This is a genomic window from Rhodocytophaga aerolata (assembly GCF_030503435.1).
Lineage (GTDB): Bacteria > Bacteroidota > Bacteroidia > Cytophagales > 172606-1 > Rhodocytophaga > Rhodocytophaga aerolata.
Window position 1 is genome coordinate 57,672 of record NZ_JAUKPO010000018.1, and the last position, 57,671, is coordinate 115,342.

Sequence of the window (57,671 nt, forward strand, 5' to 3'; positions counted from 1 at the left end):
TTAATGGTTTCAATATAATCCAGCCGGCCGCTGCTTTTGGAAATGAGTTTAAAAAAGGGGCTGGCATTTTTAATAACCTGCCCATCGCCGTAAGGCAACCAGGAACCAGGAAATTCTTTTATCATTAACGCCAGTACATACGAGTCTGAATTTTTACCGGCATCGACACTGATTTTCTCTAAAGGCAGCATATTTTTACTGAATACCATGGTCTGCATATAAAACCGTCCCCCAACCGGAAGCAGGTTACTTACAGACTGGAAAAAGTTGGTGTATATTTCATCTTGTTTACCTTGCTTATATTCTTCTACCGAACAAAAGTGTTCCAGTCCACCAATGCAGGTAACTGCATCAAACTCACCGAATGTTTCAGGGCTAATATACCGGCAGTCCATCACATGCACATCCAGGCCATTTTTTTTACAAGCGGCGGCTTGTCCGGTAGATAACGTTACGCCAGTACCAGTGGCTTTAAGCTTTCTGACATAGTTAAGAAAAGGTCCCCACCCACAAGCCATATCCAGTACTTTACTTCCCCGGTGAATATTTAATGATTCGGCAATAAATTGATGTTTGCGCAACTGGGCTTTTTCTAAACTCATTGAAAAATCGCCCTTAAAAAAGGCACCGCTATAGTCTCCCATTTCGCCAATAGATAAGCGGAATATTTGATCAATGGTGGTATAGGTAAAATCTAGGTCTGGTTTTGTAGCCATATGAAAAGGGGGAGTTTCTCAAAAAAAAGTGTTAATAGTCCGCAAACAAAGGATGCGATGAATGCACGGATGCGTAGCTAGCTTCGCAGAACTATACTTTGCATTTTTGCTCGTATAGTTTGGGAATCCAGTACGCTACAATCTGGTGTGTGTTGAAATAGGTAATGCCGGCTGAATAACTTAGTTCAAACCATACATCGTTTTCCCTGTTCTGCTGATCAAAACTAAAATTTGATTTTTCAACATCATTAAAGGTAAATTTTACTTTATAAGGAAAAGGCGTGCTGGCATTTTCGGCTAGTTGCACAAACAATAAGTTTTTGTAAGCAGGACAAGATATAATCAGTTCAGAAGCTACGTGGTAGAACTTCAATACTGCATAATTCTTATTTATCATGTCAATTTTTTGCTGAAAATGCATGGCTAATTCGAAAAAAGCCTGGGCATAGGCATCATACGTTGTACCCTGCAGCTCATTTTTCACCGAAGTATGCTGCTTAATAATCGACGTTATTTGTGCTGACACTATTTTCATATCGTCGGCATCCTCTTGTTGGATAGCTTTATATAACGATTGCGCCAGGGTGGATGGAATGACAGGCAATTTCAGGATTACTTCGTAAAGCCTGCTGGCTTGTTCTACCGGATGGTTGGCAGCCAGCATTAGCCTTTGGGTTTGCAAAGCTAACTTCTCTTGCATGAGTAACTTACCAGTAAGCAGCGCATGCACGCTTTTGAATTTTTTGGGCATCTCAGTTTATTTCTAAAGTAGTAACCTGTTCCGGATTATCCGGCAGGCGTTTGGTAAACTAAGGTAGCCAGGCTGGAAGCAGCGCTAAGAAGCAGGAATGTTCACAGGCAACCCAGCAAACAGATGGGCAGAAGTGAGTGGCTATTACCCGGCTGTCTGCTTCTCAGACCATCTTACGGATAGCAGACATATGTTTTGCTTTACCTACGGTGAGAGGCTTATTATTCAGCCGAAAGTTATTCAAACCACCAATAGCTTGCAATGCTTCCGTTTCATTGGGCATTGAAACATACCCAAATCCACTGGAAATGCCTGTATGCGGATTTTTCTGGATTCTTAACGAATGTATTTCTCCGTAAGCGCCAAAAAGCTCCAATAGCTCCTTTTCCGTTACCTTTGTATCAAAATTACCTATATGAATATCCATAACTCCAACATATTATCCCTGCAGGTTCAATCTTTTACTGATCAATGGACAACAAAGCGCTGGAATGTAGAAGGGGGTTACAAAGCAGATGCGTGTTTATACACAGTAGTCCTTGCTTTAAAGCTACACATTATAAACACGTAAAGCTACGCTTACCCCCTTTTTATTTCTTACCATTGCCCGGCACGGGCTGTTGCTGTTACAGTATTTCTATGCAGCAGCTCTGGCAATTTCTCGTATACGCCTGAAAAAGGTATGCATAAGTAGCCACTGAAGTTCCGGCTACACCCGCTTATTTCTTTACAATCTGGGCTTCTCTGAGCATCTGCCTGAAAGGTTTTCCTTTTACCCGTTTGGCCTCTTTTAAGCCCAAGGCCGTTTTTACTTCTTCAAAGTTTTCATAATTGATGGAAGCTTTCCGCCCATTCGGCGAATCATCGGCAGGTACAATTACAATCCGGGCAACCACATCTGTAAACTCAGTCTGGGCATCCAAAGGGTAAGATGCTTCCAGGAAAATCCGGACATCTTCTGCGGAAAAATCAAAATTCATATTCAGGATGCCTTTCGAATTAAACTCAGTCACCGGCATCATCCGCCAGACATCTAAAGGCTCATTATCTGTTTCTATCTGATCCCATAACACATATACCAGGGCTACATCTTCCAAGTAAATTTCATCTTCCTCCGGAAAAGTATAAATCATTTCCCACTTATTCTCTACATTCAAATCAAACACCCGTTCATACATCAGTGCTACGGTTTGAGGGCCGGCCGGTCCACGGGGTCCGGTAGGTCCTGGCGCACCTGCAGGCCCAGGCAGGCCAGGCTCTCCTTTGCAACTCCATAAGATACCGGCCAGTAAGATCCATACAAATAATTTTAAGGAATATTTTTTCATAGAGTATCAAGCTTTTTGAGTGATAAGTTAGTTTATCATAAGCCATATCAAAGAGAGAGCCAAAAGTAACAGGATAGCCTTACTCGGATGATTTTAAGTAAGTTTTTGCACCATTGAATGCGCATGGAAATATGTTTATCTTTGTTGAGTGAAGAATCTTTCCATTTTTCAAAAACTTCTGTTTTCCCATCTTTTTATCGGAATATGCACTTTGCTGCTGGTAGCTTATTTGTTCTACCACTCTTCCAAGGATGCATTGATCGAACGTACCGTAGCCCAACTGTCTTCCATCAATCATCTAAAAAAAATCTATATAGAAGATTATTTTGAAGGAATGCAGCAGAGCACCCAATTGCTGGCTCGCAATTCGCCTCTGTTAGAACTAACGGTGGCCCCTCAAGCTTCCAGAGATACGGCTGCAACCAACCGGATGTTCTCTTTGCTTCAGCAGGAATTTGCCTACCAGGATTTGATTTTACTCGATACCAGCCTTCATCTGTTGTATCAGCAGACACAGTCATTTCAGTTTCCTGCTGATACTTCAGCCAAGTTTACAGAAATACGCCAATTAGTAACCAATACCCTGGCTAACTCGCATCCTGGCGAGATACTGGTAGATGGAGAATACTTACTGTTTACCTCTGCCCCGGTTAAAAATGCATCTGGGCAAACAACAGGTATCCTGTTAATGAGGCTTCCGGATGGGCCTATGGAATACGTCTTGCACCTTAGGGATGGTATCGGACAAACCGGTGAATCGTATGTGGTAGGGGCAGACTTTCGCATGCGTTCCCACTCCAGATTCTTTCCAGAGGCCGCTCCCCATGACATGGAAGTACGTACATTGGCTACCCAGAATGCATTCACCAATCAGACGACAGACCATATTCTGGCAGATTACCGCGGTGTTCCAGTGCTGAGTGCCTACCAGCCGTTACAGATCCCTGGATTACCTTGGGTTATTATTTCGGAAATTGACCTGGAAGAAGCCATGCAGCCGGTTTTTCGGATGCGTACCATTATGGTTGGCATTGGCCTTGGCGTATGCGTTGTTATTGCCCTGCTTACCTGGTTTGTTTCTGTACCTTTATCTGCGCGTATCCGCGAACTTAGGCAGGTAGTCTTACAGCTTTCCAGAGGGATATGGCCCAAGGAACCCTTAATAATTACCAGTAAGGACGAAATTGGCCAGATGAAAGGCGCCATGAATCAGCTGATTCTTGGCCTGCAACGTACGGCTGCTTTTGCCAGCGAAATAGGAAACGGGCAGTTAGCCTCAACTTATGAACCCTTAAGCAACGAAGACTACATGGGGAATGCGCTGCTACAGATGCGCGAAAAGCTGCAAAGCAGTCAGCAAAGAGAGTTAATTTTAAACCGGCAACGTACATCGGCCTTACTGGAAGGAGAAGAAAACGAACGGCGCCGCATTTCCAGAGAGTTACATGATGGAATCGGGCAACTGCTCACAGCCATACAATTCAAACTCAACACGCTTGATGGCCAGGAGAAAGTACGCAGTGAAATCAAAGCTATTCTGGAGGAAACCATTGTGGAGGTACGGCGTATTTCACACAACCTTATGCCCAGCGTGCTGCAGGATTTTGGATTAGAGGCAGCCTTGAAATCTTTATGCACCCGCACCGCCCAAGCTTCTAGACTGAAGGTGAATTTTAGTTTTGATACCCATCCTGATTCACCCCCCCTTTCCCAGGAAGTCAGTATTAGCCTCTACCGGATTACCCAGGAAAGTATTCATAATGCAGTAAAATATGCCCAGGCCACCCAACTTGATATTATCGTAGATTGCGAACCGGATCAGGTACAATTGCGGATTCGCGACAACGGAATTGGCTTTGACTGGGAAGCCTATCAACAACGCACGACACATGAAACACACGGAATCGGAAATATGCGTGAACGCACCTATTTGCTGGGAGGTACTTTTGGGTTAAACACCCGAGCAGGCGCTGGAACAACCATTACCGTATCAGTACCGCAGTAGCAATACCAATTACTTTGATTATAGGTTTATAACTCACTATTTATTACTACTTAGTCCTCCACCTATGACAGAAAACCCGATACGTATCATTATCGCCGATGACCATCCGCTGGTGAGAGATGGCCTGAAAACAGTACTCCATAAAATACCAGACTTTCAGGTAATAGCCGAAGCAGAAGACGGCCTGCAATTAATGAAGCTCATCGATCAACTTCACCCAACCCTGGCGCTTGTAGATATTTCTATGCCGCATCTCAATGGATTAGAGGCATTGAAAAAGCTTAGCGGGTTGTATCCCAACCTTAAATTAATTGTGCTGACCATGCACGAAGAGCCTGAATACATTTTAAAGAGTATGAACAGCGGAGCCCATGCTTATTTATTAAAAAATGTGGAGCCTCAGGAATTACAAAAAGCCATTATGACAGTGGTAAATGGAGGCAAATACTATACGCAAACCGTAGCGGGAATTATCATGGACAGCCTTTCTAAAACCGAGCCTGAGCAAGAAGCCCTCACTCCCCGGGAACTGGAAGTGCTCAAGCTGATATGCCACGGCATGAGCAACAATCAGATTGCCAGTGAACTGTTCATCAGCATCCGCACTGTGGAAAAGCACCGGGTGAATGTGCTCAAGAAAATGCAGGCCGTCAATACAGCCGATCTGGTTAGGAAAGCGATAGATAAGGGACTACTAGAGTAGGCATATATAGGTAGAAATACCCATAGACGTATACGTAGAAACCTCCATAAAAAAATACAAAAATATCGGTATTTACATTGGTATTTAGAGTAAGTATCTTTGCATAGTTCAATTATGTAAAATACAAACCCGATATATCATGAAACTTCAAGCATTTATAGTAGTACTTTTTTTGGTTTTTACCGCTCATACCATGCAGGCTCAGTCACCGGTGGTTTTTAAATATAAGTATGATCCAAGTTATTCGGTTCACAATTATAAGCACCCGAATAAGGCAGCAATAGCCAAAAAGCATCAACTGGACCAACTGATTACTATTGAATACATCAGGCCAATGCCGGCAATAGACAAAGTACAAAGAAACTATAAAATCCAGGGAGCCCCTATACAAAGGCAACCATCAGGTGCAGTAATACCAGTTACTCCCTACAAAGAGAAATTCAACAATATGAACTCACCTGCTAATTATAAGCATCCTTTTAGGCGGTAAGTTGCGCTTTTACCTTTCAACCACTGGAATAGCATCACATTCCAGTGGTTTTTTTATGCTAGAAACAGTCCGAACTAGAATCTTTTGTTTATCGCCAGGTTAGAAACACGCCAAAAATCAAAACTGCCACAATCATTTGTTAGCTATTTTGAGGGTTCAAGGATATCGGCAAAAGGCAAAACATATGCGTATCCAGACTTTAAACCCGGATCACTTTTGTGTCCTTAATTTGATAATCTTCAATTGATTCAACAATTTCATCGCCAGATATCCGGCATCCACCTCAAACCACTTAACCGAGTTATTAGGGCGCGAAGGAAATTTATGGTGGTTATTATGATAGGCTTCCCCCCAGAATATAAAGTCAAGCGGAATAAGGTTTTTAGAGGTGTTATTTACCTTAAAATTAACATAGCCTACCACATGAGCTAACCAGTTAACAACAGCTCCCTGGATAGCACCCATTCCAAAATGAAGCGGCAACAACAAGTAGTACCACCCCGATGGAGCAAGCAAATAATATAAAAATACATAAAAGCCGCACCAGGCAACTCTGGAAATAGGACTATGTGCAATTTTATCAAATGCATCCCAGCGGGGTAAGCCGGTTTTGTACTTTTCTTCTACGTTTGTTTTGCCAGAATAAATATTAAAATAGTTGTTACGGGTTTGCCACATCATGGTAAACACATTGCTTGAGTTGCCCGGAGAGTGAGGATCATCTTTGGTATCGGTATGTGCATGATGCAAGCGGTGTAGAATGGCATACGCATAAGCACTTATGTAAGAGGAGCCTTGAGTTAAATAGCAGCCGATGTAAAAGGCTTTCTCCCACCCTTTTGTCATAGAAAACATGGCATGGGCAGCATAGCGGTGGTGAAAAACAGACTGAAAAAAAAGAGAACTGTACCAGTGAATAATTAATAAAAAGATGATAGCCATAAAAATATGTAAATAAAACAGTATACCCCTTATGCTTTGTCAATTCATAGTTCATAAGAGGGGCATGTACTTTACATGTTTCCGATGGTTATATATTAATGGCGGCAACGTGGATTTATTAGTAACTATTGGTGCGTGTGTACTGACTTTCTGGCGTCTACTTCCTTTTTTAACGAAGAATCATGAGGCGGTATAAGGTGTAAATCACTAACGCTTTTAAATTTAATGCTAGTTTACGTATAAATACTGATAATATGAAGATGAGTATTGATACAAACCGATTTCTCTCTTTTACGTAATTAACGCATAGATTTGTTGCCAGCACCAGCTAGTAAAGTTCGTTTGACCTGCTTGCCTTAGAATTAATCTATAACTATTTTGCTTTTTACTGCTATTGGCTACCGGATTAGAAATCAATAGTTTCTTGTCTTTTTATAGGTTTACCTGAAATGTAGCTGTGAGGAGCTTTTACTGTATTACCCGATAGGAATGGGCAATTTTATAAAATTGCTTACTTCTGTCATACCTTTTAATTTAGGGTTGGTTTGTACGTATAGCTCTAAAGGTATACCCTGCCTAATTCATGTGTTACGGCTTTGCGCTGCAGGGGGCGTGAGGAGTGGCCAACTGTAGTAATTGCCCGGTAGTAGTGTCCAGATATTAATAAATTAGTGGATTTTGCCTAACCAACCCAAGTATTTTTACAAAGCAGGTTTATTTACTTGTTTCATTTTATAGAGAACCTAATCAACGTGTTTGAATTTAATATCCTTATCTGATATAAGATCGATCAACTGAATTTTGGAGTGTATAGAAAAGGGTAAATTTTGCAATCCCTTTTTGGTTCAAGGCCGGCACAAAAGGAGATCTAGGGAACTGAATTTTAACTCTCCTTCTAGTAATTATTTCGTCCACTACAGTTGTGCTATTTGCTCAAAGTTTTAAAATTTCACTGTAGTATCGTAAGTAGCTTACAACGTAAGCAAGTGGTGTAAATTTTCTAACTTACAGAAAGAATATTGCCTTAAAGAAAGAGAAATTCAACCGTATTAGCCAGGAAGCCTAACCATATTGTTTACAGGCCGGTTTGTAAAGAAGACAGTCCCCTCTGTTCAGAACAGGTTAGAAGGTGAAAATGCGAAAGAAAACGGTAAATCTTACTAGAGGAAAAAGCTCGTATAGGTTTACTTTTAGGCTATTACTTTACAGTCGCTATATTTACTTTATATCTCAACTGCTGCAGCAGATAAAAGGTAGCCAACAAACAAGTAAGTGTGGCGGAAAGGGAAGACGCAACGAGGAGATAGTAGAGCCATAGACAAAGCTAGTCGGGGCGCGACCAACAAACAAAGTCTATGTCAACGTTATCTCTGATAGTGATCAAAGCGCCGGTATCTTTAGCCGGAAGAGCTTAACGCAAAGCGTATCGTACAGGTTCGACTCCTGTCACTTACAGTGCGTGACATAATAGGGAAAACCAGCAAAGTACAAGCAGGTAACTACCTATAGTAGGGATAAATACGCTAGCCTATTTAACACCCTCCAGACAATAGCCCCTATCTTTTACAAGTAGGGGCTTTTTCTTTCTGCTCCCACACATCTAAATTATCTTTGGTAAATCCGGTCAATAGTAATGGTGCCAATAATAATTCATGATTATAGGCTCAGGTAATTGAAAAGGAAAGTTAATGCAACCATTATTTGGTTTGATTTAAACAATGTATTACCTGTATAACTGATTTCTCTCCGGCCTACAAATAGAAAGAGTTGTTCCACTGAAAAGAATTGAAGCATAAAATATATAAACTTATAAATATTTTCTTTACTTATATAAGGAGAAAAGTTTATTTTTACCATTTCAACTAAGTGTAGGTAACCTGTTTCCCTGAGCATTTACAAAGATATGAGCCTTAAGGTGGACCGCTATTCAGATCGTATGCTTGATTCTTCCGATGAAAAAACACCTGTGAATGCTGATCCGGCAAATGGACAGAAGCAGATGACTACTGGTCAAGTGGAAGACGTGAAGTTATGGCAGGCCTTTAAAAAGCATGACAAACATGCTTTTAGACTTTTGTATGAAAAGTATGCCAAGGTGTTGTATAACTATGGCCGCCACATTTCCGGAGATGATAACTTAACCAAAGACTGCTTGCAAGACCTGTTTACTGAGTTATGGAACAGCCGCCAGCGCCTGAGTGATATTGATTCGGTAAAACACTATTTATTTAAAGCCTTCCGGCGGAAGATTCTGGAAGCTATTAAGCAACAACGTAAATTTGCCTGGACTGCCGATGAACACATCCCTGTTGATTTTGAAATAGAACTTTCCTTAGAGAGCCAGCTTATTTCCTCTCAAATGAAGGCCGAGCAGCAGGAGAAAATTCAACAAGCACTTAATCAACTCACCAAGCGGCAAAAAGAAGTAATATTTTTAAAATTTTACCAGAATCTTTCCTATACAGACATTGCCTCTACTTTGTCACTGACCGTCAATGCCGTCTATAATCTTATATCTAAAGCCTTTCATGTCTTAAAAGAAGCCCTGAAAGGTCAAGCTTTTTTAGGCCTGCTGCTTCTGGCATGTTCCTGAAAGAAGGGTATGGCAGTTGTTTGACATTCTACTTCTCTCCAATTTCTTCCGCCTCTTCCTTATTTTATCAAACATGGCCGGATAATTACTTTCTCTTTTTTACCCATGTTGGTAATACGAACCATTGTTTACCCTCAGAGCAGATAATAATAAAAGTAGGCTAACAAAGTGCTACAGGATATGGGTAAAAGAAAAAAAGTGAATCTAATTTTATTAGGAAAATCTTATATAACAAACCGTATCGGTGTATATATTCTTGCTAATTTGTGTCTGACGATGAGACTTTTACAAGCTAAGTAATATTTGTGTTTGTAAAGCTGAATTATATCTTTCCTTCTAGTTCCTATAAAATATAGTGTTATCCCTGAAAAAAAACTTTAAAAAAAGTGGTGAGTTTTTTCCTGTCCCTCACTCTTTAACATTAGTTATTAATCAACAATCAGCTTCTACCCATCAGCATCAACCCGGTTTATTCCCATGCACTACCAGTACAAACACTTTTCGGCAGAAGATTTTGCAGCAGATGAACACTTTCAGCAGTGGGTTCTGCAGCCAGACGACGCCCTAGACCAGTATTGGGAAGAATATCTGATGCTGCATCCTATGCAAAAACAAGCCATCACGGAAGCACGCCAGATTATCCGCTCGGTGAAGTTTGCTAGCTATGAACTGCCAGAAGAAGATTTTCAGCAGATCTGGCATGCTATAGACCAGAATACGGTACAGACGGCAAGGAAGAGGCAACCGGATTCAAGTGAAAAAGTACGAACCTTTTATAACTGGCGAAGCTGGCAAAAGATGGCTGCCGTACTTACCTTGTTGATCGTAGCTACCCTCGTCTTTTTTGTAATCAACGCCTACCGGAAAGTGGAGCACCAGACGGCGTATGGAGAAATTAAAACGGTGCAACTGCCCGATGGCTCTACGGCTATACTCAATGCCAACTCTACCCTCAGGATGTCTCCCAACTGGTCAACAGATGAGAGCCGCGAAGTATGGATTACCGGAGAAGCTTATTTTTCGGTCGTACATACAGCTAATCACCAGAAGTTTTTGGTACATGTGGATGAATCGAGTACAGTAGAAGTGCTGGGTACGGAGTTTGATGTGGCGAAACGCCGGGGTAAAACCAAGGTAATGCTTGCTTCCGGTAAAGTAAAATTAAATCTGAAAAATGAGGCTTCTCTGGTAATGAAGCCAGGGGAACTGGTAGAAGTGGTAACTACTTCAAACAAATACACCAAAAAGACAGTAGATCCGGCTACGTACGCTTCCTGGAAGGAGCATAAACTTATATTTGATGGTACGCCACTTTCAGAAGTGATTATACTGATGGAAGAAATCTATGGGGTACAGGTGGAAATAAGGGAACCCTCCTTAGTAACGCATAAAATGTGGGGATCTATGCCCACACGGGATATACATGATTTTCTGTCAGGGATTTCCCAGTCGCTTGATGTAAGTGTCACCAAAACCGGAAACCGGGTGGTTATAAAAAACAAGTAAAACAACCGTAGTATACGCAGTTGTATCGCATACTACCCTGATTATACATTAATTCCATACGCTTCCTGTAAAATCGAAGAGCTGCTGTAAACGGCTCCCAGGCTTGTATTGTCTTTTTTAATCCATACATCTATGAAGAAACACATTACCTATTTTCTGGCTCAAAGCATAGGCCTGTTGCTGCTGGGGCTGCCGCCAGGGTATGCCTTTGCCCAGAGTCAGTCCATGGCCCTCCACACACCGGAAACAGCTACTCACCTGCAAAATCTACAGCAAGCAGGCCAGTCGCTGAAACGTGCCCTTTCCCAGCTGGAGCAAAAATATAAGATATCTATTATCGCCCGTGACCAGCTGTTGCATGGCAAGACGGCGGGGCAAGTCAGTACTTATACTTCCGTGGAAGAAGCCTTAACCGACGTACTCAAAGGAAGTAAACTAACGTTCAAAAAAATTAAGGAAGGCTTCTATGTGGTACGGCCGGTAGAGGAGAATATGCCTGGCAGAGACAAAACGGATTCCCTCTCTTCCCGCAATACAGCTGCTCCATCTTTAAAAGCCCAGCGGAATGCCCGTACCATAACAGGCAGGGTAATTGACGAACAAAAGCAAGGCATTCCCGGCGTAAGCATCGTACTAAAAGGCACTACCACCGGAACGGCTACTGATGCGGAGGGGAATTACAGCCTGAATATCCCGGAAGAAAATGGCACGCTTATCTTTTCTTATATAGGCTATCTTTCGCAAGAAGTAGCCATTGGCAACCAGAATGAGATTAATATTACCTTAAGTCCGGATATTAAATCCCTGGAAGAAGTAGTGGTAGTCGGGTATGGTACATCCCGGAAAATAGACCTGACCGGATCGGTGGCCTCTGTAAAAATGGAAAATGTAGCCATGCAGCCCAACGTAAATCTAGTGCAATCGTTACGCGGCTCCCTGGCCGGGGTTCAGGTTACCGATAATGGCCGGGCTGGTGCCGATGGCAGCATTGTGATCCGTGGTTTTTCTTCCATCAGTGGCAGCAATGCCCCGCTGATCGTATTGGATGGCATTCCCTATTATGGAGGTTTGTCCGACATTAATTCGAATGACATTGAATCTATTGATATACTCAAAGATGGAAGTTCTGCCGCCATCTACGGTTCCCGGGCATCAAATGGCGTGATTATGATCACCACCAAAAAGGGCAAAGGCGACCGCCCCAAACTCACCTATAGTGCCTATTACGGCATGTCGGATTTTGCCAGTGTTCCGAAAATGATGGGGCCGGAGCGGTATTTGCAATTGAAACAGGATGCCAGCGCCTTTACCGGCAGGGACCTTACCCAACTCAACCCCCTGGAACAGGCAAACTATGATGCCGGACGTACCATAGATGTATGGGATGCCATTAAACAGGATGCCCCGGTTCAAAGCCACGAACTGAGTATATCCGGTAAAACCAACCGGGTTACCTATTATTTGTCGGGCTCCTATGTAGATCAGAAATCTCCACTCTATGGGGATGAGTTCAGCCGCTTGTCCAGCCGCCTAAACCTGGATGTAAACATTACCGACTGGCTAACTGTAGGAACTAATACCGGCTTTTCTGTAAAAGATTACTCTGGTATTGCCGCTGAATATGGGTATGCAAATCTGCTCAGCCCTTTTAGTGATTTGTATTTTGAGGATGGCTCTCCCAGGCGCTTGCCCATGAACGACGGCTTAGGTGTAAATCCGCTATTCAACACCCTGCATAACGATAACCGCGATGTGCGCTATAACCTGTTCAGCAATATTTACGCAGATGTAAAACTTCCACTAAAAGGCTTAACCTACCGGATACGCAATGGAAATACGCTGTTGCAGAGTGAAGTATTCAACTATGCGCCTTCCTATAATAAAGAAGGCTTTAATACCTTAGGCTCAGGTTCCAAATCGCATGGCAAAACCTATAATTTTTTACTCGAGAACATTCTACGCTACGACAAAGAAATCGGCTCTGGCCACAACATAGACCTTACCTTATTGTATGGCGTGGAGAGTTCAACCGTGAACGGCTCCTCCCTGTCAGCCAACAATATTTTCAATGATGCCTTATCTTACAACGGCCTGGGGATTGGCGAAAATCAAACCATTACTACTACAGCTACCGAATCAAAAGCAGTTTCAAGCATGGCCAGACTGGGCTACCGCTACCGCGAAAAATATATGCTTAACTTTACCGTGCGCCGCGATGGTTTCTCTGCCTTTGGCGATGGCAAAAAATATGGCGTATTTCCTTCCATGGGTGCCAGCTGGGTACTCTCCAACGAAAACTTTTTAGCACCTGTTACCTGGCTCGACCTGCTGAAACTGCGCTTTTCCTATGGAAAAAATGGCAACCGGGGCGTAGACCCTTACGCTACCTTAAGCAATGTAAGTCCGGTATACTATGTATTCGGAGATGGTGGTGTACCGGCTACCGGGCTGAATCCTACTTCATTTCCCAATCCTCTGCTTGGCTGGGAAACTACCCTGTCTTCCAACCTGGGCCTGGATTTTGGTTTCTTCAAAGGCCGCATTAATGGTTCTGTTGACGTATATACCCGCAACACCTCCGATTTGCTCCTGCAACTTACCATTCCGAATGTAAACGGCTACAACCAGTTTTTTGCCAATGTTGGTAAAATGAATAACAAGGGTATTGAACTGACTTTGAATACTGCTAACCTGGATACAAAAGGATTTCAATGGGCAAGTTCAGTGGTTTATACCTTAAACCGCAATGAGATTCTTGAACTCAACGGAAAAGAAGATGACATTGCCAGCCGCAGGTTTATCGGGGAGCCGCTCTTTTCGCACTACGACTATGTGTATGACGGCATCTGGCAGGAAGGCGAAGATTTCTCTATAGATCCTGCCGCAAAGCCAGGCTACCTTAAATTTAAAGACCTGAACGGGGATGGAAAAATAACCCCTGACGACCGGCAGGTGGTGGGCACCAGCCAGCCTGATTTTACGGTAGGGCTAACAAATAATTTTACTTACAAAGGATTTACGCTGTCCTTTCTTTTCAACGGACGCGTAGGCGGCATCACCCCTAACCCGGTTACCAATCCGGGAACCAATTTCTACGACCGGGTAAATGTACTGGACCTACCCTACTGGACACCAGAAAACCCGCTCACTGACAGGCCGAGTGTAGGATATCCTAATCCATTGGGATACGGCTTTTACGAGAAAAGAGATTATGTACGCTTGCAGGACGTAACCCTGGCCTATTCGCTTCCTGCCAATCTTATCAATAAAATCAGACTCGACAATGTGCGGGTATATATCAGCGGAAAAAACCTGAAAACCTGGACTGACTGGAATAACTATGACCCAGAAAATGGTGAAAACAGAATTTACAGACCTGCCTCAGGGGAAGAATTATCAGGGCCTTTGATTAGATCCTGGGTACTTGGAATCAATATCGGACTATAATCTAACGGAACCCCTATGAAAAATATACGAACATATATCAGCCTGTGCCTGGGTATGATGCTACTTTGTGTAGCCTGCGGTGAAGATTACCTCAAAGAACAAGCCCTGGACCGGTTCAGCCCGGAGAATTCCCTGGTCAATAAGTCAGGATTTGATGCTTACTTAGTTACCCTGCACCGTTTTGCCCGCGAAGAAAACTTTGAAGACCGCCCCGACCCAATGGGTAATGGAACGGATGTAGCTACCAGTGGCGTGGCAGACGGACGTTTTTTTACCGATTACACCCAGCTGAATTCGCAGACCGATGTAGTAGTCAGTTACTGGAACTGGGCCTATGCCAAAATGCTAAAGGTAGCCAATCTGGTGATTACCCGGGCAGAAAACCCCAACGTAAACTGGACAGAAGAAGAAAAAAATGCCGTACTGGCTGAGGCCAAATTCTTCCGGGCATATACCTACAATACGTTGGTAAATTTATACGGAGGCGTACCCATCATTGACCGGGAACAGTCTATACCTCGTTTTGATTTTGAGCGTGCCACAAGGCAGGAAGTATTACAGTTTGCCATGGAAGACCTGGAGTTTGCCGTACAACACCTGCCGTTGGTAAAAAGCGGATTAACGTCCGATGGACGGATTTTAAGGGCAGCCGGCCTTCACTTACTCACCGAAGTCTACATCAGCATGGGCCGGGTAACCAACGATGCCAGTTACTACGACAAAGCCATAGAAGCCGCCACCAAGGTAATTGATAAAAGTGCCGGCGACTACCAGCTGATGACCGAGCGATTCGGGGATCTGCAACGGCCAGGCGATGTGTTCTCCGATTTATTCTGGACTGGCCAGCAAAACCGATCTTCCGGAAACCTGGAAACCATATGGGTAAGCCAGTACGAATTTGGTACACTTGGCGGGGGCGAGCAGGAAAACGTAACGGTGCGCTGGTGGGGACCCAAATTTGAAGATGCCAGAGCTGCCGATAACCGCAATGCCTTGCTGGTGAGCGATAGTCTGGGTAGATCTCAGGGCGGCAACCGGGGCACTGATTATTTTCATTACACCATATGGAGTGATAAAAATGATATCCGCAACTCCCCCTATAATATCCGCCGGAAATGGTATAATAACAATAAAGCCTCCGCTTTTTTCGGGCAGGAATACAAAACGGCTAAAGGGCCTGATGGAAAGTTGTATGCCCTCAATGCAGATGGCTCTCTTAGCAATGTGGTGATAGACACCCTGCGGACATTGTATCCCATGATCCGGAAAGTAGAAGGCAAGTATTTTTTCGGTGCTAACACTGGCAGAACATCCAATGATAAAATTAAAATGCGCCTGGCTGAAACCTATCTACTCCGGGCCGAAGCATACCTGCTGAAAGGAGATCCCGCATCCGCCGCAGCAGATATTAATGTAGTACGGGCAAGGGCCAAAGCAGCCCCCATTACAGCCGCTGATGTAAGCATTGATTATATACTCGACGAACGTGCCCGCGAGTTAATTATTGAAGAACCTAGGAGAAGAACCCTGGTACGAATGGGCCTGCTATATGAACGCACCAAACTGTATAATTTCAGGTCAAAAACCACTATTCAGCCTTTTAATGAATTGTGGCCGATTCCGCAAAGCTTTATTGATGCCAACAAGGAGGCTACCATTGAGCAGAACCCTGGGTATCCTGGTGCCTGACTGTTTTAGCAACTCAGTATTACATACTTTCTCTTTTACTTTTACGAAATTCTTGGTAAGTTATATACAATGAAAAGAAGACAATTTATTCAAAGCCTGGGTGCCTTCACTGCTTCTGGTATCCTCTCGCTTCATCCGGCTGCTCAGGCGATGGCCAAAGCCAAAAGAATTCTGCTGGTATCTGGCTGGCAGGATGTAAATATTGGCGATATTACCCATACGCCGGGGCTTTTACATATTCTGGAAACCTACCTGCCCGATGTGCAGATTACCCTCTGGAAGCGAAGCAACGGAGCAAATGTAAAGGCCATGCTCAACCGGGATTTTCCTAAAGTAAATATTATCTATGGCAAAGTAGATGAGGCGCGCAACGTAGATAATCCGGAGGTGCTGGAGGCATTTAAAAACAATGATTTTATGCTGCATGGCTCCGGGCCAAGCATTGTGGGGCAGGAAAATCTGGAAGCCTGGGTAAAAGCAACCGGTAAACCATTTGGTATTTTCGGAACTACTATTCAGCAGATCAATCCGACACTCAAAGCTTTGCTCGAAAGGGCAAGCTTCATCTATACCAGGGAAACGGCTTCTATTAAGGTGCTAAAGGAAAATGGACTCTCAGGCGATCATATCGGATTTGCCCCGGATGCTACATTTTTTGTTAATCTGAAAGACGAAGCGAAAGCAAAAGCCTTTTTAGAAGAAAATAAGCTGGAGTCGAAAAAATTTATATGCGCCATCCCCCGCTTACGGTATACGCCTTACTACAAATGGGCCCCAGGCCCCAGCTGGACCCAGGAGCGGATTAAGCACATTGAAGAAACCAATGAAAAGCACAAAGAAGCCGACCATGCCAAACTCCGCGAAGCGATGATTGCCTGGGTAAGGCGAACCGGAAACAAAGTACTGGTATGCCCGGAAATGAGTTACCAGGTAGAAATTATGGATGAGTTGCTGATTAACCCTTTGCCAGAAGATGTAAAGCCGATGGTGATCAAACGGGGGTACTGGCTTCCCGATGAAGCGGCCTCTGTGTATGCGCAGGCATTTTCTGTGCTAAGCTTTGAATGCCACTCGCCCATCATTGCAGCCGCCAACCGTACTCCGTTCTTTTATCTGCGCCAACCGGAAGACACCATCAAAGGGCAGATGTACTATGACCTGGGCTTCAACGACTGGGTATTTGAAATTGAGCAATCTACAGGCAAGCAAATCACTGAGCGCTTGATGGCCATGTGGAAGAATTATGGGGCGGCTAAGGAAAAACTGGCAACTGGTATGGGAAAGGTGGATGCCATCTACAAAAAGGCCACCCAGCGGGTAGCAAAAGTGGTTTAATCTTCTGGCCAATAAATCAGCCGCCATTCATACATATACTATTCTATCGGATTTATACCTGATAAAAAACAAAAAAATACAGCAGTTTGAAGGATGACATAACAAATTTTCCTTGTTATGCTTTTTAATTCAGACATGAACCACTTTACTAAGGAAGGCAGAAAGAGAGAAGATATAGCATCATAACTTTTGGGCTATTCTCAAAGAGGGAGGTACATGTGACTTCCCTCTTTGGGGTAGCCATATGCGTTAAAGTCTTAAAAGCTTACGATTTACTTTTGTAACCCCACCAACAAACAGGTACCCGGCTACTTACACCTTTCAAAAAAGCTGCGGATTCTTCTATGGATTTTTATGCCAGCTTTTATTAATCAAACGGATGTTGGTTTTGCCCAATAAATTGGCCTGTACACCCTGCTGTACAGCTGTAGTTTTTCAACTTTCCTACCAGAATTTTGTAAGGTGACTAGCCTTGGTGCTATGTATAGTACTGTATGGAATTTGTCACAGCCGATTATTCCCTTCCATATTTTCCCTACATATTACTTTTCTTACAGGAGGGTTTTCTTCTTACAAAGAAGATGAGCATATATTGTAGTATTTTGTTTTTATTGTTCTGTTACTGCTATAGACCGGTGCTTTACAGATACAGATCAAGGGAAGCAACTGTAGTGCAACAGCCAGCCCTGTATTCTTAAGAGTTTATACATCCACCTATTGACCGTTCACTTGTTAAACAGATATCAAAAACCATCTCCTACCCCAATCAGATTCACTTACCTCAATTTGTAGTTACTTATGAAACTCTGGGTGATACCTTTTCTTATACTACTAATAAGTTGCGCAAAAAGAATAGATACTGTACGTAGTGGAAGTTATGAATATAGCTTTACCCAACAGACGTTGACACCGGCAAATTCTTGGAGCCTGTTAATTACACCCCTCAAAAAAGATAGCGTTTCTCATCCCCCTATTAAATATTATCCTTCCGATTATTACAAAATTTTAAGTGTCGGACAAATTAGTGACAAACACTATGCCTGTATTCCTGTCAAAGACGGGCTTCTGGAAATCTCCGGAAGGGATTCGATCCGCTTTTTGAACAGGTATAACTCCTCACTGGCCAGCCTCGGTCCCATTCATCAGATGGTTGAGCAGGATAAATCTATATGGATAAATACCAGTTATCAACTCTACCGCCTCTATCAGAACGATACAATTGTTTACCAGCTGGGTCCACAGGGTACTTACCCCATACGTTCGATTAGCCCTGCTTCCTCCGGCATTTGGGCACAGGTTTCCGGAGATCTTTTTCTTATCCGTGAGAAAGCAGCAATTAAAATTGAATTGCCGGAAAATATATTACGCTGGGTGGCTTTATCTAACAGTCAAATGCAGGGTTACTCTGCTACCGGGGTATATACGGTATCTGAACAAGCCGTTAGTTTTAAGAAGAAAGCCATTAGCCCATGGTTTCCTAAAACTTTACAGGAAACCAAAGGTAACTGGACCATCTCTTCTTTTTCCTATCAGAATGAACTGTATCTGATAGATCCCATAAATAAAAAAATCTATCTATTCACCGAGCAAGCAGATTATCAGGCTGATTTTAATGCTGCTCAATATAAAGGAATATCACCGGATAATGCGTTATGGACCATTGGTTACAACCATAAGGCCTACTGGCTACAGGTTTCGGCACCTGGCTGGCAAAATCGCATTAAGAATAATACTTTGCAAGCTCAACCCAAAGCAGTTCTTCCAGGGTACAATGAATTTACAGGTAGTAGCTTTTTAAGAAATAATGGAGAGCCTGTTGTGGTAAGTGCGCAGGACGGTACATTTTTTTACCGGCAAGGAAAGTTACATACAGCGAAGGAGGCGAACCTGACTACTATGAACTCCTTTCTTGAGCTGGAATCCCTTCCGCAGGAGGTGTATCTGAAAAAAGTCCCACCCACCTTATGGTCGCCTTATCTGCTCAACAAACCTATAGTAGCTGACAATGGCATACAATTTAATTTCTACTCTACCCAGGTGGACAGTAAAGGGGTAAGCTGGCTGGTTGACAATGGCAAGTTAACTTCCGGTTCGCCACTCTATCAGACGTACACCATAGCAGAGGAACTTGCAAAGCGGGGCTTAATCCTAGCAGAGCCACTGGAAAGCTTTTCTTTGCTGATTTCCTACCGGGTTTATATCAACAAGCAGGATATCATTCATATTTTCGGAAAACATACCCTTATACTTTTTAATCCCGGAAAAAACGATTGGAAGGTTTATCCGATTCCGGCAAGCTCATCTGCTGAGATACACTATGGACGCATCTTCGAAGATACACAGGGATGGCTATGGTTCGAGGTATCGGAAAAAGGTATCTACTGCTTTGATGGGAAAACACTGCAACTCATGGTTCCATTAAGTAAAGTGGATTTTTGGCAAATAGATTCCGGCCGTCAACTGACAATGATCAAAGATAAGCTGATTGTGCTAATGGATCTGAGTGATGCCATTGCTGAGTTCTCTCCGGTGTTAGCCACCTTCCCCATCCAGGAAAGAGTATATGGGCTGGGTTCAGTTTCCGGGGTGGTTTGGAGAGGAAAAAAACCAGTACTAATCAACCATGATGGATTTTACTTTTATCAGTAGATTATACCTCACCTGGGAGCACCTATCAGGTAATAGGTTGCCCGGAATCGTCCGTTCATGTAATGACTACTATATTCATTCTTAGAAATTAACCTCACTTACAAAGAGGCCTATGCCTCTGGTAAGGTACAATTTTTAAACCCCATCCCAATAGAGTTACCTTAACAGGCTGATCACTAATGCTTGTTCCTTATGGCCATACCTTTCATCTATACCAGATTGCAGGAATCTGCACTTTCTCCCTATCTTCAGGAAGAAATACAATACACGCAGCATTCATAATTGTTAGCTATTGAGAGGGCTTAAAGGCTCCTATGCGCAATTGATTAGCATCTTATGCTGCTAAAACTCTACATTCCAGGTTTGTACTAAACTTTTCAAGAATCCAGTCATGAATGCAAAGCAATTTTTTAAGATCAGGCTATATATTACTGCCTTATTAGCCATAAGTATCTGGACACTTTTGGCGTGGAATCATTTTCATGGGGGCATACCATCTCACCATATACTGGCCGATGAAGAATTACCTGCTTTTTCTAACGGATGGGGTGCTCTTTTACTTCCGATGCTAACCTGGTTCCTGTTGTATCGCATCCATAAAAGTGTTTTTGGCAGCAAGCCTGGTGCTTCTCAACCTCCAAAGATATTGTTGAATAAGCTCTATGGGTTTACGGCTTCCTTGGTATTCGGAATTTTACTCTCTGTTTTCTTTACTTTAGCATATACTCAACTATGCGGGTATATGCTGCTGGGGCTACTTCCCCTTGGCATTTTCTTTCCAATTTATCGACCCGAGTACCTATTGGGCTTTGTCTTGGGCATGACCTTTACCTTCGGTGCCGTGCTGCCAACAGGAATCGGAATTATCATAGGGATGTTAGCATTTGGGCTATTTGTATCCTTGCGGTACATTATACATTTTCTAAGGTTGAAATCTGCTTAACTTCTTTTCTGAGCGGGCTTACCTATATACCCTTCAATTAACTACTTTTCTGGTGTCCGGATGAGTACCTACTCTACTTCTGTATTTTCATGGAGTTTGCCCAAATTAAGAATAAATGAATAGCTTTCTTTCGGGTTATTAGTCTATAGGAAGGTAAACATTATGAGTTCAATATTGGTGGCATTGCTTGGAAGAGTATGAGAACCTGGGCAATGGTGTAGAAAAACCAAACTATTCTTATGGAAAGTAGAGAGCCTATGCATCATTAGATAAAAATTTATCTAGGCACATTAAACCAAATAACGATGGCTAAAAGTACAAACAGAGTTATGCCCGAAATCAATGCAGGCTCGATGGCTGACATTGCCTTTCTATTGTTGATTTTCTTTCTGGTAACTACTACTATCGGGGCTGACAAAGGGCTCCAAATGCTTCTTCCCCCAGAAAAAACACAAACTACTCCTCCATCGAATGTACACGACAGAAATTTGTTTAAGGTAATTATCAATTCCAAAAATGAGTTACTGGTAGAAGATATGCCTATGGATATTACTAGTCTAAAGAAAGAAGCAAAGAAATTCCTTGCTAATAATGGGGCTGATCCTTCGTTATCTGATAACCCCCAAACAGCCGTTGTATCTGTGAAAACCGACAGAGGTACAGACTATGAGACTTATCTGATGGTGTTAGATGAATTAATGGCAGCCTATAATGAACTTCGGGCAGAAAAACTGGGAATTTCAGTAGACCGTTATCTTCAATTAGACGAGAAGAATGTAAAGGAAAATCAAATGCTGAAATATGCCCAGAAAGTATATCCCAGACGTTTGTCTGAAGCAGAAGCCACACGTATAGAGCAGTAAGGAGATATGTAAAATGAACATCCGGATAATTTTATATAGGACCGTTTGATTGGCTGCTAGAGAAAAGGGCAGTCAATCACATGGTTTCACCGGGTAGTAAAGCCTGCACTAGTATTACTTGGTATAGAACTAAGTAGAAAAAAATCTGAATAGAGATAAGAGCCTTCCTCTTGGGAAGGCTTTTTCTTTGGAAGTAAAAAGCACTTATGAATTTCCAGCATAAGTACTTGATTCTCACGTAGTCCAGCCTGGGCTTGAACCAGGGACCTCCTGATTACGCAATAGGTACAACATGCATATAATCAATTATTTACAATCAATAAGTCTGACATAGGTCTCAAAAAATAATTTTTAATTTAATTTTTTTCTCTTTTCGCTATGAAAAATGATCAACCAAACATGACTTATGCAGCTGTATACATAAGCAGTATCCGTTAAAAAATATTTCTCTTCTCTCCTACCTTTTTCCTCCAGTCAAAAGTAGAATGTTCATATTTACAGGATAAAAATGATTGTATACCCTTCTTTTAAATGAATATCTGCCTCGGGTTTAACTTAAAAATTATTCTACTGTAACATATAATACTATATTATAAATCATTCGATTACAGAATTAGTCTTAAACTGGGTGTCAAGTGGCCCTGAAACAGCCATCAAACCGGTAAAAGCCTCTTTTCCCCTTAACTGCACCTGGTCAAGCCTACAGAAAGACAGATAGTGAGGCAGAACCAAACTACCAGCAAGCGTGTCAGAGACTAATAGTTTATTGCTATACACGTTACATAATTCCTGTATGCGGGCTGCAGTATTGAGCACATCGCCATGATAAACTATTTCACTTTTTATATCTCCAACCTGCGTGGTTACTACTCTGCCACCATGAACTCCTGCTTTAAAGCCGGGCACCAGCCCATATTGCTCCCTATAGTATTTCTCCCTCTTTTTAACCATTTCCTCTATTTTGAAAAAGCAAAGAATACAATAAGCCTGTCGGATACCTTCTTTTAATTTCCAGGTGATCACCACTTCATCTCCCACATATTGATAGATTTCACCTTTGCTTTCCAGCACCGACTTACCCAGATCATAAAAGAAATCCCGGAGCAAGTTACTGTAGCGGACATTGCCTAATTTTTCGGCTATGGTTGTAGAGGATTTGATATCTAAAAACATAAAAATACGTTCCTCTTCGGTTGGCTGGTGGTACTTCCCCTGCAGTAAGCGCAGCAATGTATTCTTACCAAGCATACGGCTCATCTGGTTAAAAAATACAAGGGTAAAGCAACCAACCAGATTTATGAATAGGAGTTTAATAAAAACAGGTGCATTTTGCTTTAACAGATGAATCCCTAACAGATTGGGGTGGATACCCATTTTGACAATAAACGGATGATTGCGCAAAATCTCACTCTTTGAGTAAAGCAACGGAAGTACATTGGTTAACAGCAAAAAGGTGGTGAGTACTACAGTCAGATACAGGAATGTCTTTATGGCGACAATAGCGGGAAAATTCCACTTTCTGAGCTTACCGGAAAACAGATGCAACTCCAGCAAGGCCACTGTTGTACCGATAATAAGGCTGTCAATAAAGGCATTCATTAGTACAATGATATTTATTCCTTCCAGTATAATGACTTGTAACCCCATGAATAAGAAGAAGCCTAAGGTCATCTTGCCAATTTTCTCCAGTTGATAGGCTCGTAAGGCGGTCAGTCTCATATCGGTAAAAAGTTTTTTATTGCAGCAAACGTGTAGTACAAATGCCTATCAACACTATTGAGTTATACCGTTTTGCGGTAACGCCACATGGCTAAAGATAAAATAAGCACGGTGAGCAGCGATAGGGCAAAAAACTGTGACTGTACCTCATAAAAGCTGCTGCCCTTAAGCATGACATTGCGGCCAACTTCAATGATGTATTTCAATGGGTTCAGGTAGTTCAGATACTGCGCCCACAGGGGCATATTTTCGGTAGAAGCAAACAAGCCACTTAATAAAATAAATAAAACCAGACAGAAAAAGGCTGCAAACATGGCCTGCTGCATGGTTTGGGAAATGTTGGAAATAAACAAACCTAACCCTACACATAAGAGCAAAAAAAGCAGGGCAAACATGTACATTAAGAGTATACTTCCTTCCAGGGGGATACCAAACAAAAACACTCCCACCAGAAGACCTGCGGTAAACTGCACAAGCCCAATAATAACAAAGGGCGTAAGTTTGCCAATGATGAACTGGTACTTTTTAATAGGCGTTACATTCAGCTGCTCCATCGTGCCCACTTCTTTCTCCCGCACAATGTTTAAGGAAGCAATCAATCCGCCAATCAGGAGTAAGAGCTCAAACAGAATACCAGGCACCATAAAGGTTTTGTATTCCAGTTGTGGATTGTACCAGTACTGGTTTGCAATCATCACCTGCCCGTTCTGTAGAGGTGGAGCCGGAAAATTTTCTGTCAGTATTTCAGCATTAAAATCCCGGATAATACTTGCCGCATAGCCACTGGCAATACCCGCCTTGGAGCCATCAATGGCATTTACCATCAATTGCACCTCTGCCCTATTATTACGGTACAAATCTCTTTCAAAATGTGGCGGAATTACCAGCACAATGTCGGAGCTGTTTTTTAGTAATTGAAGCGATGCCTGCTTGTAAGAAGGCTCATAGGTAGAAATATGGAAGTTTTCTATGTGGCTGAATTTACTTACCAGCCGCCTTGAATAGGTAGAATGGTCGCTGTCTACGATCGTTATTTGCAAGTCTTTTACCTCAAAATTAGCGGCATAAGAGAGTAAGATCAATTGCAAGATTGGGGTGATGAGCATCATGCGCAGCAGCACCCGGTTGCGTAGTATCTGCTTGAATTCTTTTTCCACCAGAAATAAAATGCGTCTCATAGGCTTCGGGTTTTTAATTTTCTCAAACTCATGAAAATGAACAGGCCTGCCATAGCTAAAAGAATCAGTGTCTCTTTCAGCAGATAGCCAATGCCCACGCCTTTGATCATGATGCCTTTTACAATGGCAATAAAATATTTAGCAGGTATAATGTTGGATACAACCTGTAAGGGTTTGGGCATACTTTCAATAGGAAAAATAAAGCCTGAGAGAAAAATAGTGGGCATCAATAAGATCACTAGTGAAGCAAACATGGCTACTAGTTGAGAGTCTGTCAGGGTAGAAATAAATATGCCGATAGAGAGCGAAAGAAAGATAAAAAGCAAGGTTTCTGTGAGTAGCAGCAGCAGGTTTCCGTTCATGGGCATATCCAGCACCCATACCCCCAGGGCAATAATGAGGCAGCCATTGATAAAGGATAGCAAAAGGTAAGGCAGCACTTTTCCGAATATAATTTGCGACTGGGTAAGCGGAGAAACAGAGAGTACTTCCATGGTGCCCATCTCTTTCTCCCGGGCAATGGTAACTGAAGTCATCATGGCGGAAACCAGTAACAACACCATGGCCATTACTCCCGGCACAAATACAAAAGCCCCTTTCAGCTCCGGATTAAATACCATTCTTGAACGCACATCGATCATCATGGGAGAGGAAGCCACCGGATTCTGCGCTGCGCTATAATCGCCTATAATAGCCGATGCATAGTTTACCAGGCTGATAGCCGTATTCTGCTCTGAAGCATCCGCAAGCAATTGAATGTGTGCCCCTTTGCTACGCTCGTATTCACTGTCGAAGTCTTGTGGAAATACGACTACCATTTTGATTTTACCCTTCCGGAACGCTTTTTCTATATCTGCATAAGTAGTCAGATTTTCCTCCAGCCTGAAATACCCTGATGAAAGAAGCCGATGGGTTATCTTTCTGGAATGCATGCCTTTGTCATTATCCAGAATGGCTATTTTAGCATAGCTGATCTCATTGGTGAGTGCAAATCCAAACAGCAGCACCTGCACGAAGGGCAGCCCGAACAGAATCAGTAAGGTGCGTTTATCGCGGAAAATATGCAGGAACTCTTTGTGTACAAAAGAAAAAAAGCGTTTCATAGACAATGCATGTTTGATGGATTATTTGGTGGAAGTGCCGCGGGCTAAAATCTGAAATACGCCATCCATAGATTCTACTCCGTATTGCTCCCGCAAACGTCTGGGCGTATCCAGTGCCTGAATGCGGCCATCCACCATAATGGAGACCCGGTTACAATACTCCGCTTCGTCCATATAATGGGTGGTAATAAAAATGGTGGTTCCATTACTTGCTGCCTCATAAAGCATGTCCCAGAACTGCCTGCGGGTAATGGGGTCTACGCCACCGGTAGGTTCATCCAAAAACACCACCGGCGGTTCATGCAGCATGGCAATAGAGAAAGCCAGCCGCTGTTTCCAGCCCAAAGGCAAAGAGGCTACAAGGGTATCTGCTACTTCTCCAAGGGATAATTTCTCTAGTATATACTCTGTTTTTGATTTAATGGCCGGTAAGCGGAGCCCGTAAATGCCTCCATAGAATTTTATATTTTCCCTCACTGTAAGATCTTCGTAGAGAGAAAACTTCTGACTCATATAGCCGATTCTCTCTTTGATTTTTTCAGTTTGCGTATAAACATCAAACCCGGCTACTTTTGCATCCCCGGAAGAAGGCTTTAACAGTCCGCACAGCATACGCATAGCTGTAGTTTTGCCGGCACCATTGGCTCCCAGAAAGCCAAAGATTTCGCCTTTGTCTACGGCAAATGTTATCTCGTTGGTAGCTATAAAATTTCCGAACTTCTTTGTTAACTTATCTGCGATTACTACTTTTTCCATGGTAAGGAGGGTTGAGAAGAAGATAAAACTTTGATAAGAAGCCTCACATTACTGCCTATCCATTAATGACATAAAAGTATCCTCAACAGTAGGTGATATGGGGTGCATCTCTATTTGCCTGTGTTGCTTTTGCTGCAAGAAAGCTTCAATATATGTTCTATCTACTGATTCACTTTTCAGTGTCAAATGCAGGTACTCACCAAAAGCGTAACAAGTATGGGTAAACGGAGCGGTGCGCAGATCCTTGATCAGCCGGTATGTGTCTGCTCCCCGGATAGCCAGTAGTGGTTTAGTAAAGTGGGTAGTAATACCTTCCGGTGTGTCAATAGCGAGAATAGTTCCATTCTGTATCAGGGCTATCCTGTCGCATAAAACGGCTTCATCCATATAGGGCGTAGAAACCAGAATAGTCAGGCCCCTGTTTTTTAACCTGCCAAGCATCTCCCAGAATTCTTTGCGGGAAACGGCATCCACTCCGGTAGTAGGTTCATCCAAAAAGAGCACTTCCGGCTTATGGATGAGGGCGCAGCAAAGGGCCAGTTTCTGCTTCATACCGCCAGACAAATTCCCGGCACGCCTGTTTTTGAAAGGCTCCAGCTGCGTGTAAATATCGGCAATCAACGCGTAATTAGCCTCGATACTGGTGCCAAATACTGAGGCAAAAAACTGCAGATTCTCCCCTACCGTTAAATCCTGGTAAAGCGAAAAGCGGCCTGGCATATAGCCGGTAATGGTGCGAAGCATTTTATAGTCTTTTACCACATCAAACCCGGCAACCGTGGCTTTTCCGGCATCAGGCAACAGAAGCGTTACCAGAATTTTAAACAAGGTAGTTTTACCGGCTCCATCCGGACCAATCAGCCCAAAAAGCTCCCCCTTCTGCACCTCAAAGGAGACCTGCTGCAGGGCTCTGGCAGATGCGTATGTTTTAGATATGACTTCTATGGCAATCATCGCTTTTTTGTTTAATTGAATACTACTTCACCAGGCATACCTATTTTTAAGCTGCCGTTATTCTTCACCAGTATCTTCATGGCATATACCAGATTGACACGCTCTTCCTTGGTCTGGATTACTTTAGGGGTAAATTCTGCCTTACTGGCAATCCACTGCACATTGCCTTCATATTCCTGGAAAGTATCATTCGGCGCATCCACGAGTACTTTCACCTGCTGACCCACCTTGACTCTTACCAGCTGGTCGCCGCTTATATAAGCACGGAGCACAAGCTTGTTTAAATCAGCTATTTTATAGAGTGCTTTGCCATAACTTACCACTTCTTTAGGCTCTGCCAGACGCATGGTAACTGTACCGCTTACCGGATTTACTATGGTTGATTTTTCAATCTGGTCACTGAGCCGCTCAATCTGTTTTTGAAGTGGTAAAGTTTCTGACTGAATGCCTGTTTTCTGTGTGGTGAGAGCAGAAGCTTGGGCTGAGCGTTGGCCTTTGATGAGGGCAATTTGTTTCTCAATCATACTTATCTGCGTATTGATATCATCCAGCTGCTTTCCCGGCACCGACTCTGCGGCCAACAGGTTCTCTGTACGCTTTTTTTCACGTTGAAGTGCTTTGAGTTGCTCTTCCTGCAGGGCAATTTGCTGCTCATAGAATGAGGTTTGTGTAGCAATATTGGGCGTACGGGAAGAAACTGTTAGCAGGCTGGCTTTCAGTTGCTCTTTTTGCAGCGCCAGTTGCAGGGTATCTATAAGACCTACCTTTATGCCGGCATCCAGTGTTTGTCCTTCTTCAACCGCAAACGATTCCAACACACCAGTTGCTTGTGCAGACACAATGGTTTCAACAGCTTCAAAATTGCCATAGGCATCTGTCTGGTTGCCTTTGCGGTTACAGCCCCAAAGAGAAATAGCCCCAATAAAAAGGAAAGTGAGAGTTTTCATATAGAAATATCAATTATGTATGAATAGAATATGTGTGAGTTGGAAGTGATATGTCTGCTGGTAACAAATGCCGGATTAGTTACCTGTTAAAGTCAGGTACTGCAGTTTGGCCATTTGCCACTGCACACGGTGAGTGTTTAAGTTGAGCCGGGCCTGGTTTTCAGCATTTAACTCACTGATATAATCGCGTGCAGCAATAGCGCCATTTTCCAGTTGGCTGGCAGCACGCTGCCGTAACTTGCTCCGCAAGGCCACTATCTCCGTATCTTGTTCAAGCAGGTATTGATAGCGTTCAATTTCTGATTGCTGCTGGCGTAGCTCAAGCGAGAGGTTTTTCTCAAAAGTCGCCTGCTGATTGTTCACCATTTGCTCTTTAAGAGAAAGAATGGTGCGTTCTCTTTTTAAGGTATATCCATTGGAAAGTGTCCAGCTCAGGCGGACACCTCCTAGAAAAAAGCTACGAAAGTCGTTATTGAGAAGATTGAGTGCCGGACGGCCTGCGCCTGTTTGAGCGAAAGCACTTACACGCGGCTGTATTCTGCTACTGACAAGTCCTTGCTGAACAGCAAGTTGTGAACGCTGCAAGCCGTATAACTTCATCTCTGGCCTTTGATTGGGCAGATTCTGAATACTTATTTCCTCCTGCTCTATCCCTAGTGTGGTGTTTTCATCTATAGATAGCCCGGTAAGTATCGCCAGCATCTCTTTGAAGCCATTGCGTAATGCCTTAAATTCGGATAGTTTTTGCTCCAGCTGCAAGTATTCAGCCTGCAAGGCATCTACCGTGGTTTGTGGTGCCGTACCATAAGTCACATTTGCCGAAAGCTTGTCTATCTGGTTTTTTACATGTGTTTGTTGCATTGCCATTAGCTTGCTGTTTTCTTCTGCCAGGAGCGCATTGAGAAAGTACAGGTTCACTTGGCTTTTTACTCTGTTTAGTTCTACTTCTATCCCTTGCACTTCCCGCGCTGTACTTGTTTTCTGCAGTTCCCTTTCAAATCTGTTTACTCCTCCGTCATAGAGCGTGTACCCTGCGTCCAGGGTGATTTTATATTGATCTTTGCTCAACTCCGGCACCTGAACACCAGGTACTTCTATCGGAAGTCTGGTTACTTCTGACTGCCAGCTTGCCTGCCCATTAACGGACATTTGCGGTAGCCAGCGGTTCGCCTTCAGGTTACTAATGGCTGCTTCACCGGTTTGAGTATACAGCCCTTTTTGCCTGGCTAGCGGATAATTTGCCAGAGCTGCTTTCTGGCACTGTGCCAGCGTGATGGTATCTTGTGCCTGCAACAGGGGTACACAGAAGAGCAAACAAGCAATACATAACAGATACTTTTTCATATAAACAGTGTTTATTTTTGTCATTATTAAATACATGTTTTAAACATTTGTTTAATATAAGGGCAAAAAAAATTTACCTTACTTTCAGATAGGCCATCAGCATTTCTGGGACTATTTTTTTACGTTCTTCCATAAATTTGCGAAAGCCTTCTTCATCCATATCTCCGATATAGGAAATAATAGGACGTGCCAGAAAAGGGAAAACCACATTGCCCATAATAGAAAATATCACATGCAGAGGGGCAACTTCCCGGATATTACCTTTGGCAATTTCCTCCTTCAGCTGCTTGGTGAAATAAGCTGTATGGATTACCTCTTTTACATGCATTTCCTTGAAAAGCAGGCTTCCCTCCTCTCTGTTTTCAGATAACACAAATAGGGGCATAAGTGGGTTTTCCATAATAAGATCCGTATAGCGGTCTACTATCTTCCATATCTTTACCTCAAAAGGAGTCTCTTCGTTAAGTAGTAAAATCATTTTTCCAAAAAAAGCACGGAAAGATTCCATATAGATACTTTTAAAAAGCTGCTCTTTGCTTCTGAAATAATAATTGACCAAAGCCACATTGACATCTGCCTCTTGAGCTATCTGGCGAATCTTTGTTCCCTCATAGCCATACTTTAAGAACACCCGTTTAGCTGCTTCCTTAATACGTGTTTCCGTATCTAATTCTTTTTCCATGTGTGTAAGTTAGGCAAAGATATACACAAGATAAATATAAAACAAGTGTTTTAAACATTTGTTTAAATATTAATTTACAGTTCAACACATTTACTTGTAAGTTTTAAATAACTACTTCCGATACATTTCTTTTTGAAAGTACTCCTACACTTGATTATGTACAGGTCTCTACCTTATAATCTAGGTGAGTAAAACAAGTCCATTTACCGATCCTTTTGTACGAGTCCTGCACCAAAGCTCTCTAACTATTCCTGAACGAAGCAGATATTTATTGCCATACAAGGTTCATTTGAACTGCCGCCTCATTTGTCAAAACTCCAAACTACTTGCTGTTTTATTCTTTACCAGTTAACTAAATGAATCGTTTGCTATGCCCGGAAGAATCAATTCCTACAGTTCTTTTATTCAGCAAGCAGGTGGCCTTTTTGCTACAAGAGTTTTGCTTTTATAAAGCCAATTTCCGCTGATGTGTGTATTTACTCTGGAAAAATACACGTCTGCAGCGGGCATAAAAAATAGGTATGTTTCCTGGTACTTTCATTGCATTGTAGTAGATATTGATCCGGAGATTTCATAAATAGGAGAGAAAGTTTAGTCCCTTAAAGATACTCGCAGACTAAACATACACACTAAAATTACCTTTTTTGTCCAGGTCAAGGGTATCTTTGTCCAGTTTAAGTGCTTATATGCTTCCGGAAGAAATTTGACGTGTAACTTGACTACGTGAAAAGAGGGTTGATACATAAGGCCTCGATTACGGCACCCATTATTGCTATGTATGGGTTGGCCCCTGTCTACCTGTTTAGTTCAATGGGCTGGTTACAGTTTTTAGTAAGCTATACGACACTCACCCTGGGTATCTTATTTTTCTGGTTTTTCAATATCTATCTGACAGAAAAAAACATCCGAACGGGCACCAGGTATATAATCAGTTATTTATCCACTTTCCTGCTTCACTCTGGTACTGTATTCATCGCAACCGTATCCGAGGGACAAATAAACCCAGGTAGTTTGATTATCTATTCAGTGGTAGGCACATTGGCCGTTAATACTATTATTCTCATTATCATCCATTCCGATTTGCTCAAGCACAAAAAAGACCTGGCTGAGTTAGAAATTGGGAAGCTAAAAGTAGTAAATCTGGAAGCGCAGAAAAAGGTACTTTTACAGCAATTGCAGCCCCACTTCCTGTTCAATGCTATGAGCACCTTAAAGTCCTTGATAAGCGAAAACCCGCAAACGGCTGCTGATTATACCGTGAAGTTGTCGGAGTTTTTGCGCTACTCTGTCCAGTACCAGAACCATGAGCTGGTTTCTTTGAAAGAGGAACTGCAGTTTACTAGCGATTATATAGAACTTCAGCAGGTCAGGTTTGGAAATGCCTTGCATGTTCAAATTAGTATTCCCCAAGCGGCTTTAGCTATGAAATTGCCCGTTTTTGCCTTGCAGTCAATGGTTGAAAATGCCATCAAGCACAATGGGTTTACGGAGAAAAAGCCTCTTACCATTGACATAACATTTGAGCATACCAGCCTGCGGATTGCCAATAATAAGTCGCCCAGGGCTGTGGGAAAAACCTCGGGTACCGGGCTCAAAAACCTGAGCGAACGGTATCAGATAATTTCAGGGAAAACACCGGAAATCGCAGAGACCCACACCGGATTTATAGTATTCTTACCCTTACTTGAACCATGAAAATAGTCATCATCGAAGATGAAAAACTGACGGCAAAAGACCTGGCCGCTACCATACGCGGCGTAGAGCCGGATGCAGAAATATTGCCTTTTTTGTATTCTGTGGAAGAGGCCGTCCGGTTTTTTGAGCAGCAGCCGGAGGTGGATTTGATATTTTCAGATATCGAACTGGGCGACGGATTAAGTTTTGATATTTTTGAGCAGGTAAATACACAGACACCCATCATTTTTTGCACCGCCTATCAGCAATATGCGCTGGAAGCTTTTCAGACATTGGGCATCGATTATGTACTCAAACCCTTCAATAAGCAAGCCATTGAGAAAACCCTGCAAAAGTTCAAGCAGCTAAAAGACAAGCTTGCCAAAAAAAACGATAATCTGGATAGCCTGATTGGTTCCTTAAAAAATAGCCTGCTTCACAATATTCCTTCCGTAATCGTATATCAAGGCGAAAAAATCATCCCTATCAGCGGCAGTGATATCGCTTTTTTTTTCATCGAAAATGAGGGCACATTTGCCTATACGTTTGCCCAGAAAAAGTATCCTGTCAGCCAGAAATTAGACAAACTCGAGCAGACATTTCCTTCTTTTTTCAGAGCCAACCGGCAGTTTCTGATTAACCGCAAAGCCGTAAAAGACGCCTCGCAGTACTTTAACCGTAAAATGCTTATCAACCTGCTGTTCCCCTACAAAGAGCCCATAGTAGTGGGAAAACTCAAAACCACCGAGTTTATCCACTGGCTTTCTCAACAATAAGCCTTCCCATTTCCCTGTCCATTTGGGAGAAAGTTTTGTCCGGTTCGCCTGCATAGCCATTGTGCAGTTTTTTTTGTGTCTACACTTTTGTATCAAACATAAGTAGCTGATGCCCATGAAACGCCTGATTCTCTTCGGTTTATTGACTCTACTAACCTGTGTGTTTACCGGCCATAGTGCCGCAGCCCAGGGGGCTGATACTATTTTGGGAAAGTGGCAGGATGCCGCCCACCCCGAAAAGCAAGTGGAGTTTCATAAAAAAGATAGCCAATATACCGGCAAAGTGATCAATGACCCGAAAAATCCATCCAGAAACAATGCCATCCTGTTCAGAGAACTGGTATGGAACAACACAAACAAGACTTATCAGGGAACACTTATCAACCCAGATAATAAGGATGAATACAAAGTGGAAATAAGTCTTCCCGATAACAACACCTTTCAGTTTAAAGCGGGCAAGTTCATATTCTCCAGAACCTTCATTTTTAAACGGATTTAATCATGACGAAAGCTTCTTTCTGTATGATGTGTTGCTTCTGGATAACGCTTTTTACCCACACACGTGCCCAGACAGTGATTAGCAGTTTTGATGAACTCTTGCAGCTGACAGGGGCAAAAAGCCTGACGCTAAAAAACACAGACATCACTATTACCCAAGCCAAAAAAGCCCGGTTGGCTTCACTTATGGGCATTGTTGACCCTACGGGCAGTGTTTCCGGTTCGTACACCAACAACACGCAGTTGCCGGTCAGTCTGTTTCCGGCTGAAATATTAGGCGGACAACCCGGCACTTTTCAGGAGGTACCTCTGGGTGTGCAATACCAGACCAATTTCAATGCCTACATTGATATAAAACTATTGAACCCGCAAGGCTGGTCAAACCTGAGGCTGGCGAAAATCAATATAGACTTGTCGGAAACAGAGCAGAAGCTGACACGCAAACAATTGTATGAAGACATAGCCGCCGTTTATTTTAATATCCTTACCCTGCAAGAGCAACTAACTGCCACCGGACAAAATGTAGCGGCAGCCGATACCTTAGCCCAAACGGTTGCCGAAAAATACAGACAAGGCTTAGCCAATGGGCAGGAACTGAACGATAGCCAGGCAACGCTGCTGTCTACACAGGAATCGTACCGGCAGATACAGTACTTGGTTGAGCAGCAGATTTTGTCGCTGAAAGTGCTGTGCGATATTCCGGAAACAGAGCAAATTCAGTTCACGCAGCCAGTACAGGGCAATGTTGATTTGTATACAGTAAACATTTCGGAAAATACCCTGCAGGCTACCAATGCCATGCTCCAGGAGAAGTATGCACAGGTGAATTATTATAAAATGGTCAATAGCAACTTGCCCACCTTATCGATAATCGGCTCCAGTACACGCCAGCAGTTTAATACCGTACCCCGGCTTTTCGACAACCGGGTAAACTGGATTCCGAGCAGCTATATCGGCTTGCAGATTAGTATGCCCATACCGGGAACCAACTCCATCGCAGGCTTTTACAAAGCCAGGTTCGATTATGAAAGAGCCAGGAACGGGGCCATACAGGCCAGAGCAAATGCCCAATCGGCGGCAAAGCAGCTACAGGTTGAGTACAACAAGTCCTTTTCGCAATACAAAAACAATCAGCAAGTGTATGAGCTTCACCGCGATTCGTACCAGAAAAATGCCTTGAACTACCAGGCCGGTATCCTCACCCTCGACCAGACCATTAATAGTTTTAATACCATGGTTAACAGCCAGTACCAGGCTATTTCGTCCGCCATTCAAGTGCTGCTGACAGAGGCGAAAATCAACATTCATAACAAAATTCAATAAACTCATGAAATCAATCCTAATTATGGTGATTGTGGCCATTTTCGGGCTTATTTCCTGCGGCAGGCAGACAGAAGAAACCAGGCCTATCCGGAAAGATGTCACCGAAACGGTGTTTGCCTCCGGCACTTTAGAAGCCGAAGGCACCTATAGTCTGACGGCGAGGGCCGAGGGGTATATCTCCGACCTGTCGTTCCAGGAAAACGACCTGATTCAAAAAGGCCAGACCTTAGCCGTGATTGATAACCAGCAGAACCTGATTAATGCCAGAAGCGGACGCGTACTGTATGACATTGCCCAGGCCAATACCTCACCGGATGCACCGCAACTGGTGCAGGCAAAAAATGCCATGGAGCAGGCAAAGAAGCAAATGGAGTATAATTTAACGCAGGTTGACCGGTATAAAAAACTCCTGGAAGCCAATAGTATTTCACGGGCTGATTACGAAAAAACAGAACTGCAGTACCAGTCTGCCAGAACAGAGTACGAAAATGCCCGGCAGAATTATGCGCAGCTGAAACGGCAAGCCGAGCAGCAGCTGGTAATTAACCGTTCGCAGAAAGACATCAATGCCACCTTATCAGGTTACAACCAGATTCGTGCCGTGAAAGCGGGGCGTGTGTTGAAAAAACTCAAGCAGGCAGGGGATTTTGTAGCTCAGGGAGAAGTAATTGCCCTGATTGGCGAAGCCCGGTCTATGTATGCCAGAGTCAATGTAGATGAGGGGAGCATTGGTAAAATTAAGGTGGGGCAGCCGGCTGTTATCGGGTTAAACATCAATAAACAAAAAACCTACCGGGGCGAAGTGGCCGAAATACTTCCCACCTTTGAGGAAGCCACACAGTCGTTTGTCTGCAAAATCTATTTCAAAGACAGCCTGGATTTCAATATTGCCGGTACGCAGTTGCAGGTAAATATCATCGTAGACACCACCAAAAATGCCCTGCTCATTCCCAGAAAGTACCTGGGCTACGATAATGAAGTTCGTATTAAAGGCGAAGATAAACCCCGGAAAATAGAAACCAAACTAGTGAGCAGTGAGTGGGTGCAGGTGCTGTCGGGCATGGATGAAAATGCGGTTTTAATCACCGAAAACGGACAATAATATGAGGCTGAAAGTAAACTACGACATTGCGTTCACGCATATCCTCACCCGCAAAAAGCAAACCCTGGTTGCGGCTATGGGGGTTACAGTGGGTATTGCTTTGTACATTTTTTCTAACTCCATTGTATCTGGGGTAAGCAGTTATACCAAATTGAATATGTTTAAAACCATACCACATATCCGCATACATAAGGAAGATGAAATTAGTAAATCACTTATTGCAACCGACAGCACTACTTTCAACCTGATAAGCAACCCCAAAATTACCACTACCAGTAAGACAATTATCAACCCATATGGACTTATTGACCAGTTGAAAAAGCAACCCTATGTATTGAATGCGGCTCCGCAGGTAAATGTAGATTTGTTTTACAGCAGCGGCAAATCACAGCTCAAAGGCATGGCCAGTGGTATAGACGTACAAGCAGCCGATGCCATGTTCAACATCACCAGCACCATGCTGGCAGGCAATCTGGAAAACCTTTCATCGGACTTAAACGGGATTGTGATTGGGCGAGGAATTGCCGAAAAACTGAACTTGCGGATGGGCGATAACCTGAGCATCATTTCGTCTTTGGGGGTGAGTAAGGTGCTGAAAGTAATTGGTGTGTTTGCCACCGATAACCGGGCAACTGACGATAGCAAATCCTATATACACCTGGCCACCGCCCAGCAACTCATCGGGGGAAACCCCACTTCCGTAACCGACATTTATGTAAAGCTGAGTAATCCGGATTCTTCCGGTGTGTATGCCCCCCGGCTGCAGCAACTCACCCAATACAAAGTAGAAGACTGGCAGATAGAAAATGCCGACCAGCTGGCACAAAGCAAACTGACTGGTACCATGACTCCCCTGATTTCCTTCTCTATTATGCTGGTAGCCTCTTTTGGCATTTACAACATCATCAACATGACTATTACCCAGAAAATGAACGACATTGCCATTCTGAAAGCCAATGGATTCAAAGGGAAAGATATCATCAAGATATTCCTGACTGAAGCCTTTATCATGGGCGCTTTCGGAACGCTGCTGGGGGTAAGTATCGGGGCCATACTGGTGTATATAGCCAAAGGAATTTATGTGGGCCCGCCGGTGGGGTATTTCCCAGTCCGGTTTGATGCATCCATTTTTATTTCCGGCATCTTCTTCGGCCTGTTTGTATCCCTGGGAGCAGGGTATTTTCCGGCCAGAAAAGCTGCAAAAATTGACCCGGTTGACATCTTCAGAAAGTAATACCAGAATAATCTCTTTAACAAACGATAACAGCCTTTGCAAAAGACGCCTTAGACCCTTACAGGGCAACTCTTGGCATTATCAGTGGGTTTGTGCGGATTCTATACAGCGGTGTTGCAAAGGTGAGCCCCACCCGGCCTTGAGGGCAAAGCTTACGAAAAGGTGTACGAGCAAGGCTTACTACGCAAGGTCGATTTTATAATTGTATAAACTATACTATGAAAAAAGAAGTCATTTTAGCTACCAAAGGCCTGAGCAAATACTTTCTTGAGCCGGTAAAGTTCAAAGTACTGGATGATGTAAGTTTTGAGGTGATGAAAGGCGAGTTTCTGACTATTGTAGGCAAAAGCGGTTCAGGGAAATCCACCTTGTTGTATTGCCTGAGCACTATGGATACAGATTATGAAGGAGAACTGCTGATCAGTAACCAGCGGATAACCGGGCAAAAAGCCGATACCCTGGCCTCTATCCGGAATGAAAAAATCGGATTTGTGTTTCAATTCCATTACCTGCTGCCTGAGTTTAGCTGCCTCAAAAATGTAATGATTCCTGCGCTAAAGCTGGGTGAACACAGCTATGAAGAAATTGAAGAAAAAGCTTACGAAAAATTAAACATACTGGGCCTGGCCGACCAGGCTTTAAAAGATGCCTCAAAGTTAAGCGGCGGGCAACAACAACGGGTAGCCATTGCCCGGGCATTAATTAACGAACCAGACATTATCATGGGCGACGAACCCACAGGCAACCTGGATAGTAAAAACACAGCCATTGTATTTGACATCTTCCAGCAGATTGCACAGGACTACGGCCAGACCATTATTGCCGTAACCCACGACAACGACTTTGCCAAAGCCAGCCACCGGACGATTGAGATGGCAGATGGAAAAATTATTAGTCACCAGAAAATTTTTGAATAGATGAAAGATCTCAGAAATTACTTCTATTTCCTACCTGCTTTTCTCTTAAGCCTGATTGCCTTGATTAAAATATTGATCTATTTTCAGAATCCAAGCCGGCTTCCTCTACCCCAGCTTGCCATGTTGGAGTTGTGTTGCCTGCTGCTTTTTGTAAGCCCGAGAACGGTAACTATAGGCTTCTTTCTACTATGCAGTTAGCTGGGTGGTGCCATTGCCGTAAACCTGATTACCGGCCTCAGCAGCCTGGTAGCTCCAGCCCTCACACTTACTCTGTTCAGGATTAGTATGTTTGTGAAAAACAGGCTACTCTTCCTTCGCTAGACGATAGGTATTTATGGATACCTATTCAATATTTTTGCTCTACCTGTTAGGCGCTTTTCAGGTCTTGTTTGCAGTTTCTGCCCTTTGGATAGGTTATTTTACCTATCAGACAAATAAAATATGCCAATGTCTGACAAATCCTATTTATGTTTCACATTTGGCAAGTTCACATTCTGTGAATTCCTTCGATAAGAATTCTGATCCATCTTTTTAATAAGCAGTATTCAACTTTACATCACAGCAGACAAATTAAGCTCCTTGCCATATTTTCTTCTTAAAGTAAAAGCTTACTTTTTGTAAGTAATAATGAGCGTTAAATCTTCTTTGCCACTTTGGGCTAGTCCATGTGAGCTTCCCGTGCGTGTAAGAATAGCATCTCCTGCTTTTACGTGCATTTGCTGACCATTGATCATCATTACTCCTGTGCCTGACAGAATATAATAGACCTCATCTTCGGCTTGTGTATGATATCCAATGGTAGCACCTGCATGAAGCACCCGCTTGCGGAATGCAAACTCATAACCCGCTGCTTGTTCAAAAAAAGAATAGCCTGTTGAACTGCCTTTCCCATTATGTGGACTTGCTCCTTTTTTCTCAACCTCACTATCCCGCTCAAAAATGTATCCTTGATCTGGAATAAATTTGGCTAGTTTATAGGAAGCCAAACCGATCATGGAAATAACTAGCACGAAGATCAAAAGTGGTTTCATAGGAGAAATATTTTCTTTCATAAGTTACCTATTTACTGAGACTCCAATCAGGGAATTCTTGGTTTTTACAAGCTCTATTTTGTTAGCAGAACTGGTAACAATAAGCCCATAGCTTCAAAGATAGAACTACTACTTAATAGACTATTTGGCTTTCTAATGGGTAGAATTTTCTCACCTAATACTACTGCATTGCTTCCAATTTTTCTATAGCATTAACTTTACAACATATCTTCTGCAGGTAAATGGATGAACCTATTTACTATACTCTTTTTTCTAGAAATTCAGGTGACTCACGCTTCCGTAACCTTCAATGGATTAATACATATAAATTACTTCATCACCAAAACCATCCCGCTTATGAAAACGGCTGTATGCGCTAACCACACTATCTTCGCCACTTGCTTTTATACTGGAATGGCGGATAATGATCTCAGTAGTTAACCGTTCTGTACGGAACCGCTTGTTTTTGCCAGCCTGCTCTATTTCCTGTATACATAACTGAGCCGCTGTACTCCCCATCTCATAGCCTTTCGGATGCAGGCCAGTTATTGCCGGGTGCAGCAGGGCATGTACCGGATCGCTGCCAAAAGCAACCAATCCCAGATGGTGAGGAATTTCCAGGTCTATGCGCCGGGCTTCTACCACCACAGCCGTAGCAATCTGGTCACTTGCGGCAAAGATGGCATCGGGCCGGTTTTCCAGCTTCATCAATCTAGTAAATCCAATCCGGCCATCCTGATAGCCGAACCCTGTATGAATTACCAGATCCTGGTCAAATGGTAAATTGTACCTTTCCAGGGCTTTCTGATAGCCAGACAAACGTTCCTGGCATACAGCCAGCTGTTCAGGACCCGAAAGATAGGCTATACGTGTAAAGCCGGACCTGATCAGGTTTTCGGTAAGGGCAAAACTGCCGGCTTCATTATCAAACAGCACGCGGTGAGCGGCTAAACGTTCTGGCGCACGGTCGAAAAATACCAGGGGTAATCCCTGATTCTTTAACTGCCGGAAATGATCTATTTTATGGGTATGCTGAGAAAGACAGGCAATTACGCCGTCTACCTGGTTAGACAAGGCGTACGTTTGCATCAGTTCCCGTTCGTAGCTTTCCCCGGATTTGCTCACCAGCACCTGGTAGCCTTTGCGGAAGGCTACTTCCTCAATGCCATTCAATACCGATCCATATAAGTGCTGTTGTATTTCCGGAACGATCACGCCCAATAGTTTGGTACGTCTTTCCCGCAGGCTCTGGGCAATGGTGTTTGGCTGGTAGTTAAGCTTTTTAGCCATATCCTTCACCGCTTCCACAGTTTCGGGCCGGATATCCGGATGGTTACGTAAAGCACGGGAAACGGTGGAAGCTGAGATACTTAACTTCTTAGCTATATCATAAATGGTAACCGTGGTACGGCGGCTGGGGTCTAATCTGGGCATGGGAATAACTCTTCTGTAGTAAAATCTAACCTACTAAAAAAATATTTTTTATGCAACCGATGTCGCAATCGCTTGCATAAAAAAGTCTATTTTTTTATTAAAAATGTTATATTATACTTGTCTCCACACAAAGTTTTTACCACTTTAACATATACTTATATGGAGGCACGCCCACTACTTAAACCACTGCGACTGGTCTTCCTGTTGCAATTCCTCTGCATGATTCACCTCTCGCTGGCTCAATCAGCCGTAGAGGTTCGGTTGACAGGCGTCATTACGTCTGAAATGGATGGTAGCCCACTGCCTGGGGCTAATGTTATTGTTCAATCCACTTCCAAAGGTACCACAACCGATGCCAATGGCCAGTTCCAACTTACGGTGCCTGCTAATGCTACTTTAGTAATAAGTTATATAGGCTACCAGAGCCGCACAATTGCCGTAGGAAACCAGACACAAATCAAGGTTGCCCTGACTCCGGATGTAAGCAGCCTGGATGAGGTAGTGGTAGTCGGGTACGGTACAGTGAAGAAATCGGACTTGTCTGGCTCAGTGGCTACCGTAGCCGCAGAAGAGATCAAATCATTGCCTATTGCTTCTCTGGAACAAGGTATTCAGGGCAGGGTAGCAGGGGTACAGGTAATGCAGGGAAACTCAGCGCCTGGAGGAGCACCGCAAGTACGTATCCGGGGAGCAAATACCGTATTGGGAGGCAGTGAGCCTTTATATGTGATTGATGGGGTACCGGTTTATAATGCCGGTCTGATTAATGAAGATGGCCTCAACATAGGCACACAACCTTCCAATGCCCTGGCCTCCATCAATCCCAATGACATTGAATCGATGGAAATATTGAAAGACGCCTCGGCTACGGCGATTTATGGAGCCAGGGGTGCCAATGGGGTGGTAATTATTACCACCAAACGCGGTAAAGCCGGAGAACGGGGCCAACTTTCCTTTGAATCGTATTATGGCATGCAACAGGTAAGCAATAAACTTGATCTGATGAATGCACAGGATTTCATCCGGATCATGAATGAACGGGCACGTAATTTAGGCCAGGCAGAACCTTATGCCAACCCGGCCCAGTATACCACCAGCACCGACTGGCAGGATTTATTATTCCGTACCGCACCTATTCAAAACTACTCCCTGTCGTATTCGGGAGGATCGAAACAGAACCAGTATAATGTGTCGGGCAATTGGTTTGACCAGCAAGGAATTGTTATTAACTCCGGTTTTAAACGGGGTTCCGTTCGAATTAATCTGGATAACAAAATCAATGACCAGCTTAAATTTGTTACCAGCCTTACCGCCAGCCGTTCTATTAATAACCGGGCATCGAATAACTGGCTGAGCAATGCTTTTAGTGCCTTTCCTACAGTCAACCCATACAATAGTAATGGCGGATACAATGACTTTTCCGATTCGGAAGCCGCCGCCGACCCTACCAATCCGCTGGAAGTAGTTGAAAAATCCCTTAATAAGCTGACCGTAGACCGGATATTAGGCAGTGTGATGGGTGAATATACATTACTGGAGGGCCTAACCTTTAGTATCCGTATGGGTCTGGATAACCAGAATCAGCTCAATGATATTTTTGTCCGCAGAGGAAATTTCACCTATCCCTTTCCGGGAGCTACCGTCAAGCAGGATTACAACACCAATGTACTGAATGAAAATATTCTTTCTTTTAACAGGGAATTGAACGGAAAACACAAAATAAATGCCATTACTGGGTTTACCTGGCAACAGAACACTTCCCGTTATTTTCAGCAAGGTGGTACTGGTTTCCAGTTTGAGGCATTTGAAACAAATAATTTAGGCGCTGCTTCCATCACCGAACCGAATGTTTCCTCCAAGGGTCAGTCTACCATTTTGTCATGGCTGGGCCGGGTAAATTATGTGTTTGATGATAAATACATCGTTACATTTACCTCCAGAGCAGATGGCTCTTCCCGGTTCGGAGAAAACAACAAATGGGCATTTTTTCCATCAGGTGCTCTGGCCTGGCGGGTTTCCCGGGAAAACTTCATGAGGAATATCCCCTTTATCAGTGATCTTAAAGTAAGAACGAGCTATGGGGTAACCGGTAACCAGGAGATTGGCCTGTATAACTCTATTTCCAGGATGAGTTCGGTCGTAAACGTAATGGGCGCATCACAAAATGCAGCGATCGGCTATGTGCCCACTTCCCTGGCAAATAAAGACCTGAAATGGGAAATTAACAAACAATTTGATGCAGGTATTGACCTGAGTGTATGGCAGGGACGTGTATCGCTGACGGCCGATTACTACATCAAGCGCACCGACGACCTGCTGGCTAACTTACCCATTCCAGGATCTTCCGGTTTTTCTACCATCCTGATCAACTCCGGTTCTATAGAAAACAAAGGCTTTGAACTAGGGGCTACGGCACATCTGATCGATAAGGCATTTACCTGGAGTATCAATGCGAATATTTCCAGAAATAATACCAAAGTCCTTGACCTGGCCGTTGAAACCGCTGAATTCTTTGCTGCTTCCATCCCTTCTCCCATCGACAGGCCGGTTAACATCATCCGGGAAGGCGAAGTACTGTCTGCTTTTTATGGATTTGTGGAAGATGGACTGAATGAAACCGGTGATATCCGCTACAAAGACCTGAATGGGGATGGCGTAATCAATGATAATGACCAGACCATACTGGGCAGTCCGTATCCTGATATTATTTACGGTTTCACCTCTAATATGGCGTTCAAAAACTTCTATTTGAGCATCTTTTTCCAGGGGGTGGAAGGGGTATCTGTTTTTAACAGCAACGAATTCCTGACAGGTAATTCACTAGCCAGGATCGGCAATCAGCTTACCGCTGTAAATGACCGCTGGACTACTGATAATTTTAATCCGAATGCAAAATACCCAAGGGCAAGCAACATTGCCAACCGAGTTTCAGACCGTTACATACAGGATGCTTCCTATCTGCGTCTGAAGAATATTGTATTGGGCTATAATCTGCCGGCAGGTAAACTGGGAATCAGCTGGTTACAGGCTGCAAGAATCTATGTAAGCGGGCAAAATCTGTTGACTTTCACCAAGTACAATGGCTACGACCCGGAAGTGAGCCAGACCGGAACCAATTCATTGGTAAAAGGCTTAGACCGGGGCTCCTACCCCTCTGCTAAAGTGTACAACATCGGATTGAATGTAACTTTTTAACCCCTATCCAACATGAAAACCATCAGATACTTTACATATTCATTTCTGCTGTTAGCTGCAGGTCTCCTGCATTCCTGCAAGGATGCCTTGAAAGAGGAAGTATTTTCCTTTGTTGCTACCGAAAATTACTGGAAAACAGAAGCAGATGCAGAAGCAGGCATCATAGGTACTTACGAATCTTTCTTAAGCAGTAATTATTACGGACGCTTTTATTTTGAGCTCACCGAATTACCTGCTGACTTTGTCACCATTAACCGCAATGATACCTATCAGACCCTTGACCGCTGGGACCTGATTGCCAACCATCCTTTTGTGCTGCAGGTTTGGAACACCATGTACCAGCAGATCAGCCGGGCCAATGGTGTTATTCAGTATGTACCTGCCATCGCTATGGATGAGCAAAAAAAGCAGGCTATTGTCGGGGAAGCAAAATTCATACGGGCTTTCAACTATTTCAATATTGTACGCTTGTGGGGAGATTCGCCTATGCCTCTTGCAGTAATCGATAACCTGGCCAATACTTCGTTACCTAGAACCTCCAAAACACAGATTTATGCCCAGATTGAACAAGATCTTCAGGAAGCAGAAGCTGTATTGCCTGAAACACGCACCGGTGCAGCCGTAGGACGGGCTACATCCGGTGCAGCTAAAACCTTATTAGCCTGGGTATATTTGACGCAGGAGAAATGGCAGGAAGCTGCTTCTAAATCCAACGAGGTGATCGGAAAATACCAACTATTGCCTAAATTCGGAGATGTGTTCAGCGGAACGAATGAAAATAATGCAGAGATCATTTTTTCAGTGCAGTTTGATGGCACGAATCGCGGTCATTCCCTAACCTCATTTGCCCATGCCGGAGGTACACAAAATCCTAACTGTACAAATGGGGTGAGGGTATATTCTGTCGACAATAAGTCTGATATCTGGACCAGGTGGGACACGACAGAAGCCCGCCGGAATTTTAGTGTATACCGCTATTTTACCGGAAGAAATGGAACCCGGCAAGATGTAGGGAATGATTATCCGGCTTTCGGTAAATACAATGCACCTTCCGAAACAGGCATCAATAACAGTTATATAAATCCCATTGTATTGAGATATCCGGATGTTTTATTAATTTTTGCTGAAGCAGAAAGCCAGGCCAAAGGTGGCCCTACTGCCGAGGCTTATGAGGCGATTAATAAAATCCGCAGAAGAGCCTATAACCTACCGGTTGATCAGCCTTCGGCCACTGTTGATCTGACCGGACTTAGCCAGCAAGCGTTCCGGGATGCAGTAATCCAGGAAAGAGGCTTTGAGTTTGTCATGGAGTGCAAAAGGTTGTATGATCTTTTGCGCACAGGCACCTTTAAATCAAAAATTCAATCCCTTGGCAAAGCCGCAACTGCCGGAGATTTACTGCCAATTCCTCAGTCAGAAATTGATGCCAACGCTGAGATGGCGTCAGCGGATCAGAATCCTGGGTATTGAGTAGGCTCATAAAAGAACAAATAACATATGCTGATTCTCTTTTTGGTTTACCTGATAATGTATGAAACAGAAAACTATTTTTAGCATGCGTCTTTATTTGTATAACTCTTTTCAAAGAAATGGACTCTTGTCTTCTATGATGGTAATATGATTGCACCCTTTTGACTAAACAAAATACATCAATTGTTCAATATTTAATTTTCACACTGAATGAATTTACCATTAGAAGGAAAGGTAGCTCTGGTGACAGGTGCCGCCCGGGGTATTGGCAAAGGCATAGCGCTTGTACTAGCCGAACAAGGTGCCGACATTGTAATCAACGACAAAAAGATGAATTACGAGGGTGAAGTAATAGCCAGCAAAATCGAGGAAATGGGTCGGCGGGTAAAATTAGTGGAGGCAGATGTAAGTATAGAAACCCAGGTGAAGACCATGTTTCAGAGCATCCGTACTGAGTTCGGAAAGCTGGATATTCTGATTAACAATGCCGGTATGTCCAAAACCCAGACCATCTTCGAAGCCTCTTTTGAAGACTGGAATTATGTGCTCAATACTAACCTGGCCAGTTGTTTTCTCTGTTCTAAAGCAGCCATGGAACTGATGGCCACTCAGCGGTACGGACGCATTATCAATATCAGTTCGATGGTAGGCGAGCAAGGCGCTTTGTTTGGGCATGTGCATTATGCAGCTACGAAAAGCGGCATGCTGGGCTTTACCAAAACCCTTGCCCGCACCGGAGCACCGCTGGGTATTACCGTGAATGCCATAGCTCCGGGAATTATCGAAACCGAACTGTTATTTAAAACCCACGGGGTAGATGGAGCCGAAAAACTCAGTGCGATGGTGCCGATGGGTAGCCTCGGCAAACCCCGGCATATTGGCCTGGCAGTAGCTTTTCTGTGTGGCGAAGGTGGCGACTATATCACTGGTTGTACACTCGATATTAATGGAGGAATGTACATGCGTTAGCCCATGAAAGAGAAAAATGAATATAAGTGGGAATTGCTGCTCTGGCTGTGGCTGGCTTTTTTCTTCAATCAGGCTGACCGGCAGATTTTCAACGTAGTTTTGCCCCTAATCAAGGATGATTTAAGTCTTTCAGATGCACAGTTGGGTCTGGTAGGTTCCCTGTTTGTATTAACCCTTGGCTTGCTGATACCCTTTGCCGGCGTAACAGGCGATTTGTTTAACCGCAAAAAAATTATTGGCTTTAGCCTGCTGTTCTGGAGTGCGTCCACCTTGCTTACTGGGTTGAGCCATTCCCTGTTGCATTTAATTATTCTGCGGAGCCTAGCAGTGGGTGGCGGTGAGGCTTTTTATGCCCCGGCAGCTAATGGACTCATCAGCCAGTATCACCAGAAAACCCGTGCCCTAGCCATGTCCATTCACCAGACATCGTTGTATGTGGGTGTGGTGGTAAGCGGTGCCCTGGGAGGTTATATAGCCGAGTTGTACGGCTGGAAAAATACCTTTTTCTTGTTTGGCGGTGCCGGAATGGTTCTATCAGTTATCCTGTTTTTCAGACTCCGCCCTACCGCAACAGCTATTGCTACTGTTTCTATATCAGCCCAAAGAACATTTATGAAAGAGGCTACTCTGGCCCTGCTGCGAAAACCGACTGCGGTATTTTTGTGTGGTGCATTTCTGGCAATGGTATTTGTCAATGTTGGCTACACCACCTGGACTCCTACTTTCCTACATGAGAAATTCGGACTTTCCATAGCCGAAGCCGGGTTCAGTTCCATGTTCTACCATCACCTGTTTGCATTTATGGGTGTTATAAGTGGTGGATGGCTTTCAGATAAAATCGCCTTGCAGGCCACTAAATACCGGCTTATGGTCCAGAGTGCCGGATTATTTCTGGCTGTGCCTTTCATTGTAGGCATGGGACAAGCCTCTACCCCTGGTCTAACCTATGTCTGCCTGGCTGGCTTTGGTTTTTTCCGGGGGGTGTATGATGCAAATATTTATGCTACCCTTTTTGAAGTGATCGAACCACAATACCGCTCTACTTCAGTGGGCTTGTCGGCTATGTTTGCCTATGTTGTAGCAGCATTAGCGCCGTTTCTGCTGGGATACTTAAAACCAACTTTGGGCTTATCAATTGGGCTTTCGGCTTTAAGTATGGTGTATATGCTTGGCGGTATTTGTATTTGGGCAGCATTGCAAGGGTATATGAAAAATAACCAGATTCCACAAGCGATAGATGTATGAAGATAACCTGGCTAGGACAAAGTGGATTTCTGATTGAAAGTGCAGGCCACCGACTGCTGATAGACCCTTTTATGAGTGATATTGTAGAACAGAAACAAGGCTTGAAACGCTTGAGGGCTTTTCCTTTATCCATCGCAGAACTACGGCCAAATACAGTCTTTATCACCCATAATCACCTGGATCATTTTGATCCCATTGCCTTACTGCACATTCATCAGATGTATCCGGAAGCACGCATTGCCGGGCCGGAAAGTGTCATGCAAAAAGCAAGGGAAATGAATTTTAACGAAGCAGTATTAGTGTCTATGCCGAAAGGTAGGCTAAGTAAACTAGGTCCTTTTACGCTGCGATCAACACCTGCTTATCACAGCGATCCCTATGCGGTAGGTTGTGTGCTGGAAGCAGAGGGCAAAATAATTTATATGAGTGGAGATACCCTGCTTACCGATACCCTTGTTGAGGAGGTTACTAGGCTTTGTCCGCAACCGGTAGATGTGGCTTTCATTGTCATTAATGGCCGGCTGGGTAATATGAATAGTACTGAAGCTCTACACGTAGTAAGTCAGCTAAAACCGGCTTTATCTATACCTATGCACTATGGCATGTTTGCTGAAAATACGGCTGACCCCTATGTATTTGCAAAGGCTTGTGATGAAATCGGGTTAGCAAATAAAGTACTGACCTTAGGCGAAGCTTATGTTGTATAAAATCCCTGATTTCCCTTCAATTATGAAAATAACTGCTATTGAAACGTATATCTGCCACGCTTACCGGACCAACTGGGTATTTGTAAAAGTACTCACCGATACAGACGGGCTGCATGGTGTAGGAGAAGCTACCCTGGAATACAAAGAATTAACCGTAGCCCAGGCTTGTAAAGAGCTGGAAAGCATAGTCGTGGGCAAAGATCCGCACCGCATAGAAGACATCTGGCATACAGTCTACAGGGATGCGTACTGGCGTGGCGGCCCGGTGCTGATGAGTGCACTTTCTGCCATTGAAATGGCCTTATGGGATATCAAAGGTAAAGATCTGGGTGTGCCAGTATATCAGTTGCTGGGCGGTAAAGTACGGGATAGTGTGCCCTGTTATGCCAATGGCTGGTTTGCTCCTGCTAAAACCCCGGATGAATTTGCAGAAAAAGCGCTGCAGGCTGTAGCCCAAGGTTTCAAAGCCCTGAAGTGGGACCCGTTTGGTTCTGCTTATCTGCAGATTTCCAGAGGGCAACTCAATGATGCTTTAGCTTGTGTAGGTACCGTATACGAGGCCATTAAAGATAAAGCAGACCTGATAATTGAAGGGCATGGCAGGTTTGATATTCCTACGGCTGTCAGAATCGGGCATGCCCTGGCAGATTTTGATATTCTCTGGTTTGAAGAACCTATTCCTCCACAAAATCTGGAAGGCTTAGCTGATGTAAAACGGCGGGTACAGGTGCCCATTTCAGCCGGAGAAAGGCTGTATAACCGCTGGGATTTCCGCACGCTGTTTGAGCAAAAAGCAGCTGATTTTATACAACCCGATGTGAGCCATGCCGGAGGAATTATGGAACTGAAGAAAATTGCGGCGATGGCCGAAGCCTATCATATTCCTGTTTGTCCGCATAACCCCAGTGGGCCGGTGGCCAATGCAGCCACCCTGCAACTGGCAGCCTGTATTCCCAACTTTTATTTGCTGGAAACCATGAGTTCCGATGTGCCCTGGCGGCAGGAGATTACGAACGAAACCGTGCTGTTTACGGAGGGGCATATGCACATTCCCGATAAGCCGGGTCTGGGAATAGAACTCAATGAAGAGGCTATGAAAAAGTATCCATACTCACCCAAAGAACTCCGGCATTATAAAGGCACGCTCACCGATATCAGGCCGGACAATGCCAAAAGCTACTTCAGCTAACCTATTCGTGCACGTTAAGTAAATCATTCATTTAATACGTTTCAACTCCTGCCGCCTATGTGGATTAACAAAATTTTACTTTCAAGCTTATTATTCTTTGTCTGTTTTCCCCAGATAAATGCCCAGTCAACCTTCACCATTAAAAATGAAAATATTGAGGTGTCTATTGATAACCAGGGAAATCTACAAAGCCTGAAAAACCTAAAAACCGGATACAACTATGCCTCAGGGAAACCTATATGGCGCTTGTACTACGACCGCCCCGACTGGAAAGACAATGAAGTCATAGCTGCCAATAACCAGCCCCAGGTGAAGCAGCAGGCAAATCAGTTACTCATCAGCTATACCGGATTGAAAGGCCGCCGGGAAAAGGTAAATATCAACCTGCAACTCACTATTCTGCTGGAAAACGACCAGGTGCGGTTTGCTGCCGAACTTCAGAATAAAGAAGAACACAGCATTGTGCGGGAATTACAGTATCCATTGGTGGGCAATTGCCAGCTGCCAGAGGATCATCAGTTGCTTACCACTGAGTATGGCGGCCAGTTGTTTCCGGATGTAATAAGCCTGGTGAAAGGAGCCAATGCCGCCTGGCCACCTTACTATCCGCCTGCCCAGGATTTTCTGCAACGGGATGTAAAATACCCCCGCGGTCCTTCCGCTAATTGCTATGCGTTTGTAGGCAAAACAGGCGGCTTATACTTCGGCAGCCACGACCCCAGCTTTGAAGATACCGGACATGGCTTGCGCCTGTATCCGAGTAAAAAATTTGTATTCGACCAGCTGGAAGCAGGTATGTATAAATACCCCAACTGTGTGAGCGGGCAAACCTGGACAAGTAATGTGAATGTTGTATCACCTTACCAGGGCACCTGGCACGAAACATCCAGGCTGTATAGAACCTGGGCAAACACCTGGTGGAAACACCGGGAGCCTCCGCAATGGGTAAAGGAAATGAAAGGCTGGCAGCGAATTATTATGAAGCACCAGTACGGCGAAATTTTGTTTCCTTACACAGATTTAAGTACGAGAGTGAAAAAAGTTGGGGAGAGTGTAGGCATCAATACCGTATTTGCCCACGGCTGGCACAAAGAGGGCCACGACAACGATTACCCCAATTATATAGCAGACCCAACACAGGGAGGGGAAGCGGTGCTTAAAAAGCAGATTGCCGAGTTTCAGAAAGATGGCGGAGCGGTAATATGGTATTACAGCGGCCGCTTAATTGACAAAACCTCCCAGTATTACCGCAGCGGCATGGGCAAAAAAATAGCTATTAAAGATAACACAGGTTCTAAAGTCAATGATGCTTACCGTTTCAGAGGACCGGGAACCTTTACCGGTTCTTACGATGCCAGAACCTTTACCGTGGCTGATTTCCGGACACCTCAATGGAAGGAAGAACTCAAAAAAATGGCCGACCAGACCATTGCCTATGGCGCTAAATCTGTGTTTTATGACCAGATGGGCATGGGTGATAATCCGGACTGGGATTTAACAGGGGAGTTTGCCATGCCTAACCTGCGTACGGTTGCAGACAAAGCCGAAGTAATGGGGTTGATGCATGATTACCTGGATTCGAAAGACAAAGAAATTGCTTTGGGTATAGAAGTACTCACCGATGTTACGTCCATGCAATCGGATTATATCCACTGGTACGGTCCTCCAGCCTGCAAAGCCATACTCAATCCTGGCTGGGAGCAGAAAGGCGAAAAGCCCCGCACGGTGTTCTTTATGGAATGGTTCCGCTATACCTTTCCGGAAATCATTGTCTCTGACCGGGATATCCGGGATGATACCGATATTGAACGGCGGGTGAACCATACCGTACTGCGAGGTTTGCGGAACGATGTGGAGATTTACCGCTGCCGGGCCTTGATTGACGAAACGCCCCATTACCAGGCGTACCTGGCAAAAGTTAACCAATTAAAAGACCGCTTCAAACACCTGCTTTTGGTAGGAAAATATACGGATGCCATCGGGTTTTCTCATGCGAACCCCGAAGTAGATGCCAGCCGTTTTGAAAAGGACAACCAGGCAGCCATCGTGTTTACACAGCATCATCTCTCCTCCGCCAACACCGTTCTTACCATTCCGCAGGGCTACAGCTACGAAACCTATGGTGCGGTGGGCACAGCAGAATTAAAAGCAGGAAAAGAGACGGTGAACATAACGATGGGTAAACATGCTCTGGTAGTAGTTGTGGTTAAGAAAAAGTAAAAACACAACTAATGAAAATACCCAGGCAGAACTTTATACTGGCTACAGCCGCAACAAGCCTAACTGAAGGCAGAAGATAATCTTCATGTCTGAATACTTATGTAACATATTACTTTCATTGAAAAGCCTATTATTTAAAAAACTACTTCTAAAAGCCAGACTTTAACAGAAGAATATACCTTCGAGCATATGAGCCTATCTGCAAAATCCATTGTTATTACCCTCTGTATACTAGCAGGAATTGGGTTAAGCGCCTACTTATTTTCTGACATAGTAAAAGTTTTGAGACCTGAAAGTGGTCAATGGACTCATTATGGGTATGATGCATCAAACAGTAAATTTTCGCCCCTGGACAAAATTAACGCTGGCAACGTCAACCAACTCAAACAGGTATGGCATCTTGAGGACAGTACAGCGGGCGGTTCGGGTATTTTCTTTAACCCGTTGATAGTTGGGGGAAAAATGATTGTGTTTATGCCTTCCAAAGTACTCAAAGCCTTAGACGCAGCCACCGGCCGGGTTATCTGGTCATTTAAACCCGACAGCACTGAGATCAATAACTGGACAAAGGGTGCTACCTATGTACCGGGAACAAACGGAAGGCAGGATGCCATCTTGTTTGTGTTTGGCTCTACCCTATACTCTGTCAATGCAGAGAATGGAACATTGATGGAAGCATTCGGAGAAGGAGGAAAAGTTGATTTCTATACTGGTCTCTCCGTAGATCCTGCCATGCGCAAGCGTGTGCATGTGACTAGCAATGCACCGGGCGTTATCTATAAAGATCTCTTCATTGTGGGCTGCAAAGTGCCCGACGAACTGCCTTCCACTTCGGGAGATATCCGTGCATTTAATGTACACACAGGTAAGCTGGAATGGATATTTCACACCATCCCTAAAGAGGGAGAATATGGCTATGATACCTGGCCTGCTACCGCACGCAAAAAAAATGGAGGAGCCAATTGCTGGGGAGGTATGGCGCTGGATGAAGACCGGGGAATTGTGTATGTACCCACGGCTTCCCCCTCCTTTGACTTTTATGGCGCCGACCGGGAAGGGCAAAATCTGTTTGCCAATTGCCTGCTTGCCCTGGATGCGGGAACCGGCAAGCGCCTCTGGCATTTTCAGACTACCCACCATGACCTATGGGATAGGGACAATGGCTCTCCGCCTAACCTGGTTACCATTCAACATGCGGGCAAAATGACAGATGCGGTAGCTCTGGTTACTAAAATGGGTTATGTATTTGTCTTTGACCGGCAAACCGGACAGCCCTTGTTTCCTATAGAGGAAGTGCCTGTGCCTACAGCAAGTGAGATGCCCGGAGAGAAACCCTGGCCTACCCAACCTATTCCTACAAAACCTGCCCCCTTCACCAGGCAGAGTTATAAAGAAGAATACTATAAAGGGCTCAGTCCGGAGTCCAAGCAATACATAAAACAACGGCTGGAGGCTGGTAAGTTTACCACCGGGGTATATGTGCCTCCCAGCCTGAATGGATCGGTGGTGGTTCCGGCAGCCCATGGAGGCGCTAACTGGGGAGGGGCTTCTTTCAACCCCAACACAGGTATTTTATTTGTGAATGCAACGGAACTGCCCTGGTTTCTGAAATTACATAAAATCAGTGAGTTGTCTGCCAATAATGCGCTGAGTGGCCAACATTTATTTAAGATCAATTGCAGCAATTGCCATGGTGCCGATAAAAAAGGCACCAGTTATGGTCCGGATATAGCTGAGAAAACAAAAACCTATCCGGCAAAACAACTGGAAAGTATCATTAAAAAAGGGGCTGAGCCTATGCCTTCTTTCCAACACTTGCCTCAACTTCAGATTGATGCCATCATTGCCTACCTGAAAGATGGGCGGTCAGATGTAAAAGTAGTTTCCTCCGGTGAGGATGCCATATCAACTAGCAGGGAGCCCTATGGATTTTCAGGATATAATTTTTTTGTGGACGATAACAAAGTTCCCCTCATTGACCCTCCCTTCGGTACACTCACTGCCATTGACCTCAACAAAGGAGAAATACTCTGGCAGGTGCCACTGGGAGAAGATGAAAAGCTGGCTGCAAAGGGAATTAAAAATTCGGGAATGTACAACCGGGGAGGTGGTATTGCTACAGCAGGCGGACTAGTATTCATAGCAGCCACCGGAGACAAGAAGTTCCGGGCTTTTGAGCAGGCAACAGGCAAAATGGTGTGGGAGAAAGAATTACCCGGCAATGCCTATTCAATTCCTTCTTCCTACCTGGTAAATAAGGCACAGTGTATCACAATCGCTGTAAGCCCCAATCCTTCTACCGGTTATAAGGGTGGGTATATCACATTTAGCCTGGACAAATGACGTGGATATGTACTTTACAACATACATTGATATGAGTTATTAATTTTGGGCCGGGTACCTAAAACTTGAAATGCAGGAGGATTGCTATCCGGTTAACTCGCAGGTTATAGGCACAAAGGTCGTACTACCCAGAACAATAGTCAGGTAACGTAAAGGCAGGCATACATGAAAAAGTAACTAAGAAATAAATAAAGATACTGACCTGTAATCTGCAGGGGAATTGTCTCTATATAACTAAATCTTATATGAGTTTACGTCTGATCTTAGCTAGTAGCTTGCTAGTTTTTACCTTGAGCCAGACAGTTATGGCACAACAAAAGCACATAAGCAGTCCCTTTTTTGTATTTAACAATGGTATTAGTGATACGGCAGTTTACAAAACACATCAGAAACAAGCGCAGCTGGCGGCACAAATGGGTTTTAATGGCGTAGAGAAAAACCGTCTGGATAACTTTGATACCTTTTATGAGGTTTTATTAACTAATAACCTCAAACTCTACACGATATATGTAGAAGTAAACCTGGATGAGGAAAAAGCTCCCTACGACCGCCGGCTGGAAGATGTGTTCAAAAAAATCCAGGGAACCCAAGCCATGCCATGGCTATATGTGACCAGCAAAAAACACAAACCTTCTTCTGCAGAACAGGATGCCATAGCGGTGCCTATTTTGCAGGAAATTGCGGATTTGGCTAAAAAGTATGGGCTAAAAGTTGCCCTGTATCCGCATACCTGGTTCTGGCTGGAAACGGTAGAAGATGCCATTCGGGTGGCCGAAAAGGTAAACCGGCCTAATTTTGGTATGGCTTTCAACTTACCCCATTTCCTGGCTACACAGTACTATGGTGGAGAAAACCCCGATAAGAATTTGCAGATATGGGCACAGAAAGCCAGACCCTATGTATTTGCCTTAAGTATAAATGGAGCCGACTATCCGCCAGCCTCCTCTGACCGGGGTAAAGTATGGGAAAGCCTGATTAAGCCATTGGGAGAAGGAAATTATGATACGTATGCTTTCCTGAAAACCTTCTGGGATATGGGATTCACAGGTCCGGTAGGCCTGCAATGTTATAATATCAAACAGGAAAAATCCATACACCTCGAAAAATCGGTACATACCTGGCAAGCCTATAAAAAAAGGTATGCAGCCGGAAAATAATCATGTACTTCCCTGAAAAGTAGACCGTCTAAAAAAGGTATTGTATAATTGTGTTAGTAAATAGATGTTACCTGCGATAATCTATGCAGTTACAAATTATATCCCCTTCCGGGTAACTAATCTACGAACAATCAATCCTGAAAGAATGGTATTCGAGATGTCAATAAACTTGCTGAAGCCTCATAAATTTATATAATGAAGCTGTTTAGTAAGCTTCAAAATTCATCATCATAAGATAGTCAGTGTAGAGAAGGCAAAAAATACACCCTCTAGTTGGCAAAGTAGCTTCCTTTAAAAGCAGCTTTGTACGTCTTGCTGGTAACTTACCTGTAGAATCTGCGTAGGCAATAGCTAGAAGAGCTTGCCAACTGGCAGCTTTCGAGAAATAAGAAATTGATAGCAGATGAAAGGTGGAAATTTATGGAACTGACTAAAACCAAATTAAAAATAGTAACAGGCATCCTAGCTTCTTTACTAGTATTGTCGGCAGCAGGCAATGTGTATTTTTGGAACCGAACAAATACGCCTACAACAGCAGATGATCAGGATAGGGAGGATGACTTCACAACCTCCTTACTTACACCAACAGGAGATATAGACCGCCTGAACAAAAAGCTAGCAGAAATAGAGCAGCAAAATGGGCGATTACAAGCGCAAGTAGGAGACCTGAATGGCCTACTCCAGCAGGCAAACAATCAGGTATGGGAACTGCGGACCAGAAAAAGCAGCCCGGTAACCGATCTATCTCCGGCACAAGTGGGCAGAAATAGGCAAGCAAGTGATCAACAGGCCATGCTCAGCCGGAATGAGCAGTTGACTGCCCAAATAGCCAGCTTACAAGACAGCCTCAAGCGGCTGGCCAATCAAAAGCTTGCAGCAGACAACTTCCGGATGGTAGCCTTTAAACGCAATAGCAAGGAGACGGCTAAGGCGAAAAAAGTAAACAGGCTCACTATTTCACTCACTATGCCGGCAGCTGAGGGAAAGCCAAAGGGTGAAACAGTGTTTCTGAGCCTGCTGGACCCGGAAGGCAAGGGCATTTCTTCTCCCCTAGAGACACTTACGCTGCCAGGTCCGGAAGGAAAAGCAAAGGTTCCGGTTCATGCTAAAAAAGAGGTGGATTTGGGCAGCCGCGCTAGTTGGCAGCAAGTTACCTTCACTATTCAAGAAACGGACGACATTAAGCCAGGTACCTATCAGGCTTACCTATACACCCAAAACAAATATCTGGGCTCAGTGCAAGTGCAGTTCCGCGATAGTTTCTGGTTTTTCTAGACCATTTTCCTGGCACTCACCTGTGGGAGCAATAGATCCGCAACCCCCTTGGCCTTGCATCGGCAAAAGGTAAGCATATCTGCTCTATATAGCAGGTAAACTAGAAACACAGTTATCTGAAAAGGGGCAGTTTGATTAACTCCGATCTTACACTGCATGAGGTATGGATGATCCTCTGACAATCAGTTTAGTTTGTAAGACTTTAGTCTGTGGTTTATATTCTTCCAGATCTATATCTACTTGTTCTAAAAACAAATAGGCTGCTTCTCTGCCTATATCAAACACGGGTTGAGCTACTGTGGTTAACCCAGGTTCAATTAAGGCCGAAGCTGGGTCGTTGCTGAATCCTACAACGGCTATATCCTGCGGAATCCGCAGGCCCTTATCCTTGATCACTAACATGGCGGCTATGGCAGTAGGGTCATTAATGGCAAACAAGGCATCTGGCGGATTTGGCAGGTCTAGCAGGTGCTTTACATAAATGGTGGCTTTTTCAGGAGTCAGGTCATACTGGATGATTAGGTCCTCTTCTACTGGTAAGATATGTTTTTGCAAAGCATCTATATACCCTTTGAGGCGGCGACGGCTGATGATCAGCGAATCTGGCCCAGCCAGATGGGCAATTCTCTTTCGGCCGGTTGTAATCAGATGTTCTACAGCCATAAAAGCACCTTCGTAATCATCCACAATTACTTTTGAAACTTCCAGTTCTTCACATACCCTGTTAAAGAATACAACCGGGATTCCTTTGCGGTGCAAGGCTTGAAAATGATCAAAGTTTCTGGTTTCGCGGGTAACAGAAGCTAGTATACCATCTACTCTACTGGCCAGTAACGCTTTTGTATTGGCTACCTCCATCTCATACGACTCGTTCGACTGGCAGATCATAACATTGTACCCGGCTTTGCTCATCACCTCCTGTGCTCCCATAATTACGGATGGAAAAAAAGGAGTAAGAAACTCCGGTACTACCATGCCCACTGTATAACTCTTGCTCATTACCAGGCTTGTTGCCAGTAAATTTGGCTGATAATCCAGTCTGCTGGCCAGCTCCAGTACCTTTTTCTTTGTCTGTTCATTAATATCCTGGTGCCCGTGCAAGGCTCTGGAAACGGTAGATTTAGATATGTTAAGTTCTTTGGCAATATCAATAATGGTGACCTGGTGCCTTTTCATAGGAGTTTATTTGGTGTGCTGTTGGTAGAATTAGTTTGTAAATCAGACTTCCTGTTAGACACTACTTTATAACTAACCAGGCCTGCTCAGAAT

At 43.9% G+C, this 57,671-nt stretch carries 44 protein-coding genes (1 of these 44 only partly in view); 28 read left to right on the forward strand and 16 right to left on the reverse strand.

What is annotated here, in order from left to right; translation table 11 throughout:
- The 4 genes from Q0590_RS23930 to Q0590_RS23945 all read right to left on the reverse strand — a co-directional run.
- Nucleotides 1-716, reverse strand: partial view of an SAM-dependent methyltransferase gene (locus tag Q0590_RS23930; protein ID WP_302040146.1) — the 5' portion only. It extends 187 nt beyond the left edge of the window; only the first 716 of its 903 coding nucleotides appear in the window; the start codon lies at nucleotides 714-716; its stop codon lies off the left edge, out of view.
- A 91-nt stretch (nucleotides 717-807) separates the two neighbouring features.
- On the reverse strand, nucleotides 808-1,467 hold the full coding sequence (locus Q0590_RS23935; RefSeq protein ID WP_302040147.1) for a hypothetical protein: 660 nt from the start codon (nucleotides 1,465-1,467) through the stop codon (nucleotides 808-810).
- Nucleotides 1,468-1,630: 163 nt separating this feature from the next.
- Complete coding sequence (locus Q0590_RS23940; protein ID WP_302040148.1) at nucleotides 1,631-1,894, reverse strand: RNA recognition motif domain-containing protein; 264 nt, start codon at nucleotides 1,892-1,894, stop codon at nucleotides 1,631-1,633.
- 292 nt (nucleotides 1,895-2,186) lie between these two features.
- A complete protein-coding gene (locus Q0590_RS23945; protein ID WP_302040149.1) occupies nucleotides 2,187-2,795 on the reverse strand; it encodes a collagen-like triple helix repeat-containing protein in 609 nt (202 codons plus the stop codon).
- Between the two features lie 148 nt (nucleotides 2,796-2,943).
- Between Q0590_RS23945 and Q0590_RS23950 the strand changes: the two genes are divergently transcribed.
- The 3 genes from Q0590_RS23950 (at nucleotide 2,944) to Q0590_RS23960 (ending at nucleotide 5,993) form a co-directional block, all read left to right on the forward strand.
- Nucleotides 2,944-4,800: an ATP-binding protein gene (locus tag Q0590_RS23950; RefSeq protein ID WP_302040150.1), complete on the forward strand. Its 1,857-nt coding sequence runs from the start codon at nucleotides 2,944-2,946 to the stop codon at nucleotides 4,798-4,800.
- A 64-nt stretch (nucleotides 4,801-4,864) separates the two neighbouring features.
- Nucleotides 4,865-5,503: a response regulator gene (locus tag Q0590_RS23955; protein WP_302040151.1), complete on the forward strand. Its 639-nt coding sequence runs from the start codon at nucleotides 4,865-4,867 to the stop codon at nucleotides 5,501-5,503.
- A 139-nt stretch (nucleotides 5,504-5,642) separates the two neighbouring features.
- Nucleotides 5,643-5,993, forward strand: coding sequence for a hypothetical protein (locus tag Q0590_RS23960; RefSeq protein ID WP_302040152.1), 351 nt, complete (start codon nucleotides 5,643-5,645; stop codon nucleotides 5,991-5,993).
- A 210-nt stretch (nucleotides 5,994-6,203) separates the two neighbouring features.
- Here Q0590_RS23960 and Q0590_RS23965 read toward each other — a convergent pair whose 3' ends face one another.
- Nucleotides 6,204-6,935, reverse strand: a complete 732-nt coding sequence (locus tag Q0590_RS23965; protein WP_302040153.1) for an acyl-CoA desaturase — start codon at nucleotides 6,933-6,935, stop codon at nucleotides 6,204-6,206.
- Between the two features lie 1,903 nt (nucleotides 6,936-8,838).
- On the opposite strand from Q0590_RS23965, the gene Q0590_RS23970 reads away from it, so the two are divergent.
- The 8 genes from Q0590_RS23970 to Q0590_RS24005 all read left to right on the forward strand — a co-directional run bounded on the left by Q0590_RS23970 (nucleotide 8,839) and on the right by Q0590_RS24005 (nucleotide 21,960).
- Nucleotides 8,839-9,528: an RNA polymerase sigma factor gene (locus Q0590_RS23970; protein WP_302040154.1), complete on the forward strand. Its 690-nt coding sequence runs from the start codon at nucleotides 8,839-8,841 to the stop codon at nucleotides 9,526-9,528.
- Nucleotides 9,529-10,005: 477 nt separating this feature from the next.
- A complete protein-coding gene (locus tag Q0590_RS23975; protein WP_302040155.1) occupies nucleotides 10,006-11,034 on the forward strand; it encodes a FecR family protein in 1,029 nt (342 codons plus the stop codon).
- A gap of 132 nt (nucleotides 11,035-11,166) precedes the next feature.
- Entirely contained in the window at nucleotides 11,167-14,481 is a 3,315-nt protein-coding gene (locus Q0590_RS23980; RefSeq protein WP_302040156.1) for a SusC/RagA family TonB-linked outer membrane protein, read from the forward strand.
- Between the two features lie 15 nt (nucleotides 14,482-14,496).
- Nucleotides 14,497-16,170, forward strand: a complete 1,674-nt coding sequence (locus Q0590_RS23985) for a RagB/SusD family nutrient uptake outer membrane protein (protein ID WP_302040157.1) — start codon at nucleotides 14,497-14,499, stop codon at nucleotides 16,168-16,170.
- A gap of 69 nt (nucleotides 16,171-16,239) precedes the next feature.
- The gene (locus Q0590_RS23990; protein WP_302040158.1) at nucleotides 16,240-17,505 is read left to right on the forward strand and encodes a polysaccharide pyruvyl transferase family protein; all 1,266 of its coding nucleotides are present in this window, start codon (nucleotides 16,240-16,242) and stop codon (nucleotides 17,503-17,505) included.
- Between the two features lie 798 nt (nucleotides 17,506-18,303).
- Nucleotides 18,304-20,154 (forward strand): hypothetical protein, encoded by a 1,851-nt coding sequence (locus Q0590_RS23995; RefSeq protein ID WP_302040159.1) that lies wholly within the window; start codon nucleotides 18,304-18,306, stop codon nucleotides 20,152-20,154.
- A 391-nt stretch (nucleotides 20,155-20,545) separates the two neighbouring features.
- Nucleotides 20,546-21,097: a hypothetical protein gene (locus Q0590_RS24000; protein WP_302040160.1), complete on the forward strand. Its 552-nt coding sequence runs from the start codon at nucleotides 20,546-20,548 to the stop codon at nucleotides 21,095-21,097.
- Between the two features lie 305 nt (nucleotides 21,098-21,402).
- Entirely contained in the window at nucleotides 21,403-21,960 is a 558-nt protein-coding gene (locus tag Q0590_RS24005; protein ID WP_302040161.1) for a biopolymer transporter ExbD, read from the forward strand.
- 597 nt (nucleotides 21,961-22,557) lie between these two features.
- Here Q0590_RS24005 and Q0590_RS24010 read toward each other — a convergent pair.
- The 8 genes from Q0590_RS24010 to Q0590_RS24045 form a co-directional block, all read right to left on the reverse strand.
- On the reverse strand, nucleotides 22,558-23,679 hold the full coding sequence (locus Q0590_RS24010) for an adenylate/guanylate cyclase domain-containing protein (protein WP_302040162.1): 1,122 nt from the start codon (nucleotides 23,677-23,679) through the stop codon (nucleotides 22,558-22,560).
- A 62-nt stretch (nucleotides 23,680-23,741) separates the two neighbouring features.
- Nucleotides 23,742-24,857: an ABC transporter permease gene (locus Q0590_RS24015; RefSeq protein WP_302040163.1), complete on the reverse strand. Its 1,116-nt coding sequence runs from the start codon at nucleotides 24,855-24,857 to the stop codon at nucleotides 23,742-23,744.
- Nucleotides 24,854-25,960, reverse strand: a complete 1,107-nt coding sequence (locus Q0590_RS24020; RefSeq protein WP_302040164.1) for an ABC transporter permease — start codon at nucleotides 25,958-25,960, stop codon at nucleotides 24,854-24,856. Before Q0590_RS24020 ends, Q0590_RS24015 begins: the two co-directional genes overlap by 4 nt.
- Before the next feature lie 21 nt (nucleotides 25,961-25,981).
- Nucleotides 25,982-26,716, reverse strand: a complete 735-nt coding sequence (locus tag Q0590_RS24025; protein WP_302040165.1) for an ABC transporter ATP-binding protein — start codon at nucleotides 26,714-26,716, stop codon at nucleotides 25,982-25,984.
- Between the two features lie 48 nt (nucleotides 26,717-26,764).
- Entirely contained in the window at nucleotides 26,765-27,670 is a 906-nt protein-coding gene (locus Q0590_RS24030) for an ABC transporter ATP-binding protein (protein WP_302040166.1), read from the reverse strand.
- 11 nt (nucleotides 27,671-27,681) lie between these two features.
- Complete coding sequence (locus Q0590_RS24035) at nucleotides 27,682-28,617, reverse strand: HlyD family secretion protein (protein ID WP_302040167.1); 936 nt, start codon at nucleotides 28,615-28,617, stop codon at nucleotides 27,682-27,684.
- A 75-nt stretch (nucleotides 28,618-28,692) separates the two neighbouring features.
- Nucleotides 28,693-29,961 (reverse strand): TolC family protein, encoded by a 1,269-nt coding sequence (locus Q0590_RS24040; protein WP_302040168.1) that lies wholly within the window; start codon nucleotides 29,959-29,961, stop codon nucleotides 28,693-28,695.
- 73 nt (nucleotides 29,962-30,034) lie between these two features.
- The gene (locus Q0590_RS24045) at nucleotides 30,035-30,643 is read right to left on the reverse strand and encodes a TetR/AcrR family transcriptional regulator (protein WP_302040169.1); all 609 of its coding nucleotides are present in this window, start codon (nucleotides 30,641-30,643) and stop codon (nucleotides 30,035-30,037) included.
- Nucleotides 30,644-31,453: 810 nt separating this feature from the next.
- Between Q0590_RS24045 and Q0590_RS24050 the strand changes: the two genes are divergently transcribed.
- The 7 genes from Q0590_RS24050 to Q0590_RS24080 all read left to right on the forward strand — a co-directional run bounded on the left by Q0590_RS24050 (nucleotide 31,454) and on the right by Q0590_RS24080 (nucleotide 38,167).
- A complete protein-coding gene (locus tag Q0590_RS24050; protein WP_302040170.1) occupies nucleotides 31,454-32,338 on the forward strand; it encodes a sensor histidine kinase in 885 nt (294 codons plus the stop codon).
- A complete protein-coding gene (locus Q0590_RS24055; protein ID WP_302040171.1) occupies nucleotides 32,335-33,093 on the forward strand; it encodes a LytR/AlgR family response regulator transcription factor in 759 nt (252 codons plus the stop codon). Before Q0590_RS24050 ends, Q0590_RS24055 begins: the two co-directional genes overlap by 4 nt.
- A 115-nt stretch (nucleotides 33,094-33,208) precedes the next feature.
- Entirely contained in the window at nucleotides 33,209-33,592 is a 384-nt protein-coding gene (locus Q0590_RS24060) for a DUF2147 domain-containing protein (protein WP_302040172.1), read from the forward strand.
- A gap of 2 nt (nucleotides 33,593-33,594) precedes the next feature.
- Complete coding sequence (locus Q0590_RS24065) at nucleotides 33,595-34,914, forward strand: TolC family protein (protein WP_302040173.1); 1,320 nt, start codon at nucleotides 33,595-33,597, stop codon at nucleotides 34,912-34,914.
- Between the two features lie 4 nt (nucleotides 34,915-34,918).
- Nucleotides 34,919-36,016: an efflux RND transporter periplasmic adaptor subunit gene (locus tag Q0590_RS24070; protein ID WP_302040174.1), complete on the forward strand. Its 1,098-nt coding sequence runs from the start codon at nucleotides 34,919-34,921 to the stop codon at nucleotides 36,014-36,016.
- A 1-nt stretch (nucleotide 36,017) separates the two neighbouring features.
- The gene (locus Q0590_RS24075; protein WP_302040175.1) at nucleotides 36,018-37,250 is read left to right on the forward strand and encodes an ABC transporter permease; all 1,233 of its coding nucleotides are present in this window, start codon (nucleotides 36,018-36,020) and stop codon (nucleotides 37,248-37,250) included.
- A gap of 218 nt (nucleotides 37,251-37,468) precedes the next feature.
- On the forward strand, nucleotides 37,469-38,167 hold the full coding sequence (locus Q0590_RS24080; protein ID WP_302040176.1) for an ABC transporter ATP-binding protein: 699 nt from the start codon (nucleotides 37,469-37,471) through the stop codon (nucleotides 38,165-38,167).
- 608 nt (nucleotides 38,168-38,775) lie between these two features.
- On the opposite strand, the gene Q0590_RS24085 is transcribed toward Q0590_RS24080, so the two are convergent.
- Nucleotides 38,776-39,219: a cupin domain-containing protein gene (locus Q0590_RS24085; protein ID WP_302040177.1), complete on the reverse strand. Its 444-nt coding sequence runs from the start codon at nucleotides 39,217-39,219 to the stop codon at nucleotides 38,776-38,778.
- A gap of 294 nt (nucleotides 39,220-39,513) precedes the next feature.
- Entirely contained in the window at nucleotides 39,514-40,632 is a 1,119-nt protein-coding gene (locus Q0590_RS24090) for a LacI family DNA-binding transcriptional regulator (RefSeq protein WP_302040178.1), read from the reverse strand.
- Nucleotides 40,633-40,791: 159 nt separating this feature from the next.
- Here Q0590_RS24090 and Q0590_RS24095 point away from each other — a divergent pair, with 159 nt between their 5' ends.
- The 10 genes from Q0590_RS24095 to Q0590_RS24140 all read left to right on the forward strand — a co-directional run bounded on the left by Q0590_RS24095 (nucleotide 40,792) and on the right by Q0590_RS24140 (nucleotide 56,402).
- The gene (locus Q0590_RS24095) at nucleotides 40,792-43,827 is read left to right on the forward strand and encodes a SusC/RagA family TonB-linked outer membrane protein (RefSeq protein ID WP_302040179.1); all 3,036 of its coding nucleotides are present in this window, start codon (nucleotides 40,792-40,794) and stop codon (nucleotides 43,825-43,827) included.
- A 12-nt stretch (nucleotides 43,828-43,839) separates the two neighbouring features.
- A complete protein-coding gene (locus tag Q0590_RS24100) occupies nucleotides 43,840-45,297 on the forward strand; it encodes a RagB/SusD family nutrient uptake outer membrane protein (RefSeq protein WP_302040180.1) in 1,458 nt (485 codons plus the stop codon).
- Nucleotides 45,298-45,507: 210 nt separating this feature from the next.
- Nucleotides 45,508-46,266 (forward strand): SDR family NAD(P)-dependent oxidoreductase, encoded by a 759-nt coding sequence (locus tag Q0590_RS24105; protein ID WP_302040181.1) that lies wholly within the window; start codon nucleotides 45,508-45,510, stop codon nucleotides 46,264-46,266.
- Nucleotides 46,267-46,269: 3 nt separating this feature from the next.
- Nucleotides 46,270-47,511, forward strand: a complete 1,242-nt coding sequence (locus Q0590_RS24110) for an MFS transporter (protein ID WP_302040182.1) — start codon at nucleotides 46,270-46,272, stop codon at nucleotides 47,509-47,511.
- Nucleotides 47,508-48,218, forward strand: coding sequence for an MBL fold metallo-hydrolase (locus tag Q0590_RS24115; protein ID WP_302040183.1), 711 nt, complete (start codon nucleotides 47,508-47,510; stop codon nucleotides 48,216-48,218). Before Q0590_RS24110 ends, Q0590_RS24115 begins: the two co-directional genes overlap by 4 nt.
- 22 nt (nucleotides 48,219-48,240) lie before the next feature.
- Nucleotides 48,241-49,407, forward strand: a complete 1,167-nt coding sequence (dgoD, locus tag Q0590_RS24120; RefSeq protein ID WP_302040184.1) for a galactonate dehydratase — start codon at nucleotides 48,241-48,243, stop codon at nucleotides 49,405-49,407.
- Between the two features lie 57 nt (nucleotides 49,408-49,464).
- Complete coding sequence (locus tag Q0590_RS24125; protein WP_302040185.1) at nucleotides 49,465-51,627, forward strand: DUF6259 domain-containing protein; 2,163 nt, start codon at nucleotides 49,465-49,467, stop codon at nucleotides 51,625-51,627.
- Nucleotides 51,628-51,816: 189 nt separating this feature from the next.
- Nucleotides 51,817-53,970, forward strand: a complete 2,154-nt coding sequence (locus Q0590_RS24130) for an outer membrane protein assembly factor BamB family protein (RefSeq protein ID WP_302040186.1) — start codon at nucleotides 51,817-51,819, stop codon at nucleotides 53,968-53,970.
- Nucleotides 53,971-54,275: 305 nt separating this feature from the next.
- A complete protein-coding gene (locus Q0590_RS24135) occupies nucleotides 54,276-55,127 on the forward strand; it encodes a sugar phosphate isomerase/epimerase family protein (protein ID WP_302040187.1) in 852 nt (283 codons plus the stop codon).
- A 420-nt stretch (nucleotides 55,128-55,547) separates the two neighbouring features.
- Nucleotides 55,548-56,402, forward strand: coding sequence for a DUF8428 domain-containing protein (locus tag Q0590_RS24140; RefSeq protein WP_302040188.1), 855 nt, complete (start codon nucleotides 55,548-55,550; stop codon nucleotides 56,400-56,402).
- A 147-nt stretch (nucleotides 56,403-56,549) separates the two neighbouring features.
- On the opposite strand, the gene Q0590_RS24145 is transcribed toward Q0590_RS24140, so the two are convergent.
- Entirely contained in the window at nucleotides 56,550-57,578 is a 1,029-nt protein-coding gene (locus Q0590_RS24145) for a LacI family DNA-binding transcriptional regulator (protein ID WP_302040189.1), read from the reverse strand.
- Between the last annotated feature and the right edge of the window lie 93 nt (nucleotides 57,579-57,671).

Coding starts and splice junctions, on each gene's coding strand:
- Q0590_RS24020 (WP_302040164.1), bottom strand. CDS start 25,960: ATGAAACGCTTTTTTTCTTTTGTACACAAAGAGTTCCTGCATATTTTC.
- Q0590_RS24010 (WP_302040162.1), bottom strand. CDS start 23,679: ATGAGACTGACCGCCTTACGAGCCTATCAACTGGAGAAAATTGGCAAG.
- Q0590_RS24030 (WP_302040166.1), bottom strand. CDS start 27,670: ATGATTGCCATAGAAGTCATATCTAAAACATACGCATCTGCCAGAGCC.
- Q0590_RS24015 (WP_302040163.1), bottom strand. CDS start 24,857: ATGAGACGCATTTTATTTCTGGTGGAAAAAGAATTCAAGCAGATACTA.
- Q0590_RS24090 (WP_302040178.1), bottom strand. CDS start 40,632: ATGCCCAGATTAGACCCCAGCCGCCGTACCACGGTTACCATTTATGAT.
- Q0590_RS24040 (WP_302040168.1), bottom strand. CDS start 29,961: ATGAAAAAGTATCTGTTATGTATTGCTTGTTTGCTCTTCTGTGTACCC.
- Q0590_RS24080 (WP_302040176.1), top strand. CDS start 37,469: ATGAAAAAAGAAGTCATTTTAGCTACCAAAGGCCTGAGCAAATACTTT.
- Q0590_RS24085 (WP_302040177.1), bottom strand. CDS start 39,219: ATGAAAGAAAATATTTCTCCTATGAAACCACTTTTGATCTTCGTGCTA.
- Q0590_RS23940 (WP_302040148.1), bottom strand. CDS start 1,894: ATGGATATTCATATAGGTAATTTTGATACAAAGGTAACGGAAAAGGAG.
- Q0590_RS24005 (WP_302040161.1), top strand. CDS start 21,403: ATGGCTAAAAGTACAAACAGAGTTATGCCCGAAATCAATGCAGGCTCG.
- dgoD (WP_302040184.1), top strand. CDS start 48,241: ATGAAAATAACTGCTATTGAAACGTATATCTGCCACGCTTACCGGACC.
- Q0590_RS24000 (WP_302040160.1), top strand. CDS start 20,546: ATGAATGCAAAGCAATTTTTTAAGATCAGGCTATATATTACTGCCTTA.
- Q0590_RS24130 (WP_302040186.1), top strand. CDS start 51,817: ATGAGCCTATCTGCAAAATCCATTGTTATTACCCTCTGTATACTAGCA.
- Q0590_RS23990 (WP_302040158.1), top strand. CDS start 16,240: ATGAAAAGAAGACAATTTATTCAAAGCCTGGGTGCCTTCACTGCTTCT.
- Q0590_RS24035 (WP_302040167.1), bottom strand. CDS start 28,617: ATGAAAACTCTCACTTTCCTTTTTATTGGGGCTATTTCTCTTTGGGGC.
- Q0590_RS23985 (WP_302040157.1), top strand. CDS start 14,497: ATGAAAAATATACGAACATATATCAGCCTGTGCCTGGGTATGATGCTA.
- Q0590_RS23970 (WP_302040154.1), top strand. CDS start 8,839: ATGAGCCTTAAGGTGGACCGCTATTCAGATCGTATGCTTGATTCTTCC.
- Q0590_RS23945 (WP_302040149.1), bottom strand. CDS start 2,795: ATGAAAAAATATTCCTTAAAATTATTTGTATGGATCTTACTGGCCGGT.
- Q0590_RS24050 (WP_302040170.1), top strand. CDS start 31,454: ATGGGCTGGTTACAGTTTTTAGTAAGCTATACGACACTCACCCTGGGT.
- Q0590_RS24070 (WP_302040174.1), top strand. CDS start 34,919: ATGAAATCAATCCTAATTATGGTGATTGTGGCCATTTTCGGGCTTATT.
- Q0590_RS23980 (WP_302040156.1), top strand. CDS start 11,167: ATGAAGAAACACATTACCTATTTTCTGGCTCAAAGCATAGGCCTGTTG.
- Q0590_RS24140 (WP_302040188.1), top strand. CDS start 55,548: ATGGAACTGACTAAAACCAAATTAAAAATAGTAACAGGCATCCTAGCT.
- Q0590_RS24125 (WP_302040185.1), top strand. CDS start 49,465: ATGTGGATTAACAAAATTTTACTTTCAAGCTTATTATTCTTTGTCTGT.
- Q0590_RS24115 (WP_302040183.1), top strand. CDS start 47,508: ATGAAGATAACCTGGCTAGGACAAAGTGGATTTCTGATTGAAAGTGCA.
- Q0590_RS24055 (WP_302040171.1), top strand. CDS start 32,335: ATGAAAATAGTCATCATCGAAGATGAAAAACTGACGGCAAAAGACCTG.
- Q0590_RS24145 (WP_302040189.1), bottom strand. CDS start 57,578: ATGAAAAGGCACCAGGTCACCATTATTGATATTGCCAAAGAACTTAAC.
- Q0590_RS24075 (WP_302040175.1), top strand. CDS start 36,018: ATGAGGCTGAAAGTAAACTACGACATTGCGTTCACGCATATCCTCACC.
- Q0590_RS24110 (WP_302040182.1), top strand. CDS start 46,270: ATGAAAGAGAAAAATGAATATAAGTGGGAATTGCTGCTCTGGCTGTGG.
- Q0590_RS24100 (WP_302040180.1), top strand. CDS start 43,840: ATGAAAACCATCAGATACTTTACATATTCATTTCTGCTGTTAGCTGCA.
- Q0590_RS24060 (WP_302040172.1), top strand. CDS start 33,209: ATGAAACGCCTGATTCTCTTCGGTTTATTGACTCTACTAACCTGTGTG.
- Q0590_RS24105 (WP_302040181.1), top strand. CDS start 45,508: ATGAATTTACCATTAGAAGGAAAGGTAGCTCTGGTGACAGGTGCCGCC.
- Q0590_RS23975 (WP_302040155.1), top strand. CDS start 10,006: ATGCACTACCAGTACAAACACTTTTCGGCAGAAGATTTTGCAGCAGAT.
- Q0590_RS23965 (WP_302040153.1), bottom strand. CDS start 6,935: ATGGCTATCATCTTTTTATTAATTATTCACTGGTACAGTTCTCTTTTT.
- Q0590_RS23995 (WP_302040159.1), top strand. CDS start 18,304: ATGAAACTCTGGGTGATACCTTTTCTTATACTACTAATAAGTTGCGCA.
- Q0590_RS23935 (WP_302040147.1), bottom strand. CDS start 1,467: ATGCCCAAAAAATTCAAAAGCGTGCATGCGCTGCTTACTGGTAAGTTA.
- Q0590_RS24095 (WP_302040179.1), top strand. CDS start 40,792: ATGGAGGCACGCCCACTACTTAAACCACTGCGACTGGTCTTCCTGTTG.
- Q0590_RS24025 (WP_302040165.1), bottom strand. CDS start 26,716: ATGGAAAAAGTAGTAATCGCAGATAAGTTAACAAAGAAGTTCGGAAAT.
- Q0590_RS23955 (WP_302040151.1), top strand. CDS start 4,865: ATGACAGAAAACCCGATACGTATCATTATCGCCGATGACCATCCGCTG.
- Q0590_RS24135 (WP_302040187.1), top strand. CDS start 54,276: ATGGCACAACAAAAGCACATAAGCAGTCCCTTTTTTGTATTTAACAAT.
- Q0590_RS24065 (WP_302040173.1), top strand. CDS start 33,595: ATGACGAAAGCTTCTTTCTGTATGATGTGTTGCTTCTGGATAACGCTT.
- Q0590_RS23960 (WP_302040152.1), top strand. CDS start 5,643: ATGAAACTTCAAGCATTTATAGTAGTACTTTTTTTGGTTTTTACCGCT.
- Q0590_RS24045 (WP_302040169.1), bottom strand. CDS start 30,643: ATGGAAAAAGAATTAGATACGGAAACACGTATTAAGGAAGCAGCTAAA.